The sequence below is a fragment of the Streptomyces sp. NPDC007901 genome (assembly GCF_042959465.1).
In the GTDB taxonomy this organism is placed as follows: Bacteria; Actinomycetota; Actinomycetes; order Streptomycetales; family Streptomycetaceae; genus Streptomyces.
This window is the reverse complement of record NZ_JBIBKW010000003.1, coordinates 82,713-140,383: the sequence shown is the minus strand read 5'-3', so window position 1 is coordinate 140,383 and position 57,671 is coordinate 82,713. Positions and strand designations below refer to the sequence as shown.

The window sequence follows — 57,671 nt, the reverse complement described above, 5'->3', positions numbered from 1 at the left end:
GCACCCGACCCCGCCGCGGACGCCCGCTGCGCCCGCAACGCGGCCGCCACCGCGGCGCTGGCCGCACAGGTGGCCGCTGCCCTCGACGACCGCCCCGAGGCGTCCGCGGCCCTGGCCGCCGCCCTCACCGCGTCCCGGGCGGCCGCGCTGGCGGCCGCCGGAACGGCCGCGGGACAGGACACGGCGCTGAACACAGCGGCCGACGACGCGGAGGAACGCGCGGTCGAGGCGGCCCGTACGGCGGGCTGGATACGGGACTGAGGCCGGTCACTACGACGGCCGGCACGGTGGCCGGCACGAGGGCCGAGCCGACCGACCGGACGCCCGGCCGCGCCCCGGGTGGACGCCGATCCCGTGCCGTTCGGCACCGGTCCCTCCCCACGTGGGGACCGGTGCCGAACGGCGCGGGTGGCGTCGGACCGCGCCCTGCGGACAGGCGGCCTGCCCAGTGTCGGAGAGAACGGCTGCCGTCGTCGCGCCACTCCGGCGGGTGATCACCGGAGGAAGCTGACCGAGAACATGCGGTTCCGTGGACTGTCTCTGCGGATGCTGAGCTGGTCGGCCGGTCGGGCGGCGCCCGATTACCGCGGTGCTGTGGCGAAATCCTGCCAGTCGGGGAGCACATCTGAGGAGTCCATGACGTCCGGTCCAAGGCTTCGCCGCAGGTCAGCCGTATAAGGTGAGTTTTCCGGTCCGGATGTCCAGCAGCGGGGAAGTAAGGGGTGGAGAGCCTTGGGTCCCGACGCAGGGGCACGGACAGCCTTCGCGGAACGACTCGCGCTGCTGTACAAGGAGGCTGGCAACCCTCCGCTCAAACGCGTCGCCGAGGCGGTCGACCGACTGCACCGGGTCGACGAGCGGGGCCGGCCCGTGCGGGTCTCCGCCCAGCGGATCAGCGACTGGCGTCGGGCGAAGAACGTGCCCGCGCAGTTCGCCGCGCTCTCCGCCGTGCTCCATGTCCTCGTCCCGCAGGCCCGCCGCTCCCAGCCGGCACCGGTCTCCTCGGGGCTGTACGACCTGGCCCAGTGGCAGAAGCTGTGGGAGCGGGCGGTGGCCGACCCGGTCGGCGAACCGGACGGACCGGAGACGGCGGAGGAGACGGAGCCACCGCCGGTCGACAGCGTCTGCCCGTACCGCGGTCTGGCCTCCTACCGCCGTGAGGACGCCCGCTGGTTCTTCGGCCGCGAGCGCAGCACCGACGCGCTGGTCGCCCAGCTCCACTCGGCACAGGACGGCGGCGGTCTGGTCATGCTGGTCGGAGCCTCGGGGGCGGGGAAGTCCTCGCTGCTGAACGCCGGTCTGGTCACCGCGCTGCAGAACGGCGCCCTGGCCGACGAGGAGGGGCGCCCGCGCGAGGTCCTCCAGCTCGTCCCGGGAGCGGATCCGGTCAAGGAGCTGACCCGCCGGATACCCGAGCTGGCCGATCTGGCGGACCTGGACGATCCGGAGGCCGTCCGGGCAGCGGTCACGGCCTGGGCCCGGCGTGAGGCCGAGGATGTTTCACGTGAAACATCGCCGTCGGGATCCGCTACGGCCGGTACTCCCGGTCCGGCCCGACCGGTCCTGATCGTGGACCAGTTCGAGGAGACCTTCACCCTCTGCGCTGACGAGACGGACCGGCGCACCTTCGTCCAGCTCCTGCACACGGCCAGCACGTCCGCCGCTGCCGACGAGCCCGCTCCCGCCCTGGTCGTCCTCGGTATCCGTGCCGACTTCTACGAGCAGTGCCTCGGCTATCCCGAGCTCGCCGACGCGCTCCAGCAGCGCCCCCTGGTGCTCGGTCCGCTGACCACCGCCGAACTGCGTGAGGCCGTGACCGGTCCCGCCAAGGCGGTGGGGCTGGAACTGGAGCCGGGACTCGCCGAGCTGATCGTTCGCGAGGTGAGCGCCGACGGCCCGCGTGGCGCCCATGACGCCGGTGTCCTGCCGCTGCTCTCGCACGCCCTGCTCGCCACCTGGCAGCGCCGCAAGGCGGGCCGGCTGACGCTGGCCGGCTATCGCGCGGCCGGCGGCATCCAGGGCGCCGTCGCCGCGACCGCCGAACGTGCCTGGTCCAGCCTGGACCCGGCCGCCCGTACCGCCGCCCGGCTGCTGTTGCTGCGTCTGGTCCGGCTCGGCGAGGACACCCAGGCGACCCGCAGGCGCAGCACCCGGCGCCAGCTGGCCGCCGAGTCCACCGACCCGGGCAAGACGGAGGAGTCGCTCGAAGCCCTGGTCCGGGCCCGGCTGGTGACGCTGGACGCGGACACGGTGGAGATCACCCACGAGGCGCTGCTGCACGCCTGGCCCCGGCTGCGCGAGTGGCTCGACGAGGACCGCAACGGCAATCTGCTGCGCCAGCGCCTGGAGGAGGACGGCCGGACCTGGGGCGAGTCGGACCACGACTCCGCACTGCTCTACCGGGGTTCACGGCTCGAACAGGCCCACACCTGGGCCAAGTCGGCCGACGACACCTTCCTGACCCGCAGTGCGGTGGAGTTCCTGGCGGCCTCGGTGCGGCTGCGCCGTCGTACCGTGTGGATCAGCCGGACCGCCGTGGCGGCACTGGTCGTGCTGGCGATCCTGGCGGCCGGCTCCGCCGTGGTCGCCCGGCAGCAGCGGGACGACGCGATGTTCGAGCAGGTGGTGGCCGAGGCCGACCGGTTCCAGTACGCGGACCCGTCGCTGTCCGCCCAGCTCGACCTGGTCGCACACCACCTGCGGCCGGACGACGAGGGCGCCGCCAACCGCCTGATATCCATCGTCAACGCCCCGCTGGCCACCCCGCTGCTCGGCCACACCGGAGCGGTCTACCTCACCAGCTTCAGCCCCGACGGCAAGGTCCTGGCCACCGCTGCCTACGACCGCACGGTCCGGCTGTGGGACGTGAGCGACCCGACCCGGCCGAGGGCGCTCGGCAAACCGCTGCTCGGCCACACGAGCTGGGTCTCCAGCGCGGTCTTCAGCCCGGACGGCCGCACCCTGGCCAGCGCCGGCGACGACGGCACCGTACGCCTGTGGAACGTCGCCGACCCGAAGCACCCGGCGGCCCTGGGCACCCCGCTGACCGGTCACGACGGCACCATCTACCTGGTCGCCTTCAGCCCGGACGGCAAGACCCTGGCCACCGCCGACGAGGACCACACCGTCCACCTGTGGGACGTGCGCGACCCGCGCCACCCCTCGTCGCTGGGCACCCTGACCGGCCACACCGAAGCCGTCCGCTCCATCGCCTTCAGCCCCGACGGCCACACGCTGGCGGCCGGCAGCGACGACAACACGATCCTGCTGTACGACGCCTCCGGCCCCCGACGGCCCAGGCGGGTGGGCGCTCCGCTGACCGGGCACGCGGCGACCGTGCACTCCGTGGCCTTCAGCCCGGACGGCAAGACCCTCGCGAGCGGCAGCAAGGACGACACGGTACGGCTGTGGGACGTCTCCGACCGGGCACACGCCAAGGCGCTCGGCGGGCCGCTCACCGGCCACACCGGGCCCGTCTGGTCGGTGGCCTTCAGCCCCGACGGCTCCATGCTCGCCGCGGGCAGCGCGGACTCCACGGCCAGCCTGTGGAACGTCGGCAACCCTGCCTTCCCGTCCCAGGTGGGCGAGCCGCTCGCGGGCAGCAGCGGCGAGATGTACGCCGTCGGCTGGAGCCCCGACGGACACACGCTCGCCACCGGCAGCGGGGACGGCAAGGTGCGGCTCTGGGCGATCCCGGGGTCCGACATGATCGGCGAGGCGGGGGCGTTCAGCCCCGACGGGCGCGTCCTGGCCACCGGAGGCAACGACAGCAGGATGCGGCTGTGGAACATCATGGACCCGGCCCGGCCCACGGCGCTCGGTGAGCCGTTCCGGACCGGCTGGCGCGACCTGCGGTCGATGGTGTTCACCCGCGACGGCCGCACCCTCGTCATCCTCACCGGCGAGAACAACGTCAACTGGGTACAGCTCTGGAACGTCTCCGACCCCGCGCACCCCGCGCAGTACGGCGCTCCCGTCCGGCTGAACACCCGGTACGCGGGCGCCGAGGCGCTGGCGCTGAGCCCCGACGGGCGGACCGTGGCCGCCGACTACGACGACCGCACGGTGCAGCTCCTGGACATCTCCGACCCGGCCCACCCCAGGCGGCTCGGCGAGCCCCTCAAAGGCCACACCGGCTATGTCAACGCCCTCGCCTTCAGTCCGGACGGCAGGACCCTGGCCAGCGGCAGCGCGGACGGCACGGTCCGCCTCTGGAACGTCTCCGACCGGTCCCGCGCCAGGTCCCTGAGCGCCCCTCTCACCGGCCACCTGGGCCCCATCAACACGCTCGCCTACAGCCCCGACGGGGCCACCCTCGCCAGCGGCAGCGACGACGACACGGTCCGCCTCTGGAACGTCTCCGATCCCGCCCGTGCGAGCCGCCTGGGCCCGGTCCTCACCGGCCACACCGAGGCGGTCGTCTCCCTGACCTTCAGCCGGGACGGCAGGATCCTGGCCAGCGGCGGCAACGACAACACGGTCCGCCTCTGGAACGTGTCGTCCCCGTCCTCCGCCCACCCCATCGGCCAGTCCATGAGCCCCAACGCCAAGACCGGCAACTTCCTCTCCTTCGGCCCGCAGAGCGACATGCTGGGCGTCTCCAGTGGCGCCGGCACGGTCCGCCTGTGGAGCCTGGACGTCGCCGAAGCCGTCACCCGGATCTGCTCGGTCACCCGCAACGTCCTGACCCGCGAGAAGTGGCAGGAGTACCTCCCCCGCCTCACCTACGACCCGCCCTGCGGCGACTGAACCACCCCCACATATGACACCGCTTGAGTGATCCCGATCACAACTGCTCACCACGGCGAAGAAGTTGGCTCCCCCCGCACAGGCCACCTTGTTACGCTGACCACAACCCGGTCGCTGGTGCATCCCCCGTCGCCAGCGATCGGGCTTTTTCATGCCCGGCGCCGGTGTCAGTGATCAATCGCCATCTCGTTGGCGAGCCGACATCAGTGCTCGTCACGATCGCCGGTCGCCCCCATGTGTCCACCGGCTCGCCCTCTCGATGCGCACGGTGGGGAAGATGGCCTCGTCCGGGTGCTCTCGATCGAGGAGGGTCTGTCTTACGTGGTTACTGGGATCCGCTGCCCACGGCACGGCGACTCGTCATCACCGCGGAATCGGCGAGGGAAGTCTTCTCAGGCGTCTGGACGGAACGGAACTGGCGCAACGTCTGGACGCACCGCGCCACATCGCCTACGACGACGACTACGGGGACGGCTTCGGAACGGAGTTCGTCTACCGCCGACCCGTGAGCGAAACGGCGACCGAGGCGGTGGTCTCGGCCGCCTGCCTGGAGCTGTACAGCGGTTACGGATGGGACGGCGACGACCACTGGGGCGCCGGCACCCACCCCGGCTGGGGCAGCAACGGGTCCGCCCAGTACCAGGCGCACTATCACGACGCCGCTCAAGGCCACCTGGACTTCGTCGCCTACATCGACGACGGACTGCAGGCGTATCTACGCGGCTACACCTTCTCGCTGGACCAACGCCGCCCACCCCGCCGCCGGTGCCAGCCGTAGATGCCAAAGACCCCCGGACCAGATGATCCGGGGGTCTTCGTGCTGGTGGGGCTAACAGGATTTGAACCTGTGGCCTCATCCTTATCAGGGATGCGCTCTAACCAACTGAGCTATAGCCCCGCCGCGCTCGGCGGTGTGTGTCCCGCGCGCTGACTCCTGAAGATTAGCGCACGACCGGGGCAGTCCCAAAATCGGTTGTCGGGGGACCTTCAGAAGAGGTTTGAACTCCGGTTACTCGTCCTCGGCCAAGGTCAGCTCGATGCCGCCGACGAAGCCCGCGGAGAGGTTGTAGATGAACGCTCCGAGGGTCGCCAGCGCCGTCGCGAGGACGACGTCGATGACCGCGATGATCGCCGTGAACGTCAGGACGTGCGGCAGGGAGAGGAACGACTGGAGGTCGAAGCCGTTCGACTCGTTCGAGCCGGTCGCCTCCGAGATCGTGCCGCCGACCGTCGAGAAGACGCCCATCGCGTCCAGGACCATCCACAGCACCGCCGACGCCACGATCGAGCAGATGCCGAGCGCGATGGAGAGCAGGAAGCTGACCTTCATCACCGACCAGGGGTCGGCCTTGGCGACCCGCAGGCGGGCCTTGCGGGTGCGGGGGGCGGTGCGCTGCCCGGCGCCGGTGCGCGGGCGCCGTACGGCCCCCGCGGGCGCCTGCGTCGCGGTCTGCGCCGGGTAGGCCTGCGGCGGGTGGTAGGGCCCGGCGGGCTGCTCCTGGTGCCGCTCCCCGGGCAGCGGGGAAGGGGCCTGCTGCCCGGGCGCCGGCTGGGCGCCCGGCGCGGCCGGGCCACGGGTGGTGTCGGTCACGGTTCCCCCCTGGGATCCCTGCGCGTCCGGCGTGGGCGCCTTCGTGGGCGCCTTGATCGCCTTCAGCTGGGTCGTGTGCGTGTCCGGCGGCTGCGGCGTACCGCCCCCGTCGGACGCGGCGGAGCCACGGGCGCCGCCGTCCGCATCCGTACCCGTCGAGGTACCGGCCGATCCGGCGCCCGTGGCTCCGCTCACGATGACTCACTCCTCGTGCTACTCGGCCGAGGGCGCCTCACCCTCGTCCGTACCGCTGGTCTCGAGACCCTCAGCGGTCTCGGCGGTCTCGTCCACGGTGTCGTCACCGTCGACTTCCTCCGCCTCGCTGCCGGCCTCGGCGTTACGTGCGATCCCGACGACGGCATCGCGCTTGCCCAGGTTGATCAGTTGGACGCCCATGGTGTCACGGCCCGTCTCCCTGACCTCGCTGACTCGCGTGCGAATCACACCGCCGGACAGGCTGATGGCGAGGATCTCGTCGTTCTCCTCGACAATCAGCGCACCGACGAGCGAACCACGGTCCTCCACGATCTTGGCGGCCTTGATGCCGAGGCCGCCGCGGCCCTGGACGCGGTACTCGTCGACACGGGTCCGCTTCGCGTACCCCCCGTCGGTGGCAGTGAACACGAACGTACCGGGTCGAACAACATTCATCGACAGAAGTTCATCGCCCTCGCGGAAACTCATGCCCTTGACACCGGAGGTGGCCCGGCCCATGGGGCGCAGAGTGTCGTCGGAGGCGGTGAACCTGATCGACTGTGCCTTCTTGCTGATCAGAAGGAGATCGTCATCCGCCGAGACCAGTTCGGCGCCGATCAGTTCGTCGTCGGAACCGTCCTCGCGCTCACGCAGGTTGATCGCGATCACACCGCCGGTGCGGGGCGAATCGTAATCCTTCAGAGGCGTCTTCTTGACCAGACCGCCCTTGGTGGCCAGCACCAGGTAGGACGCGGCGTCGTAGTCCCGGATCGCGAGGATCTCGGCGATCGCCTCGTCCGGCTGGAAGGCCAGCAGGTTGGCCACGTGCTGACCGCGCGCGTCCCGGCCGGCGTCCGGCAACTCGTACGCCTTGGCCCGGTACACCCGGCCCTTGTTGGTGAAGAACAGCAGCCAGTGGTGCGTGGTGGAGACGAAGAAGTGGTCGACGATGTCGTCTTCCTTCAGCTTCGTACCGCGCACACCCTTGCCGCCGCGCTTCTGCGCCCGGTAGTCGACCGTCTTGGTCCGCTTGACGTAGCCGCCGCGCGAGACCGTGACGACGATGTCCTCCTCGGCGATCAGGTCCTCGATGGACATGTCACCGTCGTAGGGCACCAGCATGGTCTTGCGGTCGTCGCCGAACTTCTCCACGATCGCGGCCAGCTCGGCGCTCACGATGCCGCGCTGGCGGACCGGCGAGGCCAGGATCGCGTTGTACTCGGTGATCTTCGCCTGGAGCTCGTCGTGCTCCTGGATGATCTTCTGGCGCTCCAGGGCGGCCAGCCGGCGCAGCTGCATCTCGAGGATGGCGTTGGCCTGGATCTCGTCGATCTCCAGGAGCTCCATCAACCCGGTACGCGCGATCTCGACCGTGTCACTGGCCCGGATCAGCGCGATGACCTCGTCGATCGCGTCCAGCGCCTTGAGCAGACCGCGCAGGATGTGCGCCCGCTCCTCGGCCTTGCGCAGCCGGAACCTCGTACGGCGGACGATGACCTCGATCTGGTGCGTCACCCAGTGCCGGATGAACGCGTCCAGGGACAGGGTGCGCGGCACGCCGTCGACCAGCGCCAGCATGTTGGCGCCGAAGTTGGTCTGCAGGTCGGTGTGCTTGTAGAGGTTGTTGAGGACGACCTTGGCGACCGCGTCCCTCTTGAGCACGATGACGAGCCGCTGGCCCGTACGCGACGAGGTCTCGTCACGGACGTCCGCGATGCCGCCGACCTTGCCGTCCTTCACCAGGTCGGCGATCTTCTGCGCGAGGTTGTCCGGGTTGACCTGGTACGGCAGCTCCGTGACCACCAGGCACTGGCGGTTCTGGATCTCCTCGACCTCGACGACCGCCCGCATGGTGATCGAGCCGCGGCCCGTGCGGTACGCCTCCTCGATGCCCTTGCGGCCGACGACCAGCGCGCCGGTCGGGAAGTCGGGGCCCTTGATGCGCTCGATCAGCGCGTCCAGGAGGTCCTCGTGCGAGGCCTCCGGGTTCTCCAGGTACCACTGGGCACCGGCCGCGACCTCGCGCAGGTTGTGCGGCGGGATGTTGGTCGCCATGCCGACCGCGATACCGGCCGAGCCGTTGATCAGCAGGTTCGGGAAGCGGGCGGGCAGGACGGTCGGCTCCTGGGAGCGGCCGTCGTAGTTGTCCGTGAAGTCGACGGTCTCCTCGTCGATGTCGCGGACCATCTCCATCGACAGCGGCGCCATCTTGCACTCGGTGTAGCGCATGGCGGCCGCCGGGTCGTTGCCCGGGGAACCGAAGTTGCCGTTGGAGTCGACGAGCGGCATCCGCATCGACCACGGCTGGGCCAGGCGGACCAGGGCGTCGTAGATGGAGGAGTCGCCGTGCGGGTGGTAATTGCCCATGACGTCACCGACAACACGGGCGCACTTGTAGAAGCCGCGCTCGGGGCGGTAGCCGCCGTCGTACATCGCGTACAGCACGCGCCGGTGGACAGGCTTGAGACCGTCCCGGACGTCGGGCAGCGCGCGGGAGACGATGACGGACATCGCGTAGTCGAGGTACGAGCGCTGCATCTCCGTCTCGAGCCCGACGGGCTCGATGCGCATCACGACGTCGCCGCCCTCTTCAGGGGTGACAGGAGTGTTCTCGTCGGCCATTGCTGGTGAAGATCCTTCCTGGTGCGGTCAGCTGAGACCGACTCAGATGTCGAGGAAGCGGACGTCCTTGGCGTTGCGCTGGATGAACTGGCGGCGGGCCTCGACGTCCTCGCCCATCAGGACCGAGAACAGGTCGTCGGCCTGCGCGGCGTCGTCGAGGGTGACCTGGCCGAGGACGCGGTGGTCGACGTCCATGGTGGTCACGCGCAGCTCCTCGGCGTTCATCTCGCCGAGACCCTTGAAGCGCTGGATCGAGTCCTCCTTGACGCGCTTGCCGCGCTGCCGGCCCAGCTCCAGCAGGGCGTCGCGCTCGCGGTCGGAGTACGCGTACTCGACCTCGTCCCGGCCCCACTTGATCTTGTAGAGCGGGGGACGGGACAGGTACACGTGCCCCTGCTCCACCAGGTCCCGCATGAAGCGGAACAGGAAGGTCAGCAGCAGGGTGTTGATGTGCTGGCCGTCGACGTCGGCGTCCGCCATCAGAATGATCTTGTGATAACGGAGCTTCGAGATGTCGAAGTCCTCGTGCACACCGGTACCGAACGCGGAGATCAGCGCCTGGATCTCCTGGTTCTGCAGGATCTTGTCGATCCGCGCCTTCTCGACGTTGAGGATCTTGCCTCGGATCGGGAGGATCGCCTGGTACTGCGGGTTGCGGCCGGACTTGGCCGAACCGCCGGCGGAGTCACCCTCGACGATGAAGATCTCGCACTTGGTGGGGTCGTTGGACTGGCAGTCCGAGAGCTTGCCCGGCAGCGAGGCGCTCTCCAGGAGGCCCTTGCGACGGGTCAGGTCACGGGCCTTGCGGGCCGCCACGCGGGCGGTGGCCGCCTGGATGCCCTTGCGGACGATGTCCGCGGCCTCCACCGGGTACCGGTCCAGCCAGTCGCTGAGGTGCTCGTAGACCGCCTTCTGCACGAAGGTCTTGGCCTCCGTGTTGCCCAGCTTGGTCTTCGTCTGGCCCTCGAACTGCGGCTCGCTCAGCTTCACCGAGATGATCGCGGTCAGACCCTCGCGGATGTCGTCACCGGTGAGGTTGTCGTCCTTCTCGCGGAGCAGCTTCTTGTCGCGCGCGTACTTGTTGATCAGCGAGGTGAGCGCCGCGCGGAAGCCCTCCTCGTGCGTACCGCCCTCATGCGTGTGGATGATGTTGGCGAACGAGTACACACCCTCGCTGTAGCCGCTGTTCCACTGCATGGCGACCTCGAGGGACAGGCTCTTGTCCTTGTCCTCCGCCTCCAGGTCGATGACGGTCGGGTGCACCACGTCCCCCTTGCGGGAGTTGAGGTACTTCACGAAGTCGACGATGCCGCCGTCGTAGTGGTAGGTGACCGTCTTGACCTCGGACTTCTCGTCCGCGCCGGCCTCGTCCGCCCCGGCGACCGCCTTCGCCGACTCACGCTCGTCGGTGAGCCGGATGGTCAGGCCCTTGTTGAGGAACGCCATCTCCTGGAAACGCCGCGACAGCGTCTCGAAGGAGTACTCGGTGGTCTCGAAGATGTCCGGGTCCGCCCAGAACGTGACCGAGGTGCCGGTCTCGCCCGTCTCCTCGTGCTGCGCCAGCGGAGCCGTCGGGACGCCCAGCTTGTAGTCCTGCGTCCAGCGGTGGCCGTCGGTCCTGATCTCGACCGAGACCCGGGACGACAGGGCGTTCACGACGGAGACGCCGACGCCGTGCAGACCACCGGAGACCGCGTAGCCGCCGCCGCCGAACTTGCCGCCCGCGTGCAGCACGGTCAGCACGACCTCGACGGCCGGCTTGCCCTCGGACGCCACGATGCCGACCGGGATGCCACGGCCGTTGTCCACGACGCGCACGCCGCCGTCGGCCAGGATCGTCACGTCGATCGTGTCCGCGTGGCCCGCCAGAGCCTCGTCGACTGAGTTGTCCACGACCTCGTACACGAGGTGGTGCAGACCGCGCTCGCCGGTGGAGCCGATGTACATACCGGGTCGCTTGCGGACCGCGTCCAGCCCTTCGAGGACGGTGATGGCGCTGGCGTCGTAGGAAGCGGTGACCTCACCGTTCGCGCCGGCGTCGGTGGACGGGATGTTCTCGTTGGGGTTGCCGGAATCGGCCACGAAGCGCCCTTTCTGGCACAGCACGAGCCGGGCTCGTCGGCGGGTTGCCGGAGCGGCTGCGGCATGTTGCGTTGGTAAGCCTTGATCAGCGTTGCTCAGCTTTTCCCGGACGGTCCCCACGTTTGGGGCGGGATTGGCTTCCAGTCTACCGGTAGCGCCGACAGTGATGGGGGTTTGCCGGTACCTGAGTCCGCACGTGCCGCCCTGAACCCGCCTCCGCCGACTCCCGATATACGGAAGGGGGCTCCAAGAGGCTCACGGAGGCACTCAGCGCTTCCGGCTGTCAACCCTTGGCTACTCCGGGGTCAGGTCGCGATTCGCATCCGCGTGCGGTTGTACGACGACCGGCCGAGCGGGCCGTACGACGGCTCCACGCTCGGCTGATGGCGTGACGTAAGTCACCCGTAGGTGTCGCCGGGGCCGGTGCTCCCGGGGGCGCGCAGCGGCCCGTAGCGCCGGACCGGACCGCCCGGATTGAGCACCTTGATCAGGTGTACGGTGCCGTGCCCCAGGTCCTCGTTCAGGCGCGCGACCAGCGCGGGCGCCAGGTGGCGCAGCTGGGTCGCCCAGGCCGTGGAGTCGCACTGCACGACCAGGACCCGCTCGTCCTCGTCGTACCGCTGCGGAACACAGTGCTTGGCCAGGTCCTCGCCGACGATCTGCGGCCAGCGGCCCATCACCCCGCCGACCGCGGCCGGCGTCTCCCAGCCCCGTTCGGTGATCAGCCGGTTGATGGCGGACCCGAGCGCCATGGGGTCACGGCCGTCGGCGCGCGCGCCGGAGCGCAGGCCGCCGCGCCGCGCCTGCTTCTTCTGCTGCGCCGCCTCGCCCCGCGCGCGTGCCGCCTCTTTCGCCGCCCGCAGCGCCACGCGCGCGAGGTCCACGCCCGAAGGCTCCTTCTCGGGGACCGGCCCGTCGGTGCTCATGCGCGCTCCACCGTCCCGTCGGCCACCGTGTACCGGGTGCCGGTGAGCAGATGCGGTACGTCGTCGTCCACCGCGGCGGTGACCAGCACCTGCTCGCCCGGTGCGACCAGCTCCGCCAGCCGCTCCCGGCGCCGGGCGTCCAGTTCGGCGAACACGTCGTCGAGCACCAGCACCGGCTCGTTGCCCTCGGCCCGCAGCAGGTCGTACGAGGCCAGGCGCAGCGCCAGCGCGTACGACCAGGACTCGCCGTGCGAGGCGTACCCCTTGGCGGGCAGCTGCCCCAGCTTGAGCACCAGGTCGTCGCGGTGCGGGCCGACCAGGGTCACCCCCCGCTCGATCTCCTGCTTGCGGGCGTCCGCCAGAGCCGCCATCAGCTGGGCGTACAGATCCTCACGGGTGTGGGCCTCGCCGGGCGCGGACGGCTTGTACTCCAGCGCGACCGGACCGCCGCCCGGCGCCAGCTGCTCGTACGCCTTGTCGGCGAGGGGCTGGATCGCGGCGACCAGGTCGAGCCGCTGCGCGAGCAGCTCGGCGCCGACCCGCGCGAGGTGCTGGTCCCACACGTCGAGCGTGGACAGATCCATGGTCCGGCCACCGTGCCGCCGCGCGAGGGCCGCGGTCTTCAGCAGCGTGTTCCGCTGCTTCAGCACCCGCTCGTAGTCGGACCGCACGCCCGCCATCCGCGGCGACCGCGCGGTGATCAGCTCGTCGAGGAAGCGGCGCCGCTCGCCCGGGTCGCCCTTCACCAGCGCGAGATCCTCGGGCGCGAACAGCACGGTCCGTACGATGCCCAGCACGTCCCGGGGCCTGACCTGCGAGGACCTGTTGATGCGGGCGCGGTTGGCCCTGCCGGGGTTGAGCTCCAGCTCGACCAGCTGCTGCCGCTCGCCCTGCCGGACCTGGGCGCGGATGATCGCGCGGTCGGCGCCCATGCGCACCAGGGGGGCGTCGGAGGAGACGCGGTGGCTGCCGAGGGTGGCGAGATAGCCGACGGCCTCGACGAGGTTGGTCTTGCCCTGGCCGTTGGGGCCGACGAAGGCGGTGACGCCCGGGTCGAGCGGGACCTCGACCCGGGCGTAGGAGCGGAAGTCGGCCAGCGACAGATGCGTGACGTGCATGGTGGTGCGCCGACCTCCCCGTTGACTGCTACTGCTTGGTCTCTACGGCGTGACCGCCGAACTGGTTGCGCAGCGCGGCGATCATCTTCATCTGCGGCGAGTCCTCCTGCCGGGAGGCGAACCGCGCGAACAGCGAGGCGGTGATCGCGGGCAGCGGCACCGCGTTGTCTATGGCGGCCTCCACAGTCCAGCGGCCCTCGCCGGAGTCCTGTGCAAAACCCTTCAGCCTGTCCAGGTGCTCGTCCTCGTCGAGGGCGTTCACCGCGAGGTCGAGCAGCCAGGAACGGATGACCGTGCCCTCCTGCCAGGAGCGGAAGACCTCGCGCACGTCCGTGACGGAGTCGACCTTCTCCAGGAGCTCCCAGCCCTCGGCGTAGGCCTGCATCATCGCGTACTCGATGCCGTTGTGGACCATCTTCGCGAAGTGGCCCGCGCCGACCTTGCCGGCGTGCACCGAACCGAAGTCGCCCTCGGGCTTCAGCGCGTCGAAGACCGGCCGCACCTTCTCGACGTGCTCGGCGTCACCGCCGTACATCAGCGCATAGCCGTTCTCCAGGCCCCAGACGCCGCCGGAGACCCCGCAGTCGACGAAGCCGATGCCCTTGGCCGCCAGCTCCTCGGCGTGCCGCTCGTCGTCCGTCCAGCGGGAGTTGCCGCCGTCGACGACCACGTCACCGGGCTCGAGCAGCTCGGCCAGCTCGTCGATCGTGGACTGGGTCGGCGCCCCGGCCGGGACCATCACCCACACCACACGCGGGCCGCTGAGCTTGCCCACAAGCTCTTCCAGGCTGTGGACATCGGCGAGGTCCGGGTTGCGGTCGTATCCGACGACGGTGTGGCCCGCGCGGCGAATCCGCTCGCGCATGTTGCCGCCCATCTTGCCGAGGCCGACGAGACCGAGATCCATCAGTTGGTTCCTTAGGTAGCGGTGTGGCAGGAGAGGCACTTTCGTACCCACGTCCGAGCCTAATCCCGACCCTTTGCGCACAGTTGTGGGCATAGGCGCTCACCTGGGGAAACCCACCCCGCGAGGGTGCCGGGTACCCACAGGGGCAGCCCGGCACCGTGCACAGCTGTGGACAACTCAGCCGCTGAGGCGCACCGGCATGATCAGGTACTTGTAGGCCTCGTCCGCCTCCGCGTCCAGCGCCGGCTTGCCGCTGAGCAGCGCGGGCTTGGTGGACGTCGTGAACGACAGCTGGGCGACCGGCGAGTCGATCGCGCTCAGGCCGTCGAGCAGGAAGGTCGGGTTGAAGGCGATCGAGATGTCGTCGCCCTCCAGCTGCGCGTCGACCCTTTCCACAGCCTGTGCGTCGTCGCTGGAACCGGCCTCCAGGATCAGCACGCCCTGCTCGAAGCTGAGCCGCACCGGGGTGTTCCGCTCGGCGACCAGGGCGACACGCTTGACGGCCTCCACGAAGGGGGCGGTCTCGATCACGGCGACGGAGTTGAACTCGGTCGGGAACAGCGTGCGGTACTTCGGCAGGTCGCCCTCGAGCAGCCGCGTGGTCGTACGGCGGCCGGCGCCCTCGAAACCGATGAGCCCCTCGCCCGCGCCCGAGCCGGAGAGCGCCAGGATGACGCTGTCGCCGCTCGTGAGCGCCTTGGCGGTGTCCAGGAGCGTCTTGGCGGGCACCAGGGCGACCGCGGAGGCCTCCGGGTTCTCCGGCTTCCACAGGAACTCGCGGACCGCGAAGCGGTAGCGGTCGGTGGAGGCCAGGGTGACCGTGTCGCCCTCGATCTCGATCCGCACACCGGTGAGCACCGGGAGGGTGTCGTCACGGCCGGCGGCGATGGCGACCTGGGAGACGGCGGAGGCGAAGACCTCGCCGGGGACCGTGCCCGTCGCGTTCGGCATCTGCGGCAGGGAGGGGTACTCCTCCACAGGCAGTGTGTGCAGCGTGAACCGGGAGGATCCACAGACCACCGTCGCCCGTACACCGTCTGTGGAAATCTCCACCGGCCGGTTGGGCAGGGCGCGGCAGATGTCGGCGAGCAGCCGGCCGGAGACCAGGACCGTGCCCTCCTCCTCGACCTCGGTCTCGACGCTGACCCGCGCGGAGACCTCGTAGTCGAAGCTGGACAGGCTCAGCTGGCCGTCCTCGGCCTTCAGGAGCAGGCCGGCGAGGACCGGCGCCGGCGGACGGGCCGGGAGGCTGCGTGCCGCCCAGGCCACTGCCTCCGCGAGTACGTCGCGTTCCACCCGGATCTTCACCGTAAGCCCGCCTCCTGCTGTTGCCGGGGCTTCTCGCCCTGCTGCGTCTTCGTCGTCTGTCCCGGTGTCGTCGGCCCCTGGGAGGGGAAGAACACCGGGGACCAGTCTGACGCACCGCACTGACAGCTGGTGCCCGTCGGGGTCAAGTCGTGACGAGGCGCGGTCAGAGGCCGAAGAGCGAGTTGTGCACAGGGCCCTCTTCGAAACGGATTCCCAGCTCTCTCTAGTTGTCAGTAGTAGTAGGGGCTGTGGATACCGTGGATAACCTCGTTTGCCCAGCTCAGGGGCGAGATTTTGTCCACTGCCCCTGTGGGTGGAGCCGGTGGACAACTGGGCGTCTCTGTGGAGAACAGAAAGTTCTGCACACACCGTGCACAGCCCGAGGGCACTTCTCCCCAACGCCGTCCCCAGCTTTACCCGCCTTTCCCACAGCCCAACCCGGCACCTTCATGTGACGCCTTTCACTCGACTCGGTGAGGAGGCGCGTCGCGTTGCCGAACAGTGGACAGCGGTGTGGAGAAGCTGGGGATCGCTGGGGACAACCGCCCCTCAGCCTGTGGGTTGCCGGTGGACAACTTCATACACACCCTGTGGATGTCTTCGTCGTCCACAGACTGTGGAGATCCTTCATCCACGATTCCACAGCCCCTTGAGCTGCCCTGATGCTCTTTCAACCCCCAGCCTGTGGACGACGTTCGGGACAACTTCACAGTCCCCAGGGTGTGGACGCAAGAAAGTCGGCAAATCTGTGGAGGACGCCCGTAACCAGGCAGGTAATCGAACAGCGGACCTCGCTTGAGCGCCCCCTTGGGGGCGCGGGGAACTGCGCGACCAGCCCTCACCGACCGGCACCGGACCCCCTCCGAACCACCCCAGGACGCCAAAAGGCGCCCCCGGGATCTCTCCCAAGGGCGCCCTGAGCGCCGTAGAACTAGCCGTTCTTGATGCGGTTGGTCAGCTCGGTCACCTGGTTGTAGATCGACCGCCGCTCCGCCATCAACGCCCGGATCTTCCGGTCGGCGTGCATCACCGTCGTATGGTCCCGGTTCCCGAACTGCGCCCCGATCTTCGGCAGCGACAGATCCGTCAGCTCCCGGCACAGGTACATCGCGATCTGCCGCGCCGTGACCAGCTGCCGTCCGCGCGAGCTCCCGCACAGGTCCTCGACCGTGAGCCCGAAGTAGTCGGCGGTAGCCGCCATGATCGCCGTGGCGCTGATCTCCGGCGTGGAGTCCTGTCCCCCGGGGATCAGGTCCTTCAGCACGATCTCCGTCAGCCCCAGATCCACCGGCTGCCGGTTGAGCGACGCGAACGCCGTCACCCGGATCAGCGCGCCCTCCAGCTCACGGATGTTGCGGGAGATGCGGGAGGCGATGAACTCCAGCACCTCCGGCGGCGCGTTCAGCTGCTCCTGGACCGCCTTCTTGCGGAGGATCGCGATCCGCGTCTCCAGCTCCGGCGGCTGGACGTCGGTGATCAGTCCCCACTCGAAACGGTTCCGCAGCCGGTCCTCCAGGGTGACCAGCTGCTTGGGCGGCCGGTCGCTGGAGAGCACGATCTGCTTGTTCGCGTTGTGGAGCGTGTTGAAGGTGTGGAAGAACTCCTCCTGCGTCGACTCCTTGTCCGCGAGGAACTGGATGTCGTCGACGAGCAGGATGTCCATCTCGCGGTAGCGCTTGCGGAAGCTGTCGCCCTTGCCGTCGCGGATGGAGTTGATGAACTCGTTGGTGAACTCCTCCGAGCTCACGTACCGCACGCGCGTGCCCGGGTACAGGCTCCGCGCGTAGTGTCCGATCGCGTGCAGCAGGTGCGTCTTGCCGAGCCCGGACTCCCCGTAGATGAAGAGGGGGTTGTACGCCTTCGCGGGCGCCTCGGCGACGGCGACCGCGGCCGCGTGCGCGAAGCGGTTGGACGCGCCGATGACGAACGTGTCGAAGAGGTACTTCGGGTTCAGCCGAGCGGTCGGTTCGCCCGGCCCGCTGGCCGGCGCGGGCTTGGCGCCCAGCGGGCCCGGGCCGCCGGCGCTCGGCAGGTCCGGCCGTCCGGGACCACCCCGGTGCCCCTGACCCGCTCCGCCCGAGGGCTCGGACCGCTCACGGCGGCCGGCGTCGCGCTGGTCGTAGTCGGACCGGTCGTAGTCCGGTCGCTTGTCGTAGTCCGGCCGGTTGTCGTACTCGGGTCGCTTGTCGTAGTCGGTGCGCGGCGGCTCGTAGTCCGTGCGCTGCTGCTCGTACTCGGCGCGCTGCTGCTCGTACGGGGGCCGGTCCATCGGCTGCTGCGGGCGGTACTCCTGGGAGTAGGAGTCGCCGTAACCGTCGGAGCGGTAGGAGTCCTGGGACGGCGAGGCATAGGGGTCGCGCTCGGGAAAGCCGAGCCGGGGCTGCTGCCAGCCGTACTCGTCCTGCCCGGGGCGCGGCCAGGCGCCGGGTTCCGGGCGCTGGTACTCGGAGGGGTAGGCGGGACGGGCGGTCGGGAGCTGGTCGCGGCCGCCCTGGTCCTCGGCGCGGTGGCGGCCGTAGCCGCCGTCGTACGGTGCCGGGGGAAGCTCGGGCTCCTCGTAACGCTGCTGCAGGGGAGGGGCCGGCGGGGCCGGGGGCTCGCCCGCGGACTCGTCCACGGTGATCGCGATGCGGATCGGGCGCCCGCACTCACGGCTCAGGGTCTCGCTGACGATGGGGGCGAGACGGCCCTCCAGTACGTTCTTCGCGAATTCGTTCGGTACGGCGAGCAGGGCGGTGTCCGCGACCAGCGCGAGCGGCTGGCAGCGCCGGATCCAGTGCTCGTCCTTCGACTCGACACCCTGACCGCGGCCCTCACCGAGGAGCTGCTCCAGTACTCGTGGCCACACTGCGGCAAGATCGGCAGGTACGTCAGCCACAGGGCACGCTCTCTCACAGGTCCCACGAACGTGTGGTTCGAGGACGGGTCGGGATGAATATCGGGTCGGGCGGGGATAAAGGAACGAATCGGAGTCCAGCCACGGTAGTCAGCGTGGCGGGTGCGGTTCAAGTTGTTGTCCCCAGCCTGTGGATAGTGTCTCTCGGTCACTGCTGGTTTGACCGAATGGCGTAGCCCCGCGTACCGTAACCAGGTCGAGTTGTCGATGGCTGCTGCCGCCTGCCTCCGATGGGCACAGATCGCTGAAGGTGATCGGGAAGCGGTGCACTCGGGCGTGATGCGAGCTACTCGTGGGCGCACGGTGACAGCCAGGACGGCACCCGCCACACCGATTTGATTTCTGGAGCCCCCGAGTGAGCAAGCGCACCTTCCAGCCGAACAACCGTCGTCGTGCGAAGACCCATGGCTTCCGCCTGCGGATGCGCACCCGTGCCGGCCGCGCGATTCTCGCGAACCGTCGTGCAAAGGGTCGCGCCAGCCTGTCGGCCTGATCCCGATCAGGTCATGACGTCGTGCTGCCTACCGAGCATCGGCTGAGGCGGCGCGAGGACTTCGCGACCGCGGTACGACGGGGTCGCCGGGCAGGCCGCCCGTCGCTCGTCGTCCATCTTCGTAGCGGTGCCACGGACCCGCACGCGCCTGGGGAGAGCGCTCCCCCGACGCGTGCGGGTTTCGTCGTGAGCAAGGCCGTGGGTGGTGCCGTGGTGCGTAACACGGTGAAGCGCAGACTGCGTCATCTGATGCGTGAGCGAGTCGCCCTGTTTCCCCCCGGTAGCCTGGTAGTCGTACGAGCGCTGCCCGGAGCGGGCGACGCCGACCATGCACAGCTGGCCCGAGACCTGGATGCCGCCATCGAGCGGCTGCTGGGAGGGGGCGCGCGATGAAGTACCCACTGCTGGCTCTGATCAAGCTGTACCAGTGGACGATCAGTCCGCTGCTCGGGCCGGTGTGCAAGTACTACCCGTCATGCTCCCACTACGGCTACACAGCCATCGACCGGCACGGTGCGATCAAGGGAACGGCACTCACGGCCTGGCGCATCCTGCGGTGCAATCCGTGGTCGCTCGGCGGTGTGGACCACGTCCCGCCGCGCAAGCGCCCGCGGTGGCACGAAATGCTGCGTGACGCCTGGCGTACACGCAGGGGCGGGCCCTCCGCCGCCGAAACGGCCACCGAGGAGAAGACTCCCTCCGAGCTTCCTTCGAGCCCGGCCGCAGAGACTTCGTCCCATGCCCAAGGAGCATGATTAGTGGACACGATTGCCAGCCTGTTCAGCTTCATCACGACACCCGTCTCATGGGTCATCGTCCAGTTCCACTCCGTGTACGGGAAGATCTTCGGTCCCGACACGGGCTGGGCCTGGGGCTTGTCCATCGTGTCCCTGGTGATCCTGATCCGCATCTGCCTGATCCCGCTCTTCGTGAAGCAGATCAAGGCGACCCGGGCCATGCAGACGCTCCAGCCCGAGATGAAGAAGATCCAGGAGCGCTACAAGAACGACAAGCAGCGCCAGTCCGAAGAGATGATGAAGCTGTACAAGGAGTCGGGTACCAACCCGCTCTCCTCGTGCCTTCCCATCCTGGCGCAGTCCCCGTTCTTCTTCGCCCTGTACCACGTGCTCAACGGCATCGCGTCGAACCAAACCATCGGCGTGATCAACAAGTCCTTGCTGGCCAGCGCCCAGAAGGCGCACATCTTCGGTGCCCCGCTCGCCGCGAAGTTCACGGACGGCTCCGCGAAGGTGGAGGCCCTCGGTGCCTCCCTCACGGACGTCCGGGTCGTCACCGCGATCATGATCGTCCTGATGTCGGCGTCGCAGTTCTACACGCAGCGCCAGCTGATGACGAAGAACGTCGACACCACGGTGAAGACGCCGTTCATGCAGCAGCAGAAGATGCTGATGTACGTCTTCCCGGTCATGTTCGCCGTCTTCGGTATCAACTTCCCGGTCGGTGTCCTCGTCTACTGGCTGACCACCAACGTGTGGACCATGGGCCAGCAGATGTACGTCATCCGCAACAACCCGACCCCGGGTTCCAAGGCTCAGGCCGCCTACCTGGAGCGCCTGACCAAGCACGTCACGCACCACGGCAAGCCCCGGCGCCGCAGCGAGAAGACGATCATCAAGGCGATCGTCGCCAAGGGCCGCGACCGCAACGAGTTCGAGCGCGGTTTCATCAATGCGCTGACCAAGTCGGGCCTGGTGGCCCAGGCCGACGGCACCGTGGTGAAGGGCGAGGCCCAGGCCGCCACGCTGACCGAGGACGGCGTCGCGACCACCGCAGCCGCCAAGCGCCAGCAGCCCAAGCGCCAGACCAAGGCCCAGCGGCAGTCCGGCGGCACGAAGGCGGCCGGCGACTCCCCGTCGGATGCCTCGGACTCCTCGGACTCTTCGGAGAAGACCACCTCGCTGGAGAAGTCCGACGAGCCGCAGGACGCCAAGCCCGCCGCCCAGCAGCCCCCGAAGGGCGGCTCCAACGGCCGCAGCAGGGCTCAGTCCGGTCAGCGCAAGGGCGGTCCGCAGCGCCCCAAGTCCCCGTCCAAGAAGTAAGAAGGAGCCCATCCCGTGACGGAAGGCACCACCTCCGCCGCTGCCGAGGGTGCAGACACCCTGACCCGCCTGGAGCAGGAGGGCGAGATCGCGGCGGACTACCTCGAGGGTCTGCTGGACATCGCCGATCTCGACGGCGACATCGACATGGATGTCGAGGCCGACCGCGCCTCCGTGTCGATCATCTCCGACTCGAGCGGCCGCGACCTGCAGAAGCTGGTCGGCCGCGACGGCGAGGTGCTGGAGGCGCTCCAGGAGCTGACCCGCCTGGCCGTGCACCGGGAGACCGGCGACCGCAGCCGGCTGATGCTCGACATCGCGGGCTACCGTGCCAAGAAGCGTGCCGAGCTCTCCGAGCTGGGCGCCAAGGCCGCCGCCGAGGTCAAGAGCACCGGCGAGCCCGTGAAGCTCAAGCCGATGACCCCGTTCGAGCGCAAGGTCGTGCACGACGCGGTCAAGTCCGCCGGACTGCGCAGCGAGTCGGAGGGCGAGGAGCCGCAGCGGTTCGTCGTCGTACTTCCCGCCTGATCGGTCCCCACGTTTCACCGGCCCCGTCTGTTGAGCAGGCGGGGCCGAACTTTGTCAGCCTGGTAGTTCTGGTGGCCGGTGCGCGGAGCGCCGGCGCTGTACGGAAGGACGGTCCCCGTGACGGAGGCTGCGGAGCTCCCCCCGGCGCCCGAACAGGCGCGGGAAGTGTTCGGCGAGCGCTTCGCCGATGCGGTCCGCTACGCGGAGCTGCTCGCCGAGGCAGGTGTGCAGCGTGGTCTGATCGGCCCACGGGAGGTGCCCCGCCTGTGGGAGCGGCATCTGTTGAACTGCGCGGTGCTCTCGGAGGCCGTCCCTGAAGGGGTGACGGTGTGCGATGTGGGCTCCGGTGCCGGTCTGCCGGGCATCCCCCTGGCTCTGGTCCGGGACGATCTCAACATCACCCTGCTGGAGCCGCTGCTGCGCCGCACCAACTTCCTCACCGAGGTCGTCGAGCTGCTGGGCCTGAACCATGTGACCGTCGTGCGTGGCCGGGCCGAGGAGGTCATGGGTAATCTACCCCCGGTGCATGTGGTGACGGCCCGTGCCGTGGCCCCGCTGGACCGGCTGGCCACCTGGGGCATCCCGCTGCTGCGTCCCTACGGCGAGATGCTCGCCCTGAAGGGGGACACGGCGGAGGAGGAGCTGAAGGCGGCGTCCACCGCTCTGACGAAGCTCGGCGCGGTGTCCACGTCCATCCTGCATGTGGGTGAGGGTGTGGTGGATCCGCCCTCCACCGTCGTGCGGGTGGAGGTCGGGGAGAGCCCGGGCGGTGTGCGCTTCGCGGCCAAGCGGGCGAAGGCGGCTCGTACGGGCAGGGCGCGTAGGCGCCGCTGATCCGTCCTGCGGACGAGACGTACTCCACACAAGCTGCCAAACCTACGCATGACGGAGTGTCGCGGCTTTTCGGTCGCGCTTGCTGTGCATCGTGTTTCACGTGAAACGTCGCTCACTGCTGCACGGCATCATCGGTCGGACCCGCGCTGCGGCCGAACCACGCGACCGAAAATCTCTCGGAGCCCTCGGAGAGGGGGCCTCTGGTGACACTCCGTCCCCTTCTAGGGGCGCGGAGTTGTCCACAGAGGTGGATTTCTCCACAGAACAACAGGCCTCACTGGTTCACGACCCCGAAGACATGGGAGGCTCTGTTCATTGCGAGCCTGAAGTCGAGGAGAGTGAATCCTTGCGGTCCGACGCCAACATCGCGGGACCGATGACCGATCCGGTCCCCGGTCCCCGTACCGAGTCGATGGGGGCGGATGTTTCACGTGAAACACCGCCTCCTATGGACGACACTCCCATCGGTCGTGCTGCCCAACTCGCGGTGGAGGCTCTGGGCCGCGCCGGCGAAGGCCTGCCACGTCCGGAGCAGACCAGAGTCATCGTGGTCGCCAACCAGAAGGGCGGCGTGGGCAAGACGACGACCACCGTCAACCTTGCCGCGTCGTTGGCCCTCCATGGCGCCCGCGTACTGGTGATCGACCTCGACCCTCAGGGCAACGCGTCCACAGCGCTGGGGATCGACCATCACGCCGAAGTTCCGTCCATCTACGACGTGTTGGTCGAGAGCAAGCCGCTGGCCGAGGTCGTCCAGCCGGTGGTGGACGTCGAAGGCCTCTTCTGTGCCCCCGCCACGATCGACCTCGCCGGTGCGGAGATCGAGCTGGTGTCCCTGGTGGCGCGGGAGAGCCGGCTTCAGCGGGCGATCCAGGCCTACGAGCAGCCGCTGGACTACATCCTCATCGACTGCCCGCCCTCGCTCGGCCTGCTGACAGTCAACGCACTCGTCGCGGGCGCCGAGGTGCTCATCCCGATCCAGTGCGAGTACTACGCGCTGGAGGGCCTCGGCCAGCTGCTGCGCAATGTCGACCTGGTGCGGGGGCACCTCAACCCCACCCTGCATGTGTCGACCATCCTGCTCACCATGTACGACGGCCGGACGCGTCTCGCTTCCCAGGTCGCGGACGAGGTGCGCAGCCACTTCGGCGACGAGGTGCTGCGGACGAGCATTCCCCGCTCGGTCCGTATCTCCGAGGCGCCGAGCTACGGGCAGACGGTACTGACCTACGATCCTGGATCGAGCGGTGCCCTCTCCTATCTTGAGGCGGCCCGAGAAATCGCGCTGAAGGGCATCGGAGTCAGCTACGACCCGACGCAGGCCCATATCGGCGCCCAGACGAACCCGAGCATGGTGGAGGGGATCCAGTGAGCGAGCGACGGAGGGGGCTGGGACGCGGTCTCGGCGCACTGATCCCAGCTGCACCGACCGAGAAGACCCCGGCTCAGACGGCGGTGGGGGGTGCGGTAGCCCCGTCCCCCGCGGCGGTCCCGGTGCTGACGACCGACCGTGGTGTCGCCGCGGCCAAGGTGACGACACTGCCGCCGGTTTCCCATGAAACCGAGGAGCCGTCGGTGTTCGGCGGAGGCGCGGAGGCGCCCGTTTCTCCGATGGGCGCCCACTTCGCGGAGATCCCCCTCGACGACATCACGCCGAACCCGCGTCAGCCGCGTGAGGTCTTCGACGAGGACGCTCTGCAGGAGCTGGTCACCTCCATCCAGGAGGTCGGCCTTCTCCAGCCCGTCGTCGTACGGCAGTTGGGCCCCTCGCGCTATGAACTCATCATGGGTGAGCGGCGCTGGCGGGCCTGCCGTGAGGCCGGCCTGGAGGCGATCCCGGCGATCGTCCGCGCGACGGACGACGAGAAGCTCCTTCTGGACGCGCTGCTGGAGAACCTGCACCGGGCCCAGCTGAACCCGCTGGAAGAGGCCGCCGCCTACGACCAGCTGCTGAAGGACTTCAACTGCACGCACGACCAGCTGGCCGACCGCATCGGGCGATCCCGCCCGCAGGTCTCCAACACCCTGCGGCTGCTGAAGCTCTCGCCGGCGGTCCAGCGCCGGGTGGCCGCCGGAGTCCTGTCGGCCGGGCACGCCCGGGCGCTGCTCTCCGTCGACGACTCGGAGGAGCAGGACCGGCTGGCCCACCGGATCGTGGCCGAGGGGCTGTCGGTGCGGGCCGTCGAGGAGATCGTGACCCTGATGGGTTCGCGGCCTCAGGCGACGACGCGAGCCAAGGGTCCGCGGGCCGGCGCCCGGGTCTCCCCGGCGCTGACCGATCTGGCGACGCGGCTCTCGGACCGCTTCGAGACGCGGGTGAAGGTCGACCTGGGGCAGAAGAAGGGCAAGATCACCGTCGAGTTCGCCTCGATGGAAGACCTTGAGCGCATCCTCGGCACGCTCGCTCCGGGCGAGGGGCCGGTCCTGCACCAGGGCCTCCACGACGGCGACTCCGCGGGCTCCGAGGAGTCCGAGGACTGACCGGCCCGAGTGGGTTCCCGCTCGGTCGACCTCCTGTCACTCAGAGAGCGGATCGTGTCCGGTGTGTACCGGAACACGGTCCGCTCTTTGCTTTCTGACAGTTTCGATGGAATCGCTGTGTGGATACGATGCGTTCGGGTATGGCGCATCCACCCGGCAGCTGGCAGCACCTCCGAGGGAGAGGCGAGAGCCATGCGAACGATGAGCCGCACCGGCCTGGTGAGCGCGGGCCTGGGACTGGGCGCGACCGTCGGCTTCGTCGGCAGTCTGCTCAGGGAACGCAGCGCTCTGACAGCCGCTCGCGATGCCGCGGGCGAAGGAAGCGAGGAACAGCCTTCATGGGGCGTCGGCTCGTACCGCTCACCCTGGACAACCTTCAGGACCTTCCCCAGCGCTGTCGCTCGTGTGTCTTCTGGGAACTGGACCCCGTCAGCGGCGAAGCAGCGGTAAGGGCGGGTAGGGCTGCCCTGGAGAAGGAAGCCTGGATCTCCGCCGTCCTGCTCGACTGGGGATCGTGCGGCCGGGTGGTCTATGTCGACGACGTACCGGTCGGCTTCGTGCTCTACGCCCCGCCCGCCTATGTCCCCCGGTCCACGGCGTTCCCCACGAGCCCGGTCTCACCGGACGCAGTCCAGCTGATGACCGGCTTCATCATGCCCGGCTATCAGGGGCAGGGGCTTGGACGGGTGATGGTCCAGACGGTCGCCAAGGATCTGCTGCGGCGGGGCTTCAAGGCGATCGAGGCGTTCGGCGACGCCCGCTACAAGGAGCCGGCTTGTCTGCTCCCCGCCGATCATCTGCTCGCCGTGGGCTTCAAGACGGTCCGCCAGCACCCCTCGCACCCTCGGCTGCGGCTGGAGCTGCGCACGACGCTCTCCTGGAAAGAAGACGTGGAGCTGGCGCTCGACCGGCTTCTGGGGGCCGTACAGAAGGAACCGGTGCTGCGACCGCTGTGAGCCGTCCGGAGGCCGTCCGCCCAAGCAAATGGGCCAACCCCGAGGGGTTGGCCCATTCGTGTTTCACGTGAAACATCACTCGGCGATGAAGTCCTCAAGATCGCGGACGAGCGCGGCCTTCGGCTTGGCACCGACGATGGTCTTGGCGACCTCGCCACCCTGGTAGACGTTCAGGGTCGGGATCGACATGACGCCGTACTTGGCCGCCGTGTTCGGGTTCTCGTCGATGTTCAGCTTGACGATCTCGATCTTCTCGCCGTGCTCGGCGGCGATCGCCTCGAGCGACGGGGCGATCTGGCGGCACGGGCCGCACCACTCGGCCCAGAAGTCGACCAGGACGGGCTTGTCGCTCTTGAGGACGACCTCTTCGAAGTCGGCGTCGGTCACATGCTTCAGAGTGCCGGCCACGGCGGGCTCCTTTACTTGATCGTGCGGTGGGGCGGAAAGGGGAGGATCAGACGGTGGTCTTCTCGAGCTCGGCCTTCTCCTCGTCCGCGAGGGCGGAGAGGAAACGCTCGGCATCGAGAGCAGCGGAGCAGCCGGTACCGGCCGCGGTGATCGCCTGGCGGTAGGTGTGGTCCACCACGTCACCGGCGGCGAACACACCCGTCAGGTTGGTACGCGTCGAGGGCGAGGCGACCTTGAGGTAGCCCTCCTCGTCGAGGTCCAGCTGGCCCTTGAAGAGCTCGGTGCGCGGGTCATGGCCGATCGCGATGAACAGACCGGTCACCGGCAGGTCCGAGAGCTCCCCGGTCTTGACGTTGCGCAGCTTCAGGCTGGCCAGCTTCTGGTCGCCCTGGACCTCGGCGACCTCGCTGTCCCAGGCGAACTTGATCTTCGGGTCGGCGAAGGCGCGCTCCTGCATCGCCTTGGAGGCACGCAGGGTGTTCCGGCGGTGGACGATCGTCACGGACTTGGCGAACCGCGAGAGGAAGGTGGCCTCCTCCATCGCGGTGTCACCGCCGCCGATCACAGCGATGTCCTGCTCCTTGAAGAAGAACCCGTCGCAGGTGGCACACCAGGAGACACCACGGCCGGAGAGCGCGTCCTCGTTCGGCAGGCCCAGCTTGCGGTGCTGGGAGCCGGTGGTGACGATGACGGCCTTGGCCTTGTGGACCGTGCCTGCGGTGTCGGTGACGGTCTTGATCTCACCGGTCAGGTCGACGGAGACGATGTCGTCCGGAACGAGCTCGGCGCCGAAGCGCTCGGCCTGCGCCCGCATGTTGTCCATGAGGTCGGGGCCCATGATGCCGTCGCGGAAGCCCGGGAAGTTTTCCACCTCGGTGGTGTTCATCAGCGCACCGCCCGCGGTGACAGCGCCCTCGAACACGAGGGGCTTCAGCGACGCGCGCGCGGTGTAGAGCGCCGCCGTGTAGCCGGCGGGCCCGGAGCCGATGATGATCACGTTACGGACGTCGCTCACGGCTTGATTCCTCGTCTCTGGTCTACGTCATTCGACCGGTGGGAGTTTCCTCAGAAGCTCTCACCCCACCCAACGGATCCTACGGGGCCCGCATTCCCGGTGTGTCCGGGCACACGGGCATCCCACACCGTACGGATTTCCACGCCGGGACGAGACGATGCGTTCTCCTCTGGGTCCATCGAGGACGGGCGCTCAGGGACGGGTCAGGGACTCCGTCAGGAAGACCTTGCCGGGGGAGGCGGACCCGGTGCTGTCGCAGGACGCGTCGACGACGTATGCCGTCACCTTGGAGGCATCGGAGGTGTCGGGGAGTACGACGAGGTAGGCGTCTTTCCCCTCGTACTTTCCCTTTTTCGCGCCGAGGGCAAGGTCGGTCTGGCTGATGCCCTGGCGGACGCAGACAGGCACCTGCGTTGTGGGCGCGAGTTTGATCGTCGGGCTTTGCGTCGAGCTCGGCCGGCCGGTGTCCTGGGACTCGACGCCGAAAGGCTTCTGGGAGCCCCGCTGCGTGTTCGTCTTCGTGCCGAGGAGGTCTTTCACCTGGCCCTGAAGGGTGTCCTTGGAGAAGGTCCCGGCGGAGTCCGTCGGCTTGCTCTGAGCGGTAGTGGTCCCGTCGCCGCCGCCGAGGGACTGGAGGAAGAAGGAACCGGCGCCGAGGACGGCGGCGGTCAGGACAGCGCCGAGGGCGATCGTCCGCCGGCGTCGGCCGCGGCCACGCCCCCGGTCCTTGCGGCCGGGACCGGCGGAGGCACTCGGCCGCCCGGCGGGGCGGTCCCCCGAGGACGACATCTCGCGGGGCGATGTTTCACGTGAAACATGAGTCACGGATGCCGTTGCGTCGAGCAGAGCTTCGGCGGCGAGCGCGGCGTCGATCCGGCCCGCTACATCGGCCGGCATGAGCGGTGGATCCGGCAGATCGCCTAGCAGACCCCGGATCTCCTCCAGTGAGGCGTGGACGTCGGTGCACAGCTCGCACTCGTCCAGGTGCTGTCGTACTTCCTCCGTCCGAGCGGGTGGAAGCAGACCCTCGGTGAGGTCGGAGATCTCCGCGACGTCCGGGTGCCCGGTCGCGTCTGTCGTCGAAGTCATGCTCGCCCACCTCCGCCCTTCACTGCGGCTGAATCACTCGGCCCGGTGTCCTGCGGGCCCCGGTCCTGACGACCCGCTGCGGGTGGGACGGATGTCCCCTCCGCCCGGTTCCGTGCCGGGTCCGGGTCATCTTCGGCATCGGTGTTTTCCGGCCGTAGATGGGTGAGCAGTGGGAGGAGTCTGGCTCTGCCGCGTGCGCAGCGGCTCTTCACCGTCCCGGTGGGGACGTCGAGGATCCGGGCCGCCTCGGCGACCGGGTAGCCCTGCATGTCGACCAGGACGAGGGCGGCCCGCTGGTCGTGGGGCAGGGTGCCGAGCGCTTCCAGGAGCTGGCGGTGCAGATCGTTTCGCTCGGCGGGAGCGGAGGCCGATTCATGCGGCTCCAGCAGCTGCTCCAGCCGCTCGGTGTCGTCGACGGGGGCGGTCTTGCGGGAGGCCGCCTTGCGGGCCCGGTCGAGGCAGGCGTTCACCGTGATCCGGTGCAGCCACGTTGTGACGGCCGACTGGCCCCGGAAGGTGTGGGCGGCCCGGTAGGCGGACACCAGGGCGTCCTGGACGGCGTCAGCGGCCTCCTCGCGGTCCCCCAGGGTCCGCAGTGCGACCGCCCACAGCCGGTCCCGGTGCCGCCGCACGATCTCACCGAAGGCATCGGGGTCGCCCTCCACATGGCGGGTGAGCAACTCCTGGTCGCTCACCCCGCCGTATCCGGCACCCTCCGCCATCTGCCCCCTCCGCCTACGGTGAGACGTCAGCCTGTGAACTTCACTTCGGTGATGGCCTGCTTGTAGCCGGCTCCCGAGTACGCGGCGGGGTCCTCTCCCGAATTCGGTACAGCGGTGATCCACACGAGCACGTACTGGCTCTTCACCTTCTTGCTGACCTTCACCGAGGCGGTGTCGCCGCTGGTCGTCACACTCCCGATCTTCGTCATCGAACCCAACGACGACGGGGTCAGCGAGTCGGCCGCGTACAGCTCGACCGTTGTGTGATCGCCAGCGTAGCGAAGCCCGATGCTCGCCGCGCTGACTTCCCGGGCGGAACCGAGGTCGTACACGATGCCCACACCCGGCTTGTACGGCGCGAGCTCCGGACCTTCGTTGAAGGTCTTCGTCCGCCAGTAGGTCGAGGTGCTGCCGTCGTAGGTCAGCTTCACGTCGCCCGGGTGCTGGGCACCGCCCTCGGCGACGTACTCCTCGGCGCCTGCGATCTTTATCGCGGCGGCGGGCGTGGGGCTGGCGCTGCTCTTGTCGCCGTCGTCCGTCGTCTGGGTGTTGTTGGTGTCGTCGGACGCACCGCCCTGGTTCATCAGGGCGTCCGCGAGCTGCCAGCTGCCCAGGCCCAGAGCGGCGATGAGGAGGGCCGAGACGGCCCACTTCAAGGCCTTGCCGGTACGGCTCTGGAGCGGGGGCGGTGGGGCCTGGAGCGGCTGGGTCGCGCCGGGGGGCGTGGGGCGGCCGTAGGTGCCCTGCTGGTACGTGGTGCGCTGGTAGTCGGGCGGCGTGGTGAAGGCCGGCTCCGGCGGCCGGATGCGGGGCATCTCGCCGATCGCCTTCACCAGCTCCTCCGGCGTGGTGCACGCGGACTCGTGGCGGGAGGCGGTGGCACCGTCGTTGACGAGGGCGCGCATGGCGAGCTCGGACAGCCCGCGGTGGACCCCGGCACGCACCTGGTCGGGTGCGATCAGGCCGACGTCCTTGGGTAGCCCCGGCAGACCGTAGGCGTCGCTCTGGTAGGGCCAGCGCTGGGTCAGCGCCGCGTACAGCAGGGCGCCGATCGCCTCGGTGTCGGTGCGCTGCGGGGTGTCGGAACTGATACCGCGCAGCGCCGCGTTCACCGCGAGCCCGCGGATGCGCCACTGGCCCGTGGAGGTGCGCAGCACGGCGTTGGGGTTGAGGCGGAGATGGGCCAGCCCCTCGCGGTGCGCGGCCGCCATCGCCGAGGCGATCTGACTCACCATCTGGTAGGCGTCGTGCGGCTCCAGCGGGCCGGCCGCGAGCAAGGTGCTCAGCTCCGTGGCGTCCGGCAGCCACTCGTGCACGACGTAGGCGAGGTCGTTCTCCTCGACGGCGTCCAGGACCTGTACGAACCGCGGGTCGCCCAGCAGGGCCGCGGAGCGGGCGGCGGCCAGCACCGCACGGGTCCGTGGATGGTCGGCGGGCAGGACGTGGACCCCGACGGCACGCCGGAGTTTTTCGTCGACCGCACGCCAACTGCTGAATCCGTCCAGACGGGTGACGCACTCCTCGAGGCGATAGCGTCTGGCGAGCTTGTGACCGCTGTGCAGTTCGGGAGGTGAGGTCTTCTTCCCGGGGCCCGCGGCCGTGCCGCTCCCCTGTGCCTCGTCGCTGTCCGTGTCCTGCTCCGGGTTCTTGGCCACCCCGTCGGCCGTGGACTGGTCCGCCTTGGCGGTCAGCGGCTTGTCACCGCTGTTGTCTGCCACGTCGACGGCAGCCGTGCTCCGTTCCGCCACCGTCGTTCCTGCCTCCCCATCCGTTGCACGCTGTCCGACGCCGAAATCAATTGTGCCCACAGTCCCCCGCCATGCACGACACGCGGCGGCGAACGATGGTTGTGCGCTTGCCCCCGCTTCAGCGACCCAGACGCCCGCGCACCATACCCACGAGGGAGTTGAGCTCCTCGATGCGCATGCGGCGCGCGGCGACATAGAAGACGCCGAGCAGCACGGCTCCGCCGACCACCAGCGCGGCGAAGGAACCGATCACACCCTGCCCCAGAGTGTGACCGATGCCGAAGCAGGCCGCACCACTGAGCAGCGCGGCCGGCACGGAGGCGATGCACAGTCTGGCGTACGTGCGGATGACCCGGGTGCCGTCCAGGTCGCCGCCGAGCCGCTTGCGCAGCCGCCGCCAGGCGACCCCGACACCGATCGCGTAGGCCAGCCCGTAGGAGGCGGCCATGCCCGCCACCGCCCAGCGGGCCGGCAGCAGGAGGTAACAGGCGACCGAGGCGCCCGCGTTGACGGCGGCGACGATGACCGTGTTGTAGAAGGGGGTGCGGGTGTCCTCGTACGCGTAGAAGGCGCGCAGGACGACGTACTGCACCGAGTAGGGGATCAGGCCGAGGGCGAAGGCCATCAGCATGAAGCCCATGTTGGTGGCCTCGCTGACGCCCGAGGAACCGAAGATCAGGGTACACATCGGGATGCCGAGCGCCAGGAAGCCGAAGGCGATGGGGACGATCGCGACGGCGGTCGTCCTGAGCCCCTGGGAGATGTCGTCGCGGACGGCGCCGCCGTCGTTCTCGGCGGCCGAGCGCGAGATGCGGGGCAGGAGGGCGGCCATCAGGGAGACCGTGATGATGGCCTGCGGCAGGCCCCAGATCAGCTGGGCGTTCGCGTAGGCGGCGAAACCGGTGCCGTCGACCGGGGAGTGCTTGCCGGCCGAGGTGGACAGCTGGGAGACGACCAGGGCGCCCGCCTGGTTGGCGAGGACGAACAGCACGGTCCACTTGGCGAGGGTGGCGGCCTTGCCGAGGCCGTGGCCCTTCCAGTCGAAGCGCAGCCGCAGCCGGAACCCGGTCTCGCGCAGGTAGGGGATCATCGCCAGGGCCTGGACCACCAGGCCGAGCAGCACGCCGAGGCCGAGCAGCCGCTGGCCCTCCGGCGGGATGGTCGTGACCTTCATCCCGGAGTGGGCGGCGGTGCCGTACACCCAGATGAACAGGCCGAGGGTGACGATGATGACGATGTTGTTGAGGACCGGGGTCCACATCATCGCGCCGAACTTGCCCCGCGCGTTGAGGATCTGACCCATCACCACGTGGATGCCCATGAAGAAGATCGAGGGCAGGAAGTAGCGGACGAAGGTGACGCCGACCTCGTTGGCCGCCGGGTCGCTGGCGACCGAGTCGGACAGCAGGCGGATGAGGAAGGGCGCGGCCGCGATGGTGGCCGCGGTGAGCAGGCCCAGCGCCACCATCACGAGGGTCAGCAGCCGGTTGGCGAACGCCTCGCCGCCGTCCTCGTCCTCCTTCATGGCCCGCACCAGCTGCGGCACGAACACGGAGTTGAGGCCGCCGCCGACGGTCAGGATGTAGATCATCGTCGGCAGCTGGTAGGCGACCTGGAACGTGTCACCGAGCAGACCCACGCCGAGCGCGGAGACGATCAGCGCGGAGCGGACGAAACCGGTGAGGCGGGAGACCATCGTGCCGGCCGCCATCACGGCACTGGACTTCAGCAGCCCCGTGGCTTTCCCGCCCTTCTTCGCGGGCGCGGCCGCCGGGGTCTCGGTCCGGGCGGGTGCCGGGGGTGCCACGGGTGCGGCGCCGAGGTTCAGGGTCTGGTCGGCCGCGGGTGTCGGGGCCGGAGACCGGTACTGCGGCGCCGGGGAGGGACCGGCGGGGGCGCCGGCCGGGCCCGGCACCGACGGGGGCTCGGACGGCAGACGTCCGCCGCCCTGCTGTGGATCGCGGTAGCCGCCCTGCTGCTGGTCCCGGAAGAGGTGCGCGAAGGCGTCCGGTTCGTGGCGCTCCTCGCCGGAGTGCGTGACCAGGTCGTCCACGCCCACGAACTGGGTCGTGCGCGGGTCGTCGCCGTATGGCAGGTACTGGGCCGGGCGCTCCGGCTCGGGCGCCGGGGTCTGGGCCCACACGTGCGGGTCGGGGGCGTAAGGGGACTGGGCGGGCTGCCCGTACAGCGGCTGCTGCGGGTAGGTGCCCGGGGGCGGCGGGGGGTGCGCGGCGCGGTCGTAGAGCGCCTCCGCGACCGGGTCCTGGGCGGAGAGGTCCTGTGCCCGGTAGGGGTCCTGGTCGTAGGCGTCCTGGAGGTACATGTCAGCCGCGTGCTGCGGCGGGACCTGGCCGGGCTCCGGCGGCGGCTCGGGGTAGCCCGAACCGGCCGCGCCCTGGCCGCGTTCACCGTCGTACGGCGCGTTCATGGTTACCCCACCTCATCGTCCCGGGCCACACCGGCCACGACATCGCTCAACGGTCCACTCTCTCACCCGTTTCCGACGGGTCGGCGCTTTCCGGTGCGGTGTCCGGTGTCGGGTCACTCGGCTGCTCCGGGTCCTCTTCCCCGGACCGGGCCGCGGACTCCTGCGGGAGACGATCGTCACGAGTGTCGCGGTTCTCGGGCTCGTCGGTGCCCTCGGGTCCGTCGGACTCGGGGGCGTCCGGGGCGGCGCCGGCCTCGTCGGGACCGTCGCTCTCCTCGGCCTGGCGGGCGGTCGCCCGCTTGCGGTGCGTGTACATCCGGAAGCCGGCGAGTACCAGCAGCAGCACACCGCCGCCGATGACCAGCATCACGGTGGGGGTGACCTCGGTGACCTTGACGTCGAACTTGACCGGGTCGCCGTACTCCTGGCCGTCCTCGGTGTAGAGCTGGGCGGTGACCTCCACCCGGCCGTTGGCATTGGCCGAGGTGGAGAACTTCACGGACTGGCTGTGACCGCCGGAGACCTCGACGGGCTGCTCGTAGTAGGGCTTGCCGCCGATCTCCAGTCGCGTGGGCATCGACGAGGTGAGCCGCAGGACGAGGTGGTCGACGCCCTGGACGAGGTTGTTCTGGACCGTGACCGGGATGGTGGCGCTGCGGCCGGAGAGCTTGGTCTCGGACTTGTCGATCAGCTTGACCTGGCCGATGAGGTCGTCGAGCCAGGTCTCCACGCCCGTGCGGAAGGTGTCCGCCTCGCTGCCGTGGCCCCGCCACGACGTGGACATCTCGCGGTTTATGGCCCGCCCGAAGGGGGTCACCACCCGGGACTCGTCAGTGAGGATCACCTGGAAGTTGTCGAGCTTGTCCTGGGTGCGGGCGATCTGCTCGAAGGCCGTCCGGGGCAGCTCCTGCTTGCGCAGCGAGGACGGGTAGGCCGACGACGACGGGATCTTCGTGGTGGCGCCCGGGTCGGGCTTGTCCTTCGCGGCCGAAGCGAGGTCCTGGAACTGCGACCAGTTGCCGTCCTGCAGCGCGGTGATCGCCGTCGCCATCGCCTGGGCCTGGCTCGCCGACGGCATCCGCTGCGGGGCGATGACGATGCTGCGCTGCTTGCCGGTCTGGGTGTTCAGCGCCAGGCTCTGGGCGAGGAACTTCTGCACGGAGAGAACGGCCGAGTCGGCGTTGGTGAGATCGCCCTCGAACGCCGTGGACAGCCGTGCGTCCGCGACCACCGCCGTCGTGCCGCCACCGATCGGACGCGCCGCCGAGGGCGTGTAGGTCAGCCCGCCGGTCTCCTGGAGGCTGTCGCTGCGGGCGATCACCTTGTCGGCGCCCGCCGAGGTGGCGACCTTGATGATCGACGGGTCGACGGCGCCCTCCACGGGCCACGCGAAGTCCGTGTCGGCTGTGACGTGCAGCACGGTCCTCACGGTGGTCGCGGCGACGTCGGTGGCGTCCTTGAGGTGGCTGAGCGAGCCGGTCACGCTGGTGCCGTTGTGGGCGAGGGAGGCCAGGTCCGGGTCGGCGAAGGGGAGAGCCACGACCTCCCTGTCCGCCACCGCGTCCTGCAGGTCGGACAGGAACTGCTTGGCCACCGCCTGATGGGTGCCGGCCGTGGTGCTGTCGCCGGCGCCCTGGATCCGGTAGTTGCGGGTCATCGCGTCGACGGAGGCCAGCAGGTCCGGGTCGATCACCCAGGTGACGTCCAGGTCCTTGCCGAGCGCCAGCATCTGCGCCAGCCGGCCGCCGGGAGAGATCTCCTTGGCGAGGTCGTCGTTGAGGAAGACCGGCGTCTGCAACTCGCCCGCGCCCGTCCGTGCCGTCACATGGACGGTGGAGATCAGCGGCCAGAGATACGTCGTCTTCGTCTTCGTGTCGGCCTCGGAGGACTGCCACGGCAGGAACGTCCGCTGGATGCCGAGCACCTGGTCCCACTGCTGTGCGGAGGTCTGGCCGGACACCGAGACGCCGAACTGGTAGACGCCGTCCTGGCCGAGATCGAGTTTGTCGACCGGTACGGAGACGCTGAAGTGCTCGGCGACCCCTGGGGAGAGTGAGTCGAAGTCCTCGGCGTACTTGTCGCCGACCTCGGTACCCAGGCTCGTCTGGAGGTCGTCGGAGTGCTGGGCGGCCGTGTCGATCGCCGACCGCGTGCTGAGCAGCCCACCCACCCGCAGGCCCACATGGGCGTCCGTGACGGCCTGCTTGCCGTTGTTGGTCACCGTGCCGGAGACGGTCAGCGTGTCCCCGTCGCTGGGGGCGCTGGGGCTGAGCGAGTCCAGGGCGACGGACACCGTGTCCGAGCCGGCCGCCTGGGCCGGCGCCGCGGCCGGCAGCTGCATCAGTCCGGCCAGCAGGGGTGCGCCGGCGAGCAGTGCCCCGGTGCGCCGCAGCCAGCGGCGGGCAGGTGAGGGCGTCCCCTGGAAGTCTGCCGCCTCGGCCACGCGCTCGTCCGTCCCTAGTCGTCGTCAGTGGTCGTCGGAATGTGCGTCCACGCATGGTAACGAGGTGCGCTGAACGGAAGTGCCGCGGTCTGCTCCACAAGATCGGGAAAGAACATCGGCCCGTCCCCTATGTTTCAGTATCGACAGGGGATTCCTGTAGGCGCCGAGCGCTGCTCTTGCGCGGTTATGGAGTGAGCTGTCCCACTCCTTTTACAGGGCCTTCACAGGGCCGCTGCCGGAATATGGCGGCGCTTCGGGCGGCCCGGGCCACGTACCCTTTTCTGTTGTGCCGAACGCCAATGAAGACACTCCTACTGCCCTGAGCCAGGCGCAGCAGCGCGCGGTGAGCGAACTGCTGCGGGTGGCGCCCGTCGCCGACGACCTCGCCCGTCGATTCCAGGAGGCCGGGTTCTCGCTTGCCCTGGTCGGCGGCTCGGTCCGGGACGCGCTGCTGGGCCGGCTCGGCAACGATCTGGACTTCACCACCGACGCCCGCCCCGAGGACGTACTGAAGATCATCCGGCCCTGGGCGGATGCCCTCTGGGAGGTCGGTATCGCTTTCGGCACGGTCGGGGCACAGAAGGACGGCTACCAGATCGAGGTGACCACCTACCGGTCCGAGGCCTACGACCGCACCTCGCGCAAGCCGGAGGTGTCGTACGGGAACTCCATCGAGGAGGACCTCGTCCGGCGTGACTTCACGGTCAACGCGATGGCGGTGGCCCTGCCGGAGAAGGAGTTCATCGACCCGCACGGCGGCCTCGAGGACCTGGCACTGCGCGCGCTCCGCACCCCGGGGACGCCCGAGGAGTCCTTCTCGGACGACCCGCTGCGGATGATGCGCGCCGCCCGCTTCGCCGCGCAGCTCGACTTCGAGGTCGCCCCCGAGGTCGTCGCGGCGATGAAGGACATGGCCGGACGTCTGGAGATCGTCTCGGCCGAGCGGATCCGGGATGAGCTGAACAAGCTGATCCTCTCCGCTCATCCCCGCAAGGGACTGACGCTGCTCGTCGACACCGGCCTGGCCGACCATGTCCTGCCCGAGCTGCCCGCCCTGCGTCTGGAGAGCGACGAGCACCACCGGCACAAGGACGTCTACGACCACACCCTGATCGTCCTGGAACAGGCGATGGCGCTGGAGGAGAACGGTCCCGACCTCACCCTCCGGCTGGCCGCGCTACTGCATGACATCGGCAAGCCGCGTACCCGCCGTTTCGAGAAGGACGGCCGTGTCTCCTTCCACCACCACGAGGTGGTCGGGGCGAAGATGACCAAGAAGCGCATGACGGCCTTGAAGTACTCCAACGAGCTCGTGAAGGACGTCTCACGGCTGGTCGAACTTCATCTGCGCTTCCACGGCTACGGCACCGGAGAGTGGACGGACTCGGCGGTGCGTCGCTATGTCCGTGACGCGGGCCCGCTGCTGGACCGGCTGCACAAGCTGACCCGGTCCGACTGCACCACCCGCAACAAGCGCAGGGCCGCGGCCCTCTCCCGCGCCTACGACGGCCTGGAGCAGCGCATCGCCGAGCTTCAGGAGCGGGAGGAGCTGGACGCGATTCGTCCGGACCTCGACGGCAACCAGATCATGGAGATCCTGGGAGTCCGGCCCGGTCCGGAGGTCGGTCAGGCCTACAAGCACATGCTGGAGCTCCGGCTGGAGAACGGGCCGATGGAGCACGATGCCGCGGTGGCCGCGCTCAAGGAGTGGTGGGCCGCGCAGGGCTGAGAGTGTGGAACGGGGTCATGTTTCACGTGAAACATGACCCCGTCCGGGACGCTGGGGTGCCGGGACGCAATGAGGGGCGATGTTTCACGTGAAACATCGCCCCTCATTGCTGCTTCCTTACTTCGAGTAGTCCTTCAGGCAGAGCAGGAAGTCATCGCTACTCTTCGTCTCCATGTAGGCGTACTGGAAGTCCTTGGCCTTGGTCTCGCAGGAGATCTGGGCGCTGGTGCTGGTGAAAGTGCCGTCGATCTTGGCCAGGACCACGTACTGCGCCTTGCTGGAGCCGCAGTCCACGACTTCGAGGTCCGGGTTGCTGTCGTTGGTGCTGCCGCGGTGCATGCAGTCCCCGACCTTCGCGGTGTCGGCGTCGTTGCGGCTCGCCAGGTAGCCGCCGACGGCCGCGACCAGGGCGACCGCGACGATGACGATGTTCTTGATCGTCTTGGGGCGCAGCTTGCGCTGCGGCTGCGGAGGCATCGGCGCGTACGGACCGCCCTGCTGCGGGAACCCCGGCTGCGGCGGATAGGGAGGCTGTCCCTGGGGCGGGTACGGCGCCTGCGCCTGCTGCGGGTACGGTGCCGGCCCCTGCTGCGGGTAGCCGCCCTGCGGCGGGTACGGAACCTGGCCCTGGGGCGGCGGCGGAGTTGTCACGATGGAAGTCCCCCTGGAGAACATCAGTGCGCAATGCGCGAGTTAAGACCCGCGTAAGTTAGCTGTTGCCACTGACACTGCTGTGAGCAGGCGGCATTCCGTGACGCCGCTGTAACCCTCAGCGGCGTTCAAAGCGGTCCATAGCCCCAGCAACCGCCGCGTAGATCAGGGCGACCGTGATGACGAGGGCGGCGGAGCGGCCGTCCGGCGGGAGCATCAGGGCGGCGACGCCGGCGGCTCCGACGAAGGCGACGTTGAAGAGAACGTCGTACACGGAGAAGATCCGGCCGCGGAAGGCGTCGTCGACCGACGATTGCACGATGGTGTCCGTGGCGATCTTCGCGCCCTGGGTGACGAGTCCCAGGACGAAGGCGGCGACGAGCATGGGGCCGGTCGTGAAAGGGAGACCCAGGGCAGGCTCCAGTACGGCGCCGGACGCGGCGCAGACGACGATCCAGCGCCCGGGGCCGAGCCGCCCCGCGGCCCAAGGTGTCACCACGGCCGCGGCGAAGAAGCCCGCGCCGGAGATCCCCAGTGCCACCCCCAGCAGACCGAGTCCCTCGTCCGGGTCGGAGGAGAGGGCGTAGCGGCACAGCATCAGCACCAGGACGAGCAGTGCGCCGTAGCAGAAGCGCATCGCGGTCATCGTGAGCAGCGCCCAGACCGCCTCACGCCGTCGGGGCGCGGCGAGGTGCCGTATCGCCTCCAGCAGGTCACGAGCCGTGGTGATCACGGCCGTACCCAGGCTTGGCCGCGCCGGATGCCGGTCGGGGCCGAGGAGCCCCGGAGCCATGGTCAGGGAGGTGAGCGCCGCGGCCAGATACAGCGCGGCACCCAGCAGCACCACCGCGGCATCGGAGTCCGAGGCCAGCAACCGGACGGCGAAGGCGAGACCGCCGCCGGCCGTCGCGGCGAGGGTTCCGGCGGTCGGGGACAGCGAATTGGCCAGCACCAGCCGGTCGGTGTCGACCACGCGCGGGAGCGCGGCGGACAGACCCGAAAGGACGAAGCGGTTGACGGCCGTGACACACAGGGCGGAGACGTAGAAGAGCCAGTCGGGGACGTGGCTGATCATCAGCACGGCGGTGACCGCGGCCAGCAGCGCCCGCAGCAGATTGCCGTAGAGGAAGACCTGGCGGCGGCGCCAGCGGTCCAGCAGGACACCCGCGAAGGGGCCCACGAGGGAGTACGGGAGGAGCAGGACCGCCATGGCCGAGGCGATCGCGGCCGGTGAGGTCTGCTTCTCCGGGGAGAAGACGACGTAGGCGGCGAGCGCGACCTGGTAGACGCCGTCGGCGCCCTGGGAGAGCAGGCGCACGGCGAGCAGACGGCGGAAGTTCCGCAGGCGAAGCAGGACACGCAGGTCGCGGACGACAGGCATGGGGCACAGCCTCACATAGGGGACCGCACATAGGGGAAGGGTCCCCGGGTCGGGTGACCCGGGGACCCTCACAGCCCTGGCAGGAGCGATTTGTGGCGAGCTTCAGACCCTCAGCGTGCGGTGTTGGGTCGAGCTATCGCTCGACGTCGCCGCGGATGAACTTCTCCACGTTCTCGCGGGCCTCGTCGTCGAAGTACTGGACCGGCGGGGACTTCATGAAGTAGCTCGACGCGGAGAGGATCGGGCCGCCGATACCGCGGTCCTTGGCGATCTTCGCGGCGCGCAGGGCGTCGATGATGACACCCGCGGAGTTCGGGGAGTCCCAGACCTCGAGCTTGTACTCCAGGTTCAACGGGACGTCACCGAAGGCGCGGCCCTCGAGGCGGACGTAGGCCCACTTGCGGTCGTCGAGCCAGGCCACGTAGTCGGACGGGCCGATGTGGACGTTCTTCTCACCGAGGTCCCGGTCGGGGATCTGGGAGGTGACGGCCTGCGTCTTGGAGATCTTCTTGGACTCGAGGCGGTCCCGCTCGAGCATGTTCTTGAAGTCCATGTTGCCGCCGACGTTCAGCTGCATCGTGCGGTCCAGGACGACACCCCGGTCCTCGAACAGCTTCGCCATGACGCGGTGCGTGATGGTGGCGCCGACCTGCGACTTGATGTCGTCACCGACGATCGGGACACCGGCCTCGGTGAACTTGTCCGCCCACTCCTTGGTGCCGGCGATGAAGACCGGGAGGGCGTTGACGAAGGCGACCTTGGCGTCGATGGCGCACTGGGCGTAGAACTTCGCCGCTTCCTCGGAGCCGACGGGCAGGTAGCAGACGAGGACGTCGACCTGCTTCTTCTTGAGGATCTTCACGACGTCGACCGGCTCGGCCGCGGACTCCTCGATGGTCTCGCGGTAGTACTTACCGAGACCGTCCAGGGTGTGGCCGCGCCGTACCTTCACACCGGTGTTCGGGACGTCGCAGATCTTGATGGTGTTGTTCTCGGAGGCGCCGATGGCGTCCGCCAGGTCGAGGCCGACCTTCTTGGCGTCCACGTCGAAGGCGGCGACGAACTCGATGTCCTTGACGTGGTAGTCGCCGAACTGGACATGCATCAGGCCGGGGACCTTGGACGCCGGGTCGGCGTCCTTGTAGTACTCGACTCCCTGCACCAGCGACGCGGCACAGTTGCCCACGCCGACGATGGCTACGCGAACCGAACCCATTCCGGTTGCTCCCTGTGTGTACGAGTGAGGCCCTGAACGGGTCTCACGTGGCGGTGTCGCCGGGCGTATCCGGCCGGAGGGAATCCCCGGACCGGGGCAGGACGCCCGGCGTTCCATTGGTGGTGTTCTGCTGAGCGGACCCCCCGGAGGCGGGACCCTTCAGGTCCCGTCCGGCCCGCTCGCTCTCGATGAGCTCGTTCAGCCAGCGCACTTCGCGCTCCACGGACTCCATCCCGTGGCGCTGGAGCTCAAGCGTGTAGTCGTCGAGGCGCTCCCGGGTGCGTGCCAGCGAGGCGCGCATCTTCTCCAGGCGCTCCTCCAGCCGGCTGCGACGGCCCTCCAGCACGCGCATCCGCACATCGCGCGAGGTCTGCCCGAAGAAGGCGAACCGGGCGGCGAAGTGCTCGTCCTCGTACGCGTCGGGGCCGGTCTGGGAGAGGAGCTCCTCGAAGTGCTCCTTACCTTCCGCCGTCAACCGGTAGACGATCTTGGCGCGGCGGCCGGAGAGCGGCGCGGCGAGGGCGTCCTCGGCGGTGTTCCCCGGTTCCTCGATCAACCAGCCGCTGGCGACCAGCGTCTTGAGGCAGGGGTAGAGCGTCCCGTAGCTGAACGCACGGAACACACCCAGTGAGGTGTTCAGCCGTTTCCGCAGCTCATAGCCGTGCATCGGGGACTCGCGGAGCAGGCCGAGTACGGCGAACTCAAGGATGCCGGAGCGCCGGCTCATGGTCGCCTCCTCTCGTCCGCGTCTCGCTTATCTCGTTCTGATGTATCGACTCGATACATCCCGACGATAGATCGGGCTGACCCGTGCGACAAGAGGAACGACGGTGAACGGGATCACATCACCGATTCGCAGGAGGCAACTTGCCTGATTTGGTGTGAACTTCGGGGCTCGGCGGGTTTTGGCGGTGCGTAGTCTGTGCGGCATGCAAACCACCGGGAACCACGTGACGCCTGGGGGGCGTCCCTGTCCCCGGTGCAGTACGGGTGAATGCAGGACCGACCACATCCGTACTTCGGGGGGACCGGAAACCAGCCGCCGTTTCCAGGCGCGCACGGGTGCGCCTGCCCGAGGAGTAATCGTTCGATGAGCGAGCACCGTCGCAAACCGCCGCAGCCGCAGGGAGGCGGACGTGCCGCGGCCCGACGCGGCCAGTCCGACCCGACCTCCGGCCGCCGTGCGGCACCGCGAGGCGCCACCGGGTCTCCTTCCGACTCCTATGGGTCCCGTTCCTACGGGTCGGACTCCCGAGGCTCGGGTGGTGAAGAGCGCCCCTACGGCAGTCGTGCAGACGCACGCCGGGCGGCGCAGAGAAGCACGGGAGGCCGCCGCAGAGCGCCCGACAACGGGAGCCGTGGCCCGGGAGGTCCTGCCGGGCCCGGACGAGGCAGAGGCCGGGCGTCGTCGGCGCCCGGCAAAAAGCGTCTGATCGACTACCCCAGAGCCAACCGGTTCGGCTGGCGCCGCTGGGTCCCCTCCTGGAAGCTCGTCTCCGGGCTGTGCATCACCTTCTTCGGCAGCCTGGTGGCGCTGGTCGGCGTCAGCTACGCCATGGTGACCATCCCCAACGAGAACGACGCGGCCAAGTCCCAGAACAACGTCTACTACTGGTCCAACGGCGATCAGATGGTCGCGACGGGTGAGGGTGCGAACCGGCAGAACGTCACGATCGACCAGATCCCCGAGGCCATGCAGGATGCGGTGATCTCGGCCGAGAACAAGAGCTTCTACTCGGACTCGGGCGTCGACCCCATGGGTATCGCCCGTGCCCTGGTCAACATGGCCCGGGGTGGTGAGACGCAGGGTGGTTCGACGATCACCCAGCAGTTCGTCAAGAACACCTACCTCAGCCAGGACCAGACCGTAAGCCGGAAGTTCAAGGAGATGTTCATCTCCATCAAGGTGGGCACCAAGCTCACCAAGCAGCAGATCCTGCAGGGCTACCTGAACACCTCGTACTTCGGTCGTGGCGCGTACGGCATCCAGGCCGCCGCCCAGACCTACTACGGCGTGGACGCGAAGGACCTCACCCCGAGCCAGTGCGCGGTCCTGGCCTCGCTGCTCAAGGGCGCGACCTACTACGACCCCGCAGGCAACACGGACATCGATCCCGCGGCCACCAAGGACGCCAACTACAAGCGCTCCCATGAACGCTGGGCCTGGATCCTCGAGGAGATGCACAAGGACCAGCACCTCACCGACACCCAGTACCAGCAGGCCATCAAGAAGTACCCCTTGCCCCAGGGGCGCAAGGCGACCAAGGGCATGACCGGCCAGATCAGCTACCTCGCCGACACGGCCAAGAAGTACGTCCTCGCGCACTCCAACATCACGGAGGCGCAGTTCGACAAGGGCGGCTTCCAGATCTACACGACCTTCCAGAAGAACAAGGTCAACGCGCTGACCGCGGCCGTGCAGAAGGTCCAGAAGGCGCGGCTGGATCCGAAGAACCGGGAGAAGGACAAGTACGTCCAGTTCGGTGCCGCCTCGGTGGTGCCCAACGACGGCGCGATCGTCGCCCTGTACGGCGGCGCCGGCTACGAGAACAACCACTTCACCAACAACGCCGACACCTCCGGTGTCCCCGTCGGTTCGACGTGGAAGCCGTTCGTGCTGGCCGCGGCCATGGAGTACGGGACGTACAAGACCGACGGTGTCGGGGTGTCGCCGCTGAGCAAGTACAACGGCAACGACAACCTGAAGGTGCAGCGGCCCGACGGTACGTACTACCTGAACAAGGACAACTCGATCTTCCGGCAGAGGAACGAGAGCGACCACGCCTGGGGCTACATCTCCCTGCGCAAGGCGATGGAGCAGTCGATCAACACGCCGTTCGTGCAGCTCGGCGTGGATGTCGGTATGACGAAGGTGCGGAACGTGGCCCAGGCGTCGGGAATCCTGCCCGACAGCATGTCGCAGGACCTGAACCCGTCGTTCGCCATCGGTACCTCCACCCCGAGCGCGATCCGCATGGCCGACGCCTACGCGACCTTCGCGGCCTCGGGCAAGCACACGGACCCGTACTCGGTGACCGCGGTCAAGCAGGACGGCCAGCCGCTGAGCGGGTTCAGCAAGCCGAAGGTGACCACGGCGATGCCCTCGAACGTGGCGAACAACGTCACGGACACGCTGGAGAACGTGATCCAGAACGGTACGGGTACCAACGCCAAGGCCCTGGGCCGTACGGCGGCGGGCAAGACCGGTACCACCGACAGCAACAAGTCGGCCTGGTTCGTCGGCTACACCCGGCAGCTGGCGACGTCGGTGGCGATGTTCCGTGAGAACCCGAAGGACGCCGAGCTGCTCTCCATGAACGGTACGGCCGGCGTGGAGTCCATCCACGGTGGTGACATCCCGACCTCGGTGTGGACCGAGTACATGCAGGCCGCGCTGAAGAACAGCAACGATCTGGGCTTCCCCGACGCGACCAAGATCGGTGAGGTCGCGGACGAGGCGGGGGCTCCCTCCCCGACTCCGACCATCAGCATCACGCCGAGCGAGACGCCCAGTGAGACGCCGAGCGTCACGCCCAGCGAGACGGCCACCTCGCCGTCGCCCAGTGCGACCGAGACCTGCCAGTTCGCCTGGAACTGCTCGACTGACGGCGGTGACACCGGCAGCACCTCCGGTACCACGTCCTCGCCGACGGCCACGGAGACAACCGGCGAAGGCAACACCAGAGGCAATGCCAACGGCGGAGGGAATCTCTTCGGCGGATCGACCGGCTAGCCGCGAGGCCTGACCGGTAGGTGACCGTTTCGCCCGCCGTAGTGTGTTTCACGTGAAACATGGGCCGCCGCACCCGACGAGGTGCGGCGGCCCTCGGCGTATTCCTAGAGAGGTACGGCAGGATGGGCCCCATGCCCAGTGCAGAGACGACGCCCGTGAGCGTGCGCGAGCCGGAGCCGGTGCGGCCGACCAGGGAAGACGCGGTCGCCGCGGCCGGGAGTGAGCTGATCGGTGGCCCCATCGGGCGGCGTGCGCTGCTCGGGACGTCCTGGTGGACGCCGCTACGGGTGGTGGTCCTCGTGGCGATCGGCATGTTCGCCCTGGGCCTGATCCAGAAGGCGCCCTGCTACAACGGCGCCTGGTTCTTCGGCGCGAGTTCCCAGTACACCCACGCCTGCTACTCGGACATTCCGCACCTCTACCAGGGGCGGGGCTTCGCCGACGGTCTGGTGCCGTACTTCGACAAGCTCCCGGGCGACATGGACTACCTCGAATACCCGGTGCTGACCGGTGTGTTCATGGAGGTCGCCGCATGGCTCACACCGGGCAGCGGCAGCATCCAGCTCCAGGAGCAGGTGTACTGGTTCGTCAACGCCGGGATGCTGATGGTGTGCGCCGCCGTCATCGCGGTGTGCGTGGTCCGTACGCACCGTCGGCGCCCCTGGGACGGTCTGCTGGTCGCCCTGGCGCCCGCCTTCGCGCTGACCGCCACCATCAACTGGGACCTCCTGGCGGTCGCTCTGACGGCCGCGGCGATGCTGATGTGGTCCCGGAGCCGTCCCCTCGCCTTCGGCGTCCTCCTGGGCCTTGCCACGGCCGCCAAGCTGTATCCCGTGTTCTTGCTGGGGCCGCTGTTCCTGCTGTGCTGGCGCGCGGGCAAATGGCGGGAGTTCTTCGTCGCCTTCGGCGGCGCGGCGGCCGCCTGGCTCGTCGTGAACCTGCCGGTGATGATCTTCGCCTTCGACGGCTGGTCGAAGTTCTACACGTTCAGCCAGGAGCGGGGCGTCGACTTCGGGTCCTTCTGGCTGATCTGGGCCCAGAACACGACCACCCCGCCGTCCACTGACTTCGTGAACAGCGCGGCCATGGTCCTGGTGCTGCTCTGTTTCGTGGGTATCGCAGCCCTGTCGCTGACCGCCCCGCGCCGGCCGCGCTTCGCCCAGCTGGCCTTTCTGGTGGTGGCGGCCTTCATCCTCACCAACAAGGTCTACTCCCCGCAGTACGTCCTGTGGCTGGTGCCGCTGGCCGTCCTCGCCCGGCCCAAGTGGCGGGACTTCCTGATCTGGCAGGCGTGCGAGGTGGCGTACTTCCTGGGGATCTGGATGTACCTCGCGTACACGACCAGTGGAGACGCCCACAAGGGCCTGCCGACCCACGGCTACCACTGGGCGATCGCCGTGCACCTGCTGGGCACGCTCTACCTGTGCGCGATGGTCGTACGCGACATCCTCATGCCCGAACGGGACGTGGTGCGCCGCTCCGGTGACGACGACCCCTCGGGCGGGGTGCTGGACGGCGCGGAGGACGTCTTCGTGCTCGGCGGGGCCACCCGTCTCCCGCGCCACGCCGCCCACTTCGAGGGGCCGCAGGTGGAATGGGGAAGCGGATCCTCCGAGGACGGTTCGCTCTGAGCGAACAGCCCTGAACAGCCTGGCTCCTGGAGCGGGAAAGGGCCGTACACGGAGTCCGTGTACGGCCCTTTCGGCGTTCCGGGGACCGTCAGCGGTCCACGATGCGGTCGAACTGGGTGGTGGTGTGCCGCAGATGGGCCACCAGCTCCTCGCCCACCTTGGGCTCCGGGGCGTCCGTCGGCACGAAGAGGATCGACACCTGCATGTGCGGAGGCTCCGCGAACCAGCGCTGCTTGCCGCCCCAGACGAACGGAGAAAGGTTCCGGTTCACCGTGGCCAGACCGGCCCGTGCGACGCCCTTGGCGCGCGGCATGACGCCGTGCAGGGCCTTCGGGGCCTCCAGGCCCACCCCGTGCGACGTACCGCCCGCCACGACCACCAGGTAGCCGTCCGAGGCCGCCTTCTGCTGCCGGTAGCCGAACCGGTCGCCCTTGGCGACGCGGGTGACGTCCAGGACCGCCCCCCGGTACTCGGTGGCGTCGTGGTCCCCCAGCCACAGCCGGGTGCCGATCCGGGCCCGGAAGCGGGTCTGCGGGAACTGCTGCTGCAGCCGGGCCAGTTCGTCGGCCTTGAGGTGGCTGACGAACATGGTGTGCAGCGGCAGCCGGGCCGCGCGGAGCCGGTCCATCCAGCCGATGACCTCCTCGACCGCGTCCGAGCCGTCGGTGCGGTCCAGCGGCAGATGGATGGCGAAGCCCTCCAGGCGGACGTTCTCTATGGCCGAGTGCAGCTGTGGCAGATCCTGCTCGCTGATGCCGTGCCGCTTCATCGTGGACATCACCTCGATGACCACACGGGCGCCCACCAGGCCGTACACGCCGTCGATCGAGGACACCGACCGGATGACCCGGTCGGGCAGCGGAACGGGCTCCTCGCCGCGCCGGTAGGGCGTCAGCACCAGCAGGTCGCCGCCGAACCAGTCCTTGATGCGCGCGGCCTCGTACGTCGTGCCGACGGCGAGGATGTCCGAGCCCAGACGCGTGGCCTCCTCCGCCAGGCGTTCGTGCCCGAAGCCGTAGCCGTTGCCCTTGCAGACCGGGACCAGGCCCGGGAACTGCTCCTGCACGTGCTTGTGGTGCGCCCGCCAGCGCGCGGTGTCGACGTAGAGCGTGAGCGCCATGGCCGGACCTGGTACCTCTCTGGATGGCTGGGGTGTGTCAGGGCTATAGAAGCACGGAGCGTGACGTCAGCGGCGCGACATGTAGATGTCGAGAGCCTTGTGGAGCAGCTTGTTCAGCGGGAAGTCCCACTCGCCGAGGTACTCGGCGGCCTGGCCGCCCGTGCCGACCTTGAACTGGATCAGACCGAAGAGGTGGTCCGTCTCGTCCAGCGAGTCCGAGATGCCGCGCAGGTCGTAGACGGTGGCGCCGAGCGCGTAGGCGTCGCGCAGCATCCGCCACTGCATGGCGTTCGAGGGCCGCACCTCGCGGCCGATGTTGTCGGAGGCGCCGTAGGAGTACCAGACGTGGCCGCCGACGATCAGCATGGTCGCCGCGGACAGGTTGACCCCGTTGTGCCGGGCGAAGTACAGCCGCATCCGGTTCGGGTCCTCGGTGTTGAGGGCCGTCCACATGCGCTGGAAGTACGAGAGCGGGCGCGGCCGGAAGTGGTCGCGCACGGCCGTGATCTCGTACAGCCGCTGCCACTCCGCCAGGTCCTGGTAGCCGCCCTGGACGACCTCGACGCCGGCCTTCTCGGCCTTCTTGATGTTGCGTCGCCACAGCTGGTTGAAGTTCTTGTGGACGTCTTCCAGGGAACGGTTGGCCAGCGGCACCTGGTAGACGTAGCGCGGCTGGACGTCGCCGAAGCCGGCGCCGCCGTCCTCGCCCTGCTGCCAGCCCATCCGGCGCAGCTTGTCGGCCACCTCGAAAGCGCGCGGCTCGATGAAGTCGGCCTCGATGTCGCGCAGCCGCTTCACGTCCGGGTTCTGGATGCCGGCCTTGATGGAGTTGGCCTCCCAGCGCCGGATGATCACCGGCGGGCCCATCTTCACCGAGAACGCGCCCTGCTGCTTGAGGTGGGCCAGCATCGGCTGGATCCACTCGTCGAGATTAGGCGCGAACCAGTTGATGACCGGGCCCTCGGGCAGATAGGCGAGGTAGCGCTTGATCTTGGGCAGCTGGCGGTACAGCACCAGGCCGGCGCCGACCATCTCGCCGGTGCGCTCGTCGAACCAGCCGAGGTTCTCCGAACGCCACTCCGCCTTGACATCTGCCCAGGCCGGGACCTGCATGTGGCTAGCCGCCGGCAGGCTCTGGATGTAGGCCAGATGCTGTTCGCGGCTGATGGTCCTCAGGGTCAGACTCATGTCGGGGCGCTCCTCGGGCTGGTGTGTCCCCATGGGTACAGGGGCTCCGGCTCTCGCGCCGAAGCCTACTGCGCCTTGCCCGCGGCCCGACCGGGCGTACGGCACCAACGTCCCGGCCCTCGAAAGGCCGGGACGTTCCGCTGTGCTGCGGGAGGTGTCGGACGGCTACCCGAACAGCCCGCCGTGCGCCATACCGATGAAGAAGCCGACGCCCGCGGCACCGAGACCCAGGATCAGACCGAAGCGCTCGCGCGTGGTGATCGAGATCCACTGCCCGTACAGACCGGTGAGGATGCCGATCAGGCCGGTCCAGGAGCTGAGCAGGTGCAGGCTGTGGAAGAACGAGGTGAAGAAGGCGACCAGCCCGAGCACCAGCGTCACTGCCATCAGTGAGTCCTGGAGCGGATGGGGCTTGCCGTCCGTGGCGAACAGGGATCCGGCGGTGTTGGGTCGCAATGCCTGTGCCATAGGGCACCTCCTGCGGAAGGCGGCGCATCGTAGCGCCGTACACACCCGATGTGTACAGATTGAGGGGCCCGGCCACCGGATTTCAACCGGAAGCACGTGTGCGGGTACTCTGTACCGTCTGCACCGGTGTCTGCCCAGGCCACGGCAGGGGATCCCGAGGGAACCCCCCGAATGTCCGTGGCGGCCGATACCGTTGCGTACGCATCACAACCCTCCTGCCACGGAACGACCGTGGCCGCTGAGTCCAAAGGAGGTGGGTTCCACATGCGTCACTACGAGGTGATGGTCATCCTCGACCCCGATCTGGAGGAGCGCGCTGTCGCCCCCCTGATCGAGAACTTCCTCTCCGTCGTCCGTGAGGGCAACGGCAAGGTGGAGAAGGTCGACACCTGGGGCCGTCGTCGTCTCTCGTACGAGATCAAGAAGAAGCCCGAGGGCATCTACTCGGTCATCGACCTGCAGGCCGAGCCTGTGGTCGTCAAGGAGCTCGACCGCCAGATGAACCTGAACGAGTCGGTCCTCCGGACCAAGGTCCTCCGCCCCGAGACCCACTGAGCTTCCCGCTCAGCTGATCTCGGGTTTCGAGAAGCAGCAAGCAGCCAGCAGCAAACCCGCCGAGAGGTTCCCCATGGCAGGCGAGACCGTCATCACGGTCGTCGGCAATCTTGTCGACGACCCCGAGCTGCGCTTCACCCCGTCCGGTGCGGCGGTCGCGAAGTTCCGCGTCGCGTCCACTCCCCGCACCTTCGACCGCCAGACGAACGAGTGGAAGGACGGCGAAAGCCTCTTCCTCACCTGCTCGGTCTGGCGGCAGGCGGCGGAGAACGTCGCCGAGTCGCTCCAGCGAGGCATGCGCGTCATCGTGCAGGGCCGGCTGAAGCAGCGGTCCTACGAGGACCGTGAGGGTGTCAAGCGCACGGTCTACGAACTGGACGTCGAGGAAGTCGGCGCCAGCCTGCGAAGCGCCACGGCCAAGGTCACCAAGACCGCCGGCGGTCAGGGCGGTCGCGGTGGCGGTGGCGGCCAGGGTGGCGGCGGCTGGGGCGGCGGCCCCGGTGGCGGCCAGCAGGGCGGCGCTCCCAACGACGACCCCTGGGCCTCCAGCGCTCCTGCCGGCGGCGGCAACCAGGGCGGCGGCGGTTGGGGCGGCGGCTCCGGCGGCAGCAGCGGCGGCGGTGGCGGCTACTCGGACGAGCCCCCGTTCTAAGGGCCACAGGCCCGAAGAGCCAAGGGCTCGCATCCCCACTTCTTGATCACACAGGAGAAACATCATGGCGAAGCCGCCTGTGCGCAAGCCGAAGAAGAAGGTCTGCGCTTTCTGCAAGGACAAGGTCCAGTACGTGGACTACAAGGACACGAACATGCTGCGGAAGTTCATTTCCGACCGCGGCAAGATCCGTGCCCGCCGCGTGACCGGCAACTGCACGCAGCACCAGCGTGACGTCGCCACGGCCGTCAAGAACAGCCGTGAGATGGCGCTGCTGCCCTACACGTCCACCGCGCGCTAAGGGAAGGGTGACCGAAACATGAAGATCATCCTCACCCACGAGGTCTCTGGCCTCGGTGCCGCCGGCGACGTCGTCGACGTCAAGGACGGCTACGCTCGCAACTACCTGATCCCGCGGAAGTTCGCTATCCGCTGGACCAAGGGTGGCGAGAAGGACGTGGAGCAGATCCGTCGTGCTCGCAAGATCCACGAGATCCAGACCATCGAGCAGGCCAACCAGGTGAAGGCCCAGCTCGAGGGCGTCAAGGTCCGCCTGGCCGTGCGTGCCGGCGACGCCGGTCGCCTCTTCGGTTCCGTCACCCAGGCCGACATCGCTTCGGCGATCAAGGCTGCCGGTGGCCCCGAGGTCGACAAGCGCCGCATCGAGGTCGCCTCGGCGATCAAGACCCTGGGCGCCCACGCGACGTCCGTGCGTCTGCACCCCGAGGTTGCCGCCACGGTCAACATCGAGGTCGTCGCGGCCTGACGCTGCGCTCGGCTTGAGCAGTAGCTGAAAGGGGCCGCACCCTTCATGGGTGCGGCCCCTTTTGCTTGGCCTGCGGCGGTTCGGTGTCCGGCCTGCCGACGGCGATGTGGAGCTGAGGGTGTTTCACGTGAAACGTGACAGCCCCCGATGTTTCACGTGAAACCACCGGCTGAGCGCATCCGTCAGCGCGTTGCGCCTGTCACGATCCACCGACCCGAGCGGGCTCGCAGCCACAGGGTGGCCATCCGCACGGCCATCATCAGTGTCATGGCGCCCCAGAGTGCCGTGAGCCCACCGCCGAGGACGGGAACGAGCAGAGCCACCGGCGTGAAGACCGCAAGGGTCACGACCATGGCGCCGGCGAGATACGGCCCGTCTCCGGCACCCATGAGGACTCCGTCGAGGACGAACACCGCACCGGAGATCGGCTGGGAGAGCGCCACGATGAGCAGCGCGGGCAGTGCGGTGTCCGTCACGGCGGGGTCGCTGGTGAACAGCGGGAGGAAGAGCGGTCGGGCGGCCACCACCAGCAGGCCCAGAGCCACTCCGGTGGCGATGCCCCACTGGACCATGCGTCGGCAGGCCTCGCGGGCGCCCTCGGCGTCTTCCGCGCCGAGATAGCGACCGATGATGGACTGTCCGGCGATCGCGATCGCGTCCAGGGCGAAGGCCATCAGGCTCCACAGCGACAGCACGATCTGGTGGGCGGCGATGTCGGCATCGCCCAGCCGGGCCGCCACCGCTGTGGCGATCATGAGGATGGCGCGCAGGGAGAGCGTCCGGACGAGCAGCGGCGCACCGGCCTGTGCCGAGGCCCGTATCCCGGCCGCGTCGGGGCGCAGGGACGCTCCATGCCTGCGGGCACCACGGACGACGACGATCAAATAGACCGCCGCCATCGCGCACTGGGCGATGACGGTGCCCCAGGCGGAGCCGGCGATGCCCAGTCCGGCTCCGTAGACAAGTGCCGCGTTGAGTCCGGCGTTGGCGAGGAAGCCCGCGACGGCGACGTACAACGGGGTCCGTGTGTTCTGCAGGCCGCGCAGGACGCCGGTGGCGGCGAGCACCACCAGCATGGCCGGGATGCCGAGCGAGGAGATCCGCAGGTAGGTCGTCGCATAGGGAGCCGCGGTGGCTGACGCACCGAAGAGCTCCACGATGCCCGGGGCCAGGGGCAGGACGACGGCGATGACGCCGGCGCCGAGCAGCAGCGCCAGCCAGATGCCGTCCATGCCCTGACGGATGGCCGCCTGGAGATCGCCGGCACCGACTCGGCGGGCGACGGCCGCCGTGGTGGCGTAGGCGAGGAAGACGAAGACGCTCACGGCGGTGGTGAGGAGGGCCGAGGCGACCCCGAGACCGGCGAGCTGCGCGGTGCCGAGATGGCCGACGATCGCGCTGTCGGCCATGACGAAAAGCGGCTCGGCGACGAGGGCGCCGAAGGCCGGGACGGCCAGCGTGACGATCTCTCGGTCGTGCCGCCGTCGAGTGGCCTGGGGGATCGCGGGAGCCTGTGGCATGGGCGCTAATCTAATCGTCCACAGGTAAGAGATGCAATTGCTCAATGACCCTTACTGATGCGTGTAGGGGCCGTGCTTTCGCGCACCGTTCGAGGCGATCTTGGTCCGACCGGGAAAGTTTTTCTTCTGCACAGCCGGTGGACGGGAAAGGTGCAGGTCAGGGCCGCTCGTGGGCGGAGATCGAGGGCTTGTTCACAGGGCTGTCCACCGCGTCGTGCACAGGTTTTGGCGGGTTCTCCACAGCATACGGGCCGTCGTCCACATGGCCTGTGGATAACCAGATTGGCTGACGGTGCCCGCGGGCCTAACGTGGTCCGGCGCCCACTCCTTCTCACGGCCTCGGAAACCTCACAAAACCGACGCGTCCAGAACCGGAACAAGGCGACCCAGTTGTCAGTGCCGTGCCGTAGAAAAGAGGGCACGGCGAGGTCCGCCGGGCGGACGGGAGGAGGTGGCTCGGTGAGCATTTCCGAGCCCTTGGACGATCCGTGGGCCGAAGCCGGTCCCAGTGATCGTCTGCCCGCCTCCCGCCGGCGCGGTGAGGGCGGCCGAGGCCGGGACGACCGGCACGACCGAGGCCGGGAGAACGGCGACTGGGAGGGCGGCGCCACCTTCGAGCGGGTTCCCCCGCAGGACCTGGACGCCGAACAGTCCGTGCTCGGCGGCATGCTGCTCTCCAAGGACGCCATCGCCGACGTCGTCGAGATCCTCAAGGGCCACGACTTCTACAAGCCCGCGCACGAGACGATCTACCAGGCGATCCTCGACGTCTACGCCAAGGGCGAGCCGGCCGACCCCATCACCATCGCCGCCGAGCTCACCAAGCGCGGCGAGATCAACAAGGTCGGCGGCGCCTCCTATCTGCACACCCTCGTCCAGACGGTGCCGACGGCGGCGAACGCCGAGTACTACGCGGAGATCGTCCACGAGCGGGCGGTGCTGCGCCGCCTGGTCGAGGCCGGCACGCGCATCACGCAGATGGGATACGCGGCCGACGGCGACATCGACGAGATCGTCAACAGTGCCCAGGCGGAGATCTACGCCGTCACCGAGCAGCGGACCAGCGAGGACTACCTGCCGCTCGGCGACATCATGGAGGGCGCCCTCGACGAGATCGAGGCGATCGGCTCCCGCACCGGCGAGATGACGGGTGTGCCCACCGGCTTCACGGACCTGGACTCGCTCACCAACGGTCTGCACCCGGGCCAGATGATCGTCATCGCCGCACGTCCCGCCATGGGCAAGTCGACCCTCGCGCTGGACTTCGCCCGGGCCGCCTCCATCAAGAACAACCTGCCCAGCGTCATCTTCTCCCTCGAAATGGGCCGCAACGAGATCGCGATGCGTCTGCTGTCCGCCGAGGCCCGGGTCGCCCTGCACCACATGCGCTCCGGCACGATGACCGACGAGGACTGGACCCGGCTGGCCCGCCGGATGCCGGACGTCTCGGCCGCCCCGCTCTACATCGACGACTCGCCGAACCTGTCGATGATGGAGATCCGCGCCAAGTGCCGCCGGCTCAAGCAGCGCAACGACATCAAGCTCGTGATCATCGACTATCTGCAGCTGATGCAGTCCGGCGGCAAGCGCTCCGAGAGCCGTCAGCAGGAGGTCTCGGACATGTCCCGAAACCTCAAGCTGCTTGCCAAGGAGCTGGAGGTCCCGGTGATCGCGCTCTCGCAGCTGAACCGTGGTCCCGAGCAGCGCACCGACAAGAAACCGATGGTGTCCGACCTGCGTGAGTCCGGCTCCATCGAGCAGGACGCGGACATGGTCATCCTGCTTCACCGCGAGGACGCCTACGAGAAGGAGTCACCGCGCGCGGGCGAGGCGGACATCATCGTCGGCAAGCACCGAAACGGTCCGACGGCGACGATCACCGTGGCCTTCCAGGGCCACTACTCCCGTTTCGTGGACATGGCGCAGACCTGATCCCGAGCGGCCCCGGCCGCTCGGCGCCGTCGCTCACCCGGCCTGACCGTGGCCGGTGAAGAGGCTGACGAAGTGGTGCGGGGCGCCGTCGCCGAGGAGGACTTCGTGGAGGTCGTCGCCGTCGACGGCGGCCTCGGCGCTGCGCGGGAACATGGCCTGCTCGAACTCGGCGAGGGCGGTCTCGATGTCGTCGGGGTGTGCGGCGAGGGCCTGGCCGAGTTCGGCGCCGTCGAGCATGGCGAGGTTGGCGCCCTCGCCGTTGGGGGCGGTGAGGTGGGCGGCGTCGCCGATGAGCGTCACCCCGGGCACCCGCTCCCAGCGGTGCTCGGTGGGCAGGGTGTGGTGCGGGCGCAGCCGCGGCGGAGTGTCGGTGTCGGTGATCAGGGCGGTGAGTTCCGGCGCCCAGCCGTCGAACTCCGCGGCGATCCGCGCCGTGGCCGCGGCGGCGTCGCCGAAGTCGATGGCGTCGAACCAGTCCTGCGGCTTGCACAGCGCCACATAGGCGTGCAGGGTGCCGCCGCTCTCCCGGTGCGCCAGGATCCCCTGGTTCGGCGCGAGTGCGAAGAGCGCCCCGCCGCCGACGGCCTTCGCGCCGGCGGGGTGCCGGGTGTCGCCGTCGAACAGGTAGGTCTCGACGGAAGACCTGCCGGCGTACCGGGGTGTGGCGGTGGACAGCAGCGGCCGGACCCGTGACCACGCGCCGTCCGCGCCGACCAGGAGTTCCGTGTCGATGGTGGTGCCGTTCTCGAAGGTCACCTCGTGGCGGCCCGCACCGAGGGAGCGGGTGCCGGTGACCCTGTGGCCCCACCGGACGGTGTCGGCCGGGAGCGATGCGAGCAGGATCCGCCGCAGTTCGCCGCGCAGGGCTTCGGGGCGGCCGCCCGTACCGTCGTCGGCCTCTTCGTGCAGGACCGTCCCGTCCCGGTCCAGGATCCGCATCGCCTGGCGGCCCTCCAGGACGATGCCGCGGAATTCCTCCATCAGACCGGCGGCCCGGAGAGCGACCTGTCCGTTGTGGTCGTGGATGTCGAGCATCCCGCCCTGCGCACGGGCCGCCGGAGAGGCGTCCGCCTCGTAGACGGTGGCCGGGATGCCGTGGACGTGCAGGACCCGGGCGAGCGTCAGTCCTCCGAGCCCCGCGCCGATGATCGTGACCGGAGTGGTCATGGTGGTTCCTTCCTGACCATGGACGGCCGGGCGGGCGCCAGGCCTCTGGAACGGTGTTCCAGCGCGTCCACGATGGAACGAAGTTCCAGAGGTTGTCAAGGTGGAACGGTGTTCCACGGTGCCTAGAATGGCCGCATGGCAACGAAGGCGCGTCGTCCGGAACGACGGCAGGAACCGCTCTCCCGCGAGCGCATCGTCGGCGCGGCCGTCGAACTCCTCGACACCGTGGGCGAGAGCGGTCTCACCTTCCGGGTCCTGGCGGAACACCTCGCGACCGGCCCGGGGGCGATCTACTGGCACGTCACGGGCAAGGCCGAACTCCTGGCCGCCGCCACCGAGGCCGTCGTCGCCACCATCGCCGACGACGACACCGACGCGACGCCCCAGGAGGCGATCCGTGACCTCGCGCTCGGAGTGTTCGACGCGATCGACGTCCACCCGTGGGTCGGCGCACAGCTCGCCCGCACTTCGTGGCAGTCGCCGATGCTGGGCGTCTTCGAACGCATCGGACGCCAGGTGCAGGCGCTCCATGTGCCCGAGGCCGCCCAGTTCACCGCGGCGTCCGCGTTGCTGAACTACATCCTCGGAGTCGCCGGCCAGAACGCCGTCAACACCATGACCCTCCGGCCGGACACGAACCGCGCCGAGTTCCTCGAGGCCGTGGCGACCGAATGGGCGCAGCTCGACCCCGACCAGTACGGGTTCACCCGGAGCATCGCCGGCAGGCTGCCCGACCACGACGACCGAGCCGAGTTCGTCGCGGGCATCGACCTCATCCTCGCCGGGATCACCGCTCGCCGGCAGTCGGCCGGCGGCGCCTGGCCACCGCCGTCGAAATGAACTCGACGCCGGTCCGCCCACCGGGTGGACTGGGCACATGACGACATCCCAGGAAGAGCTGCTCCCCGCGACCCGACGGGCGCTGCTGCATCGCATCGCCGTGGCCCAGGCCGAAGGGCGGGCGCCGTCACTGGTGGCGGCGGTCGTGCGGGGCGGGCGGGCCGTCTGGCACGGGGCGCGGACCTCGGTGGACGGGCACGGACCGGACCAGAACGTGCAGTACCGGATCGGCTCGATCACCAAGACCTTCACGGCCGTTCTGGTGCTCCGGTTGCGCGACGAGGGGCTGCTCGACCTCGGCGACCCGCTGGAGAAGCACCTGCCGGGCACCGGCGCGGGGGAGGCGACCATCGCCGAACTCCTCGCGCACACCGGCGGACTGGCGGCCGAGTCGCCCGCGCCGTGGTGGGAGCGCACCCCGGGCTCGCTGCGGCCGGAGCTGAGCGATGTCCTCGGCGAACAGTCCCTCCTGCACCCCGTCGGCCGCCGGTTCCACTACTCCAACCCCGGCTACACCCTGCTCGGCGCACTCGTCGAGGAACTCCGCGGTGCCTCCTGGGAGGAGGTGCTCCGGCGGGAGGTCCTCGGACCGCTGGGCCTGGACCGCACGAGCGCCCAGCCGCAGGCGCCGCACGCCGGCGGCTGGGCGGTGCACCCCTGGGCCGACGCGATGCTCCCGGAGCCGCTGGAGGACCTCGGCCGGATGGCGTCCGCGGGGCAGCTTTGGTCGACCACCGGCGACCTGGCCCGCTTCGCCGTGTTCCTGGCGGCCGGCGACGACCGGGTGCTGAGTGCCGAGTCGGTGCGGGAGATGCGCACCCCGTCTGCTCCCGCCGAGCCCGCCGACGTTCTGGACGGCTCTACCTACGGCCTCGGCATGCAGATCCAGCGCCGGGACGGCAGGCTGCTCGTCGGGCACTCCGGCTCACTGCCCGGCTTCCTGGCCAACCTCACCATCAGCGTGGACGACGACGTGGCGGCCGTGGTCCTGGCGAACTGCACCTCCGGCCCGCTGCTGTCCTCCGTCGGCGCCGACCTCGTCCGAATCGTCGCGGAGGCCGAGCCGCGCATCCCCGAGCCCTGGCGCCCTCTGGCCCAGGTCGATCCGTCCGCCCTGGAGCTGGCGGGTCAGTGGTACTGGGGCACCCATGCCTTCGCGCTGCGGGTGACGGCCGACGGGCTGGTCTCGCTGGGGCCGCTGTCGGGCGCCGGCCGCCGTGCGCGCTTCCGGGCCGACGGTGACGGCACCTGGACCGGTCTGGAGGGGTACTACGCCGGAGAGCTTCTACGGCCCGTACGACGCCCGGACGGCAGCGTGAGCCACCTGGACCTCGGATCGTTCGTGTTCACGCGTCAGCCGTACGAGGACGCGTCTTCCGTGCCCGGCGGAGTGGACCCCGAGGGGTGGCGGGGGATCGACTGACGGTCGACGAGGGTGGGGGGGGGGGGGGGTGGTGGGGAAAAAAACCCCCCCCCCCCCACGGGGGAGAGAGATCGTTGTGGGCACCGGCGGAGCCCCGGTG

Annotated in this window: 46 protein-coding genes and 1 tRNA gene (1 of these 47 only partly in view); 22 read left to right on the top strand and 25 right to left on the bottom strand. The window is 69.1% G+C overall.

Features of this window, described 5'->3' with window-relative positions:
* The 3 genes from ACFZDK_RS10935 to ACFZDK_RS10925 all read left to right on the top strand — a co-directional run.
* Nucleotides 1–261, top strand: partial view of a hypothetical protein gene (locus ACFZDK_RS10935; protein ID WP_390971705.1) — the 3' portion only. The gene continues 210 nt to the left of window position 1, outside the view; the window shows 261 of its 471 coding nt (coding positions 211–471); its start codon lies off the left edge, out of view; its stop codon occupies nt 259–261.
* A 471-nt stretch (nt 262–732) separates the two neighbouring features.
* The gene (locus ACFZDK_RS10930) at nt 733–4,749 is read left to right on the top strand and encodes an AAA family ATPase (protein ID WP_390971704.1); all 4,017 of its coding nucleotides are present in this window, start codon (nt 733–735) and stop codon (nt 4,747–4,749) included.
* Nucleotides 4,750–5,254: 505 nt separating this feature from the next.
* Entirely contained in the window at nt 5,255–5,527 is a 273-nt protein-coding gene (locus tag ACFZDK_RS10925; protein ID WP_390971703.1) for a hypothetical protein, read from the top strand.
* Nucleotides 5,528–5,570: 43 nt separating this feature from the next.
* Here the strand turns inward: ACFZDK_RS10925 and ACFZDK_RS10920 are convergent.
* From ACFZDK_RS10920 to dnaA, 9 genes are all read right to left on the bottom strand, one after another.
* Nucleotides 5,571–5,647: transfer RNA gene (locus ACFZDK_RS10920), tRNA-Ile, on the bottom strand.
* 111 nt (nt 5,648–5,758) lie between these two features.
* The gene (locus tag ACFZDK_RS10915; RefSeq protein ID WP_390971702.1) at nt 5,759–6,535 is read right to left on the bottom strand and encodes a DUF3566 domain-containing protein; all 777 of its coding nucleotides are present in this window, start codon (nt 6,533–6,535) and stop codon (nt 5,759–5,761) included.
* Nucleotides 6,536–6,553: 18 nt separating this feature from the next.
* The gene (gene gyrA / locus ACFZDK_RS10910) at nt 6,554–9,157 is read right to left on the bottom strand and encodes a DNA gyrase subunit A (RefSeq protein ID WP_390971701.1); all 2,604 of its coding nucleotides are present in this window, start codon (nt 9,155–9,157) and stop codon (nt 6,554–6,556) included.
* A gap of 42 nt (nt 9,158–9,199) precedes the next feature.
* Entirely contained in the window at nt 9,200–11,263 is a 2,064-nt protein-coding gene (gyrB, locus tag ACFZDK_RS10905) for a DNA topoisomerase (ATP-hydrolyzing) subunit B (RefSeq protein WP_390971700.1), read from the bottom strand.
* Nucleotides 11,264–11,637: 374 nt separating this feature from the next.
* Nucleotides 11,638–12,165, bottom strand: a complete 528-nt coding sequence (locus tag ACFZDK_RS10900) for a DciA family protein (RefSeq protein WP_390971699.1) — start codon at nt 12,163–12,165, stop codon at nt 11,638–11,640.
* Entirely contained in the window at nt 12,162–13,283 is a 1,122-nt protein-coding gene (gene recF / locus ACFZDK_RS10895) for a DNA replication/repair protein RecF (protein ID WP_390971698.1), read from the bottom strand. The genes ACFZDK_RS10900 and recF overlap by 4 nt, the downstream gene beginning before the upstream one ends.
* Before the next feature lie 28 nt (nt 13,284–13,311).
* Entirely contained in the window at nt 13,312–14,190 is an 879-nt protein-coding gene (gene gnd / locus ACFZDK_RS10890) for a phosphogluconate dehydrogenase (NAD(+)-dependent, decarboxylating) (RefSeq protein WP_390971697.1), read from the bottom strand.
* 177 nt (nt 14,191–14,367) lie between these two features.
* A complete protein-coding gene (gene dnaN, locus ACFZDK_RS10885) occupies nt 14,368–15,498 on the bottom strand; it encodes a DNA polymerase III subunit beta (protein WP_123975717.1) in 1,131 nt (376 codons plus the stop codon).
* 931 nt (nt 15,499–16,429) lie between these two features.
* Nucleotides 16,430–18,376 carry a chromosomal replication initiator protein DnaA gene (gene dnaA / locus ACFZDK_RS10880; protein WP_390971696.1) on the bottom strand — a complete coding sequence of 649 codons (1,947 nt, stop codon included), beginning with the start codon at nt 18,374–18,376 and terminating at the stop codon, nt 16,430–16,432.
* A gap of 373 nt (nt 18,377–18,749) precedes the next feature.
* Between dnaA and rpmH the strand changes: the two genes are divergently transcribed.
* From rpmH to ACFZDK_RS10835, 9 genes are all read left to right on the top strand, one after another.
* Nucleotides 18,750–18,887 carry a 50S ribosomal protein L34 gene (gene rpmH, locus ACFZDK_RS10875; protein ID WP_015659252.1) on the top strand — a complete coding sequence of 46 codons (138 nt, stop codon included), beginning with the start codon at nt 18,750–18,752 and terminating at the stop codon, nt 18,885–18,887.
* 21 nt (nt 18,888–18,908) lie between these two features.
* A complete protein-coding gene (rnpA, locus tag ACFZDK_RS10870) occupies nt 18,909–19,280 on the top strand; it encodes a ribonuclease P protein component (protein WP_089100455.1) in 372 nt (123 codons plus the stop codon).
* Nucleotides 19,277–19,642 (top strand): membrane protein insertion efficiency factor YidD, encoded by a 366-nt coding sequence (gene yidD / locus ACFZDK_RS10865; protein ID WP_390971694.1) that lies wholly within the window; start codon nt 19,277–19,279, stop codon nt 19,640–19,642. The genes rnpA and yidD overlap by 4 nt, the downstream gene beginning before the upstream one ends.
* A 3-nt stretch (nt 19,643–19,645) precedes the next feature.
* Nucleotides 19,646–20,947, top strand: coding sequence for a membrane protein insertase YidC (yidC, locus tag ACFZDK_RS10860; RefSeq protein ID WP_390971693.1), 1,302 nt, complete (start codon nt 19,646–19,648; stop codon nt 20,945–20,947).
* Nucleotides 20,948–20,962: 15 nt separating this feature from the next.
* Nucleotides 20,963–21,475: a R3H domain-containing nucleic acid-binding protein gene (locus tag ACFZDK_RS10855; protein WP_365695068.1), complete on the top strand. Its 513-nt coding sequence runs from the start codon at nt 20,963–20,965 to the stop codon at nt 21,473–21,475.
* Nucleotides 21,476–21,592: 117 nt separating this feature from the next.
* Nucleotides 21,593–22,309: a 16S rRNA (guanine(527)-N(7))-methyltransferase RsmG gene (rsmG, locus tag ACFZDK_RS10850; RefSeq protein ID WP_390971692.1), complete on the top strand. Its 717-nt coding sequence runs from the start codon at nt 21,593–21,595 to the stop codon at nt 22,307–22,309.
* 298 nt (nt 22,310–22,607) lie between these two features.
* The gene (locus ACFZDK_RS10845) at nt 22,608–23,681 is read left to right on the top strand and encodes an AAA family ATPase (protein ID WP_390972488.1); all 1,074 of its coding nucleotides are present in this window, start codon (nt 22,608–22,610) and stop codon (nt 23,679–23,681) included.
* Nucleotides 23,678–24,790, top strand: coding sequence for a ParB/RepB/Spo0J family partition protein (locus tag ACFZDK_RS10840; RefSeq protein ID WP_390971691.1), 1,113 nt, complete (start codon nt 23,678–23,680; stop codon nt 24,788–24,790). The genes ACFZDK_RS10845 and ACFZDK_RS10840 overlap by 4 nt, the downstream gene beginning before the upstream one ends.
* A 338-nt stretch (nt 24,791–25,128) precedes the next feature.
* Nucleotides 25,129–25,746: a GNAT family N-acetyltransferase gene (locus tag ACFZDK_RS10835; RefSeq protein WP_390971690.1), complete on the top strand. Its 618-nt coding sequence runs from the start codon at nt 25,129–25,131 to the stop codon at nt 25,744–25,746.
* Nucleotides 25,747–25,821: 75 nt separating this feature from the next.
* Here the strand turns inward: ACFZDK_RS10835 and trxA are convergent, their stop codons facing one another.
* The 7 genes from trxA to ACFZDK_RS10800 all read right to left on the bottom strand — a co-directional run bounded on the left by trxA (nt 25,822) and on the right by ACFZDK_RS10800 (nt 35,599).
* Nucleotides 25,822–26,154, bottom strand: a complete 333-nt coding sequence (gene trxA / locus ACFZDK_RS10830; protein ID WP_089100462.1) for a thioredoxin — start codon at nt 26,152–26,154, stop codon at nt 25,822–25,824.
* A 46-nt stretch (nt 26,155–26,200) separates the two neighbouring features.
* The gene (trxB, locus tag ACFZDK_RS10825) at nt 26,201–27,169 is read right to left on the bottom strand and encodes a thioredoxin-disulfide reductase (protein ID WP_390971689.1); all 969 of its coding nucleotides are present in this window, start codon (nt 27,167–27,169) and stop codon (nt 26,201–26,203) included.
* 192 nt (nt 27,170–27,361) lie between these two features.
* Nucleotides 27,362–28,258, bottom strand: coding sequence for an anti-sigma factor family protein (locus tag ACFZDK_RS10820; RefSeq protein ID WP_390971688.1), 897 nt, complete (start codon nt 28,256–28,258; stop codon nt 27,362–27,364).
* Nucleotides 28,255–28,980, bottom strand: a complete 726-nt coding sequence (gene sigM, locus ACFZDK_RS10815) for an RNA polymerase sigma factor SigM (protein WP_390971687.1) — start codon at nt 28,978–28,980, stop codon at nt 28,255–28,257. Before sigM ends, ACFZDK_RS10820 begins: the two co-directional genes overlap by 4 nt.
* 26 nt (nt 28,981–29,006) lie before the next feature.
* Nucleotides 29,007–30,728, bottom strand: coding sequence for a protein kinase family protein (locus ACFZDK_RS10810; RefSeq protein WP_390971686.1), 1,722 nt, complete (start codon nt 30,726–30,728; stop codon nt 29,007–29,009).
* 118 nt (nt 30,729–30,846) lie between these two features.
* A complete protein-coding gene (gene murJ, locus ACFZDK_RS10805; protein WP_390971685.1) occupies nt 30,847–33,156 on the bottom strand; it encodes a murein biosynthesis integral membrane protein MurJ in 2,310 nt (769 codons plus the stop codon).
* Nucleotides 33,157–33,202: 46 nt separating this feature from the next.
* Nucleotides 33,203–35,599, bottom strand: a complete 2,397-nt coding sequence (locus tag ACFZDK_RS10800) for a DUF6049 family protein (protein ID WP_390971683.1) — start codon at nt 35,597–35,599, stop codon at nt 33,203–33,205.
* A gap of 286 nt (nt 35,600–35,885) precedes the next feature.
* Here ACFZDK_RS10800 and ACFZDK_RS10795 point away from each other — a divergent pair, with 286 nt between their 5' ends.
* Nucleotides 35,886–37,328: a CCA tRNA nucleotidyltransferase gene (locus ACFZDK_RS10795; protein ID WP_390971682.1), complete on the top strand. Its 1,443-nt coding sequence runs from the start codon at nt 35,886–35,888 to the stop codon at nt 37,326–37,328.
* 117 nt (nt 37,329–37,445) lie between these two features.
* Here the strand turns inward: ACFZDK_RS10795 and ACFZDK_RS10790 are convergent, their stop codons facing one another.
* The 4 genes from ACFZDK_RS10790 to ACFZDK_RS10775 form a co-directional block, all read right to left on the bottom strand.
* A complete protein-coding gene (locus ACFZDK_RS10790; RefSeq protein ID WP_390971681.1) occupies nt 37,446–37,979 on the bottom strand; it encodes a hypothetical protein in 534 nt (177 codons plus the stop codon).
* A 118-nt stretch (nt 37,980–38,097) separates the two neighbouring features.
* Nucleotides 38,098–39,360, bottom strand: coding sequence for an MFS transporter (locus ACFZDK_RS10785; protein WP_390971680.1), 1,263 nt, complete (start codon nt 39,358–39,360; stop codon nt 38,098–38,100).
* 133 nt (nt 39,361–39,493) lie between these two features.
* Nucleotides 39,494–40,576, bottom strand: a complete 1,083-nt coding sequence (locus ACFZDK_RS10780; protein WP_355712508.1) for an inositol-3-phosphate synthase — start codon at nt 40,574–40,576, stop codon at nt 39,494–39,496.
* Nucleotides 40,577–40,619: 43 nt separating this feature from the next.
* The gene (locus tag ACFZDK_RS10775) at nt 40,620–41,303 is read right to left on the bottom strand and encodes a helix-turn-helix transcriptional regulator (protein WP_390971678.1); all 684 of its coding nucleotides are present in this window, start codon (nt 41,301–41,303) and stop codon (nt 40,620–40,622) included.
* Between the two features lie 363 nt (nt 41,304–41,666).
* Here ACFZDK_RS10775 and ACFZDK_RS10770 point away from each other — a divergent pair, with 363 nt between their 5' ends.
* Complete coding sequence (locus ACFZDK_RS10770) at nt 41,667–44,309, top strand: transglycosylase domain-containing protein (protein ID WP_390971677.1); 2,643 nt, start codon at nt 41,667–41,669, stop codon at nt 44,307–44,309.
* A 131-nt stretch (nt 44,310–44,440) separates the two neighbouring features.
* Nucleotides 44,441–45,940, top strand: coding sequence for a glycosyltransferase 87 family protein (locus ACFZDK_RS10765; RefSeq protein WP_390971676.1), 1,500 nt, complete (start codon nt 44,441–44,443; stop codon nt 45,938–45,940).
* 88 nt (nt 45,941–46,028) lie between these two features.
* Here the strand turns inward: ACFZDK_RS10765 and ACFZDK_RS10760 are convergent, their stop codons facing one another.
* From ACFZDK_RS10760 to ACFZDK_RS10750, 3 genes are all read right to left on the bottom strand, one after another.
* Nucleotides 46,029–47,060 (bottom strand): alanine racemase, encoded by a 1,032-nt coding sequence (locus ACFZDK_RS10760; protein ID WP_362580675.1) that lies wholly within the window; start codon nt 47,058–47,060, stop codon nt 46,029–46,031.
* A 66-nt stretch (nt 47,061–47,126) separates the two neighbouring features.
* The gene (gene femX, locus ACFZDK_RS10755) at nt 47,127–48,248 is read right to left on the bottom strand and encodes a peptidoglycan bridge formation glycyltransferase FemX (protein ID WP_355712518.1); all 1,122 of its coding nucleotides are present in this window, start codon (nt 48,246–48,248) and stop codon (nt 47,127–47,129) included.
* 165 nt (nt 48,249–48,413) lie between these two features.
* Nucleotides 48,414–48,716 carry a hypothetical protein gene (locus ACFZDK_RS10750; protein WP_355712520.1) on the bottom strand — a complete coding sequence of 101 codons (303 nt, stop codon included), beginning with the start codon at nt 48,714–48,716 and terminating at the stop codon, nt 48,414–48,416.
* Between the two features lie 264 nt (nt 48,717–48,980).
* Between ACFZDK_RS10750 and rpsF the strand changes: the two genes are divergently transcribed.
* The 4 genes from rpsF (at nt 48,981) to rplI (ending at nt 50,689) form a co-directional block, all read left to right on the top strand.
* Nucleotides 48,981–49,271: a 30S ribosomal protein S6 gene (gene rpsF / locus ACFZDK_RS10745; protein WP_093500872.1), complete on the top strand. Its 291-nt coding sequence runs from the start codon at nt 48,981–48,983 to the stop codon at nt 49,269–49,271.
* A 73-nt stretch (nt 49,272–49,344) separates the two neighbouring features.
* On the top strand, nt 49,345–49,923 hold the full coding sequence (locus ACFZDK_RS10740) for a single-stranded DNA-binding protein (protein WP_390971675.1): 579 nt from the start codon (nt 49,345–49,347) through the stop codon (nt 49,921–49,923).
* A gap of 64 nt (nt 49,924–49,987) precedes the next feature.
* Nucleotides 49,988–50,224: a 30S ribosomal protein S18 gene (gene rpsR, locus ACFZDK_RS10735; RefSeq protein ID WP_006381652.1), complete on the top strand. Its 237-nt coding sequence runs from the start codon at nt 49,988–49,990 to the stop codon at nt 50,222–50,224.
* An 18-nt stretch (nt 50,225–50,242) separates the two neighbouring features.
* Nucleotides 50,243–50,689, top strand: a complete 447-nt coding sequence (gene rplI / locus ACFZDK_RS10730; RefSeq protein ID WP_123975742.1) for a 50S ribosomal protein L9 — start codon at nt 50,243–50,245, stop codon at nt 50,687–50,689.
* Nucleotides 50,690–50,871: 182 nt separating this feature from the next.
* Here the strand turns inward: rplI and ACFZDK_RS10725 are convergent, their stop codons facing one another.
* Complete coding sequence (locus ACFZDK_RS10725) at nt 50,872–52,209, bottom strand: MATE family efflux transporter (RefSeq protein ID WP_390971674.1); 1,338 nt, start codon at nt 52,207–52,209, stop codon at nt 50,872–50,874.
* Between the two features lie 459 nt (nt 52,210–52,668).
* On the opposite strand from ACFZDK_RS10725, the gene dnaB reads away from it, so the two are divergent.
* Nucleotides 52,669–54,141, top strand: coding sequence for a replicative DNA helicase (gene dnaB, locus ACFZDK_RS10720; protein WP_390971673.1), 1,473 nt, complete (start codon nt 52,669–52,671; stop codon nt 54,139–54,141).
* Between the two features lie 33 nt (nt 54,142–54,174).
* Here dnaB and ACFZDK_RS10715 read toward each other — a convergent pair whose 3' ends face one another.
* Entirely contained in the window at nt 54,175–55,308 is a 1,134-nt protein-coding gene (locus ACFZDK_RS10715; protein ID WP_390971672.1) for an FAD-dependent monooxygenase, read from the bottom strand.
* 135 nt (nt 55,309–55,443) lie between these two features.
* Here ACFZDK_RS10715 and ACFZDK_RS10710 point away from each other — a divergent pair, with 135 nt between their 5' ends.
* The gene (locus ACFZDK_RS10710; RefSeq protein ID WP_390971671.1) at nt 55,444–56,148 is read left to right on the top strand and encodes a TetR family transcriptional regulator; all 705 of its coding nucleotides are present in this window, start codon (nt 55,444–55,446) and stop codon (nt 56,146–56,148) included.
* 37 nt (nt 56,149–56,185) lie between these two features.
* Nucleotides 56,186–57,571 (top strand): serine hydrolase, encoded by a 1,386-nt coding sequence (locus ACFZDK_RS10705; RefSeq protein ID WP_390971670.1) that lies wholly within the window; start codon nt 56,186–56,188, stop codon nt 57,569–57,571.
* The last annotated feature ends 100 nt before the right edge of the window (nt 57,572–57,671 follow it).

Bases quoted from the DNA above. Each gene is read 5' to 3' on its own strand.
- ACFZDK_RS10710 (WP_390971671.1), top strand. From the start codon at position 55,444: ATGGCAACGAAGGCGCGTCGTCCGGAACGACGGCAGGAACCGCTCTCC.
- ACFZDK_RS10785 (WP_390971680.1), bottom strand. From the start codon at position 39,360: ATGCCTGTCGTCCGCGACCTGCGTGTCCTGCTTCGCCTGCGGAACTTC.
- ACFZDK_RS10770 (WP_390971677.1), top strand. From the start codon at position 41,667: ATGAGCGAGCACCGTCGCAAACCGCCGCAGCCGCAGGGAGGCGGACGT.
- recF (WP_390971698.1), bottom strand. From the start codon at position 13,283: ATGCACGTCACGCATCTGTCGCTGGCCGACTTCCGCTCCTACGCCCGG.
- ACFZDK_RS10900 (WP_390971699.1), bottom strand. From the start codon at position 12,165: ATGAGCACCGACGGGCCGGTCCCCGAGAAGGAGCCTTCGGGCGTGGAC.
- ACFZDK_RS10780 (WP_355712508.1), bottom strand. From the start codon at position 40,576: ATGGGTTCGGTTCGCGTAGCCATCGTCGGCGTGGGCAACTGTGCCGCG.
- gyrA (WP_390971701.1), bottom strand. From the start codon at position 9,157: ATGGCCGACGAGAACACTCCTGTCACCCCTGAAGAGGGCGGCGACGTC.
- sigM (WP_390971687.1), bottom strand. From the start codon at position 28,980: ATGGCGGAGGGTGCCGGATACGGCGGGGTGAGCGACCAGGAGTTGCTC.
- ACFZDK_RS10760 (WP_362580675.1), bottom strand. From the start codon at position 47,060: ATGGCGCTCACGCTCTACGTCGACACCGCGCGCTGGCGGGCGCACCAC.
- rpsR (WP_006381652.1), top strand. From the start codon at position 49,988: ATGGCGAAGCCGCCTGTGCGCAAGCCGAAGAAGAAGGTCTGCGCTTTC.
- murJ (WP_390971685.1), bottom strand. From the start codon at position 33,156: ATGAACGCGCCGTACGACGGTGAACGCGGCCAGGGCGCGGCCGGTTCG.
- rpsF (WP_093500872.1), top strand. From the start codon at position 48,981: ATGCGTCACTACGAGGTGATGGTCATCCTCGACCCCGATCTGGAGGAG.
- ACFZDK_RS10715 (WP_390971672.1), bottom strand. From the start codon at position 55,308: ATGACCACTCCGGTCACGATCATCGGCGCGGGGCTCGGAGGACTGACG.
- ACFZDK_RS10740 (WP_390971675.1), top strand. From the start codon at position 49,345: ATGGCAGGCGAGACCGTCATCACGGTCGTCGGCAATCTTGTCGACGAC.
- ACFZDK_RS10725 (WP_390971674.1), bottom strand. From the start codon at position 52,209: ATGCCACAGGCTCCCGCGATCCCCCAGGCCACTCGACGGCGGCACGAC.
- ACFZDK_RS10765 (WP_390971676.1), top strand. From the start codon at position 44,441: ATGCCCAGTGCAGAGACGACGCCCGTGAGCGTGCGCGAGCCGGAGCCG.
- ACFZDK_RS10845 (WP_390972488.1), top strand. From the start codon at position 22,608: ATGGGAGGCTCTGTTCATTGCGAGCCTGAAGTCGAGGAGAGTGAATCC.
- rplI (WP_123975742.1), top strand. From the start codon at position 50,243: ATGAAGATCATCCTCACCCACGAGGTCTCTGGCCTCGGTGCCGCCGGC.
- femX (WP_355712518.1), bottom strand. From the start codon at position 48,248: ATGAGTCTGACCCTGAGGACCATCAGCCGCGAACAGCATCTGGCCTAC.
- gnd (WP_390971697.1), bottom strand. From the start codon at position 14,190: ATGGATCTCGGTCTCGTCGGCCTCGGCAAGATGGGCGGCAACATGCGC.
- ACFZDK_RS10820 (WP_390971688.1), bottom strand. From the start codon at position 28,258: ATGACTTCGACGACAGACGCGACCGGGCACCCGGACGTCGCGGAGATC.
- yidD (WP_390971694.1), top strand. From the start codon at position 19,277: ATGAAGTACCCACTGCTGGCTCTGATCAAGCTGTACCAGTGGACGATC.
- ACFZDK_RS10705 (WP_390971670.1), top strand. From the start codon at position 56,186: ATGACGACATCCCAGGAAGAGCTGCTCCCCGCGACCCGACGGGCGCTG.
- ACFZDK_RS10835 (WP_390971690.1), top strand. From the start codon at position 25,129: ATGGGGCGTCGGCTCGTACCGCTCACCCTGGACAACCTTCAGGACCTT.
- ACFZDK_RS10775 (WP_390971678.1), bottom strand. From the start codon at position 41,303: ATGAGCCGGCGCTCCGGCATCCTTGAGTTCGCCGTACTCGGCCTGCTC.
- ACFZDK_RS10750 (WP_355712520.1), bottom strand. From the start codon at position 48,716: ATGGCACAGGCATTGCGACCCAACACCGCCGGATCCCTGTTCGCCACG.